This is a genomic window from Scytonema hofmannii PCC 7110 (genome assembly GCF_000346485.2).
In the GTDB taxonomy this organism is placed as follows: domain Bacteria; phylum Cyanobacteriota; class Cyanobacteriia; order Cyanobacteriales; family Nostocaceae; genus Scytonema; species Scytonema hofmannii.
The window spans coordinates 8,748,978-8,791,322 of the sequence record NZ_KQ976354.1; the positions used below are offsets into that span (position 1 = coordinate 8,748,978).

The following is a 42,345-nucleotide window of genomic DNA, read 5'->3' on the forward strand; positions in this document are numbered from 1 at the left end:
CCTTGTGCCTTTCGAGGCTTTCTTTTGGAGAGATGCCCTGACTCTGGAAAACTTATCTCTCACCCGATTAATTTGTTGACCATCCCATTGATCGCCATTGCTAGTTACCGCAATATCACGGCGTCCAAAATCAACACCAATAACGTTATCAGATTGAATTGGCGTAGGAGGTTCGTCTTTAATTTGAATGTGGATGTAGTAGTTACCATCATGATGCTTACACAATTGAGCAGAAGTAGGTTTTTTGCCTTTTAGCTTGCCCCGTTGGTAGTTTCCTACATCAATTTTGATGTAGGAAACTACCATTTAGCAAAGTTAAGCTAACCGTCAAATCTTTCTCTCTAAAAGCAAAGATTCGGGCATCGTAATCAGCCGATGTCGGCTTGAATGCTTTAACAGGTTTCCCTTTCTGTTTAGCCGTCTTGCGATTAGCTCCGACTCTGGCACAAGCACGAACTGCTAAATTTGCACTCAACCCAAACAGAGAGCGAATCTCGTTGTATACCGTATTTTGAATAGTGGTTTTGTTAGTTATTTGTGGCTTAACGGCACGATTGGCGTAGTTACACGCATCAGCGAAAGCCTTAAGAACCAATTCAATTTCTTCCACCTGTTTAGGTGTAGGGTTGAGTTTGCAAACTATTGTCAGTACTTGTTCCATGAGTTCGACCTTCTCACATATGACTAACATTATAGACTATAATCTGTCGTGTTGTGTTTGGTGGATATTGTTAAAAACTCAACTGTCTCCACTCCCGCGTTAATTTCCGATTAACATAGGTCGGGAGACGTTTCGTTTTTAACCCGCAATTCCTCTCACCACGCTCACGGAGTCCCGTTACAGTGGGAGCCTCCTTGCGGAAGTAGGTGATAGTAATGAATAAGCAGGTTAGCAAGCATCTACTCAGGTCTTTGTTAGCGGTGCAACAAGGATTGTATAGGGTAATAGGCAAAGAATCACTGACGGCTATTAGCGTGACAATATGTATTTTATTGTTACGCTCCCTTGGATTCATGCAATCCTCAGAGTGGACTGCATTGGACTATTTTTTTCAGATGCGTCCGCAGGAATCACTAGAAGAACGCATTACTATTGTAGCAATTGATGAAGCTTCTTTACGACATACAGGTTCGTGGCCCATTCCAGATGGCGATATTGCCCAACTCATACAAAAAATACAACACCACCAACCTCGGGCTATTGGCTTGGATATCTACCGAGATCTTGGTGTAGAACCGGGTCATCCAGAATTAGTTGATACGTTGAAATCAGTACCAAATATAGTTGGTATTGAACTCTTGTCAAATAACAACAAAAATACCAGTGTTGCACCCTCACCATCACTCCGTCAGCTTGACCAAGTGGGTTTTAACAATATTGTGTACGATGCCGATGGCAAAGTGCGGCGAAATATTTTATACTGGCACGTTAATAATGAGCCACGCGAAAGCTTTTCCTTAAAACTTGCTTTTCTTTATTTAAAGCACGAAGGTATTACTCCCAAAAAAGCAGAAAACAACCCTAATTCTTTACAATTGGGCGATGCCATGCTTAACCGTTTTCAATCTAACGATGGTGGCTACGTAGGAGCAGATGATGGTGGCTATCAAATTATATCAAACTTTCCCAAAGCCGGATGCAGCAATTCTAAAGAAGATGATTGTCATTTCCGTACAGTGTCAATGCGTGATGTCTTAACCAAGAGCGTGTCAGAAAGCTTGTTTAAAGACCGCATTGTACTGATTGGTTCAACAGCACCCAGTGTCCAAGATTTTGCTTTAATCCCCTACTCTAGCCGTTTGATAGGTACGGCAAAGCCTGTAGCAGGTGTTGAACTACAAGCTTATTTTATCAGCGAGTTAATTTCGGCAGCACGCGATCGCAGACCTTTACTCAAAGTTTGGTCTGACTGTGTAGAATATGCGTGGATTTTTGCTTGCGCTTATATTGGCGTCATCATTAAATGGCGAATGCGAGGTACAAGCGTTAGATTCTTAAGTATTTTATTTTCGGGACTCGCACTTACAAGCACTGCTTATTGGGCTTTGCTATTTGGTTGGTGGATACCAATAGTACCTGGGTTGTTCGCTTTAAGTGGTTCAGCGATCGCCATCACTTACCAGATGGCATATCGTCAAGAAGAGTTAAAACGTTCTAAAGAATTTTTGCATCAAGTCATCAACACAATACCAGATCCAATTTTCGTCAAAAATGAAAAACATCAGTGGATTGTTCTAAACGAGGCGTACTGCGAATTGATTGGTCATCCCAAAGATGCATTATTAGAAAAGTCTGACTATGACTTTTTCCCCAAACATGAAGCCAATGTTTTTCGAGCCTCGGATGAGTTAATCTTTCACAACCAGCAACCTCAAGAAAACGAAGAAGAATTTACAGATGCTAGTGGAAATACCCACCTAATTTCAACTAAACGTTCTCTTCACAAAGATGCAGCTGGCAATTTCTTTTTGGTGGGAGTGATTCGAGACATTACTAAACGCAAACTGATAGAAGAAGAACTGCGACGTTCTGCGACAGAATTATTACGTATCAACCAAGAGTTAAAAGTTAAAGAAGACCATTTGCGCTACATAGCATATCATGACCCTCTCACCGGTCTACCAAATCGCAAGTTTTTTCTCGAACAGCTTCAGGAGTCCTTGGAATGGGCGCAAGACAACAATTTATTAGTGGGGCTACTTTTTATCGATCTAGATGGTTTTAAGCAAATCAACGATACTTTAGGGCATGAAATAGGCGATCGTCTTTTAGTTACCATAGCCCAACGGTTAAATAACTCCCTACGCAGTAGCGATACTGTTGCTCGTTTGGGAGGGGATGAATTCACCGTCATTGTACGAGCAATTCCAAAAGTCCAAGCTGCAGCCAGAGTAGCCGACAAGATTTTAGCAACTCTTGCCGAGCCAATTGTTTTGGAAGGTAATATTACCAAAATTTCTGCCAGTATAGGCATCAGTATATATCCAATCGACAGCCACGACAGTGAAACACTGATTAGACAAGCAGACACTGCCATGTATCGTGCCAAGCTCCTCGGCAAAAACCGCTACGAATTTCTTTGAAAATAAGGCGTATGGAAGAAAAATTTTCATAACGAGTGTTGTAGGCAATTATCTCCGATCGCCCGTGTAGGTCTATTTTTAAGTTAAAACTCACCCTTTGGGAGGATGTAAATAACTGTATATCAGTACTAAAAATTAATTGAGAAACATAAAAAAGATAAATACTTCATTATTGATCTGCTATTTATAAGCATCTGTCCAAAAACCTTGTTTCTCTCTGCCAGAAAGCTTGATATAGCAATCGTATTTGATTTATGATTCTTATATTTCGTTGGCTCAACTCAAAGAAACCGGGTTTTTGGTATTAGTAGATCGGCGCTCTAAGTAAAAAGAATAAATTTTCATAAAACATAAACTTTGAGTCTAATTGGCAGTATCAATTAAGGCTCAATAGACCATTAAAAAAAGGGATCTACTGAGACTTATGGGAACTCGCTTAAAACTCGTAAGCATGATTATGCTTCTTATTGGAGCACATTTGGTAATTCCTAAAATTGTCGAAACGGTAGCAGCATTTAGCACATTTACGACAAAAGGTTCTGAAACAGCAGTCAGAGATACCTTTATTGAGGACCCCTTGGAACCTTATGTTTCAGAAAACGTAGCGTACAAAGCTATATCAAACAACAGTTACGAACCACCAAACTATGGAAGTCCGGACAGTCAGCACGGTAGCGGAACTAGATAGAAGATTTCCACCATTTAGTATGTTGTACAAGCGTGTGTACCTGCCAATTTGGATCTGAGTGAGGATAATCGCGACGGTAATGTCCTCCCCGACTTTCAGTTCTGAAGGCAGCACTTTTAAGAATTAGATAAGCAACATCAAGCAGATTGTCTGTTTCTGCCCACAATCGTATTTGCCGTTCAACATTCGGTAAATTTAAGGTAGCCGATTGTGTCGGCTGTAAAGATTTTAAGAATTGAGTGATTGGCAACGTAGCAATTTCCCGTTGCCAAGATTCAACAGTCGCGATCGCAGCTTCCATCCCAGACTGTTCCCGACATATACCAGCATTTTCCCACACCAAACGCGGTATTTTTTGCCGCAGTTCTTCTAAATATTCTTGCTGATAAGCCCACTCGCTTTCAGAAAGGATAAAGGATAAAGGATGAAGGAAAAAATGAGATTCTTTAAGTTCATCCTTTATCTTTCTCACTTCATCCTTCAAATGGGCCATTTCTGCTCCAAACACTATACACTCCAACAGGGAATTACTAGCAAGACGATTTGCTCCATGTACTCCAGTACTTGCAGTTTCTCCCACAGCATACAAACCGGGAATGTTTGTCCGGTTCATGAGATCTGTGACAATACCACCCATCCAATAATGAGCGGCGGGAGCAACTGGTATTGGTTCTGAGAAAACGTCAATGCCCCAATGTTTACAAACTTTGATGATATTAGGGAAACGATAGCGAATCTTTTCAGCAGGAATCGGGCGCATATCCAACCACACACTAGCTGTTGCCAAATCGGCTGAAGTGCGTTGCAAGTGAGTGAAAATTGCACGACTGACAACATCTCTGGGAGCAAGTTCACCAGATGGGTGATAGTCAAATGCAAAACGCCGTCCTTCGCGATCGATTAGATGTGCGCCTTCACCACGTACAGCTTCGCTAATGAGAAAGCGTCCGGGTTTTGTAAGGGCTGTCGGATGAAACTGGACAAACTCTAAATCTCGAAGAATAGCCCCAACCCGCCATCCCATCGCCACGCCATCTCCCGTGCTCACAGCCGGGTTTGTGGTTTGAGCAAAAACTTGACCACCACCACCTGTGGCTAAAACCACAGCAGGTGCTTTCACCCATGTGACTGCACCTTGATAAAAAAGACTAATTCCCTGACACCGATTTGTCTCAGGTTCCAGCCACAGATTCAAAGCCAAAGCTTGTTGAATAACCTGAATATTTTGGCGTTGCAGAACTTGGTTTGTCAGAGTTGTGATAACTTCCCTACCAGTTGTGTCTGCAGAATGAAGAACGCGATTGCGGGAATGGGCAGCTTCCAAAGTTAATGCGAGTTCGTTGCCATGACGATCGAAAGCAACACCTAATTTGATGAGAGATTCAATACAGCTAGGGGCTTTGTTAGCGAGAAATTCTACAGCTTCTACATCGCACAAACCCACACCTGCCCGTATGGTATCTTCAACGTGAAAAGAAGGAGAATCTTGGGGTGCGATCGCAGCAGCAATACCTCCTTGCGCCCAATCACTGGCAGACAGAGAAAGTGTTTCTTTAGTAATCAAACCTATTTTCAAATCGGCAGGTATACAAAGTGCTGTATACAATCCAGCAGCACCAGCACCGACTACTATGACATCAAATTCGCTTTTTAAGTTGGTCGTCACAAATAAAGTTAACTAATAAGGATCGTCACTGGTCACTGGTCACTGGTCACTGGTCACTGGTCACTGATCCGGGAGGAATTAGGGTACGGGGAGTTGAGATAGAGGGAAAAGAAAGGCTGATGAACATTAGTTTGCCACATACTAAAATTCTGACCCTACTTCCTAATCTCCATTCCCCATTGCCCCCGATCCCCAGAAAAGGCACCGAGTTCCCCAATCCCTATTTTTTATCTATAGATACCGTTGTTAAAGCGGTCATCTCCCTCTGTGTATGCAGCCTCAGCGTCAGTCACAGTGAAGTTATCCAAGTTAGCCTGCAGGATTTGTTTTTGGCGATCGCTCAATCCGTCAATGCTCAAAATATCCTCTACCTTTTGATAAGGAGCATTTTTGATAATTTTCCTTGCAAGGGTAGGATATAATCCCGGATACTTTTGGAAAGCTCGCACGTTGGTATTGTTCAGATCGATTTTTTTTCCATACACGTCTGCCAGCTTTGCGTCTGCGCGATTGCGTAAACCTTGAGTTCCCTCAACTGCCAAAACTGGCGCGGAATGAAAAGCAAGACTGTTAAAACTAGCGGCTTGGGCTACTTGTGGCATTCCCAACCATCCCCAACATCCTAGTAACAAGCTAAAAACAGTTAATAAACGCACCAATCCTTTCACGATTTTTTTACCTCTTTCCATCCAATTACATCAAAGCTTTAAGCTATTAGCAATCTATTGGTTATTTGTCAAGAGCTATTTACCTCAGATGAGAGAGCAAAGGACTAAGGACAAAAACCGATAGCCAATGGCTTAATCAACACAGCACTATCAGAAACTAATATACAGCTCATTAACATCCACAATACTTGCGGTTACTAGCTTTGACTGTAGTTTTCCCAAAAATTCCTTATTTTAGGCAAAGTTGTCACTGGTCACTGGTCACTGGTCACTGGTCACTGGTCACTGGTCACTGGTCACTGGTCACTGGTCACTGGTCATGCAAGAACAGCCGCAACCAAAAACAAGCAATCTACCAAGATAGTACTTAACACGGCTCCACTAAAAGCATACCAATGCCTCTGCCGTTGAGGTAAAGGTAAAATACCAACTGTCAGTAGCACTAAGGCAAGAGAGATCGCCCATACTTGTCCCCAAGGAGTTTTTACCTGGGCTAGAGCACTTTGCAAAATTGGCGACACATCCGCAGGTTCTACCTGCATAATTTGCCGCCAAAAAGGTATTAAGTCTACTAAATAAAAGTATATATCTGTTAAGACCGTACCGAATAGAGAGCCTAAGTAAAAAAAATTCCCTATTTTCCCCCAATTCCGGCTCAGACACCATAGGGCGAAAGGTAAACCAATAGACTCTACAGGCAAATGCCAAAGGGGTTCCCAACGCAGCCAACCCCAGTAGATTGAGCCTGCTAGCCAACTCCAACTAAACCCTAACAACAGATCGCCCCATATATATGTTGAGGGACGTGACATTAATTTAAGACTCAGCCAAACCCAACCGCCTGTTAAAGCTAAGCTCAGCCCAGGTAGCATTCGCACCAATGGGGCTTCGATAAAAACTGGCACAGACACTAAGAATACGGCTGCCACAAAGACTAAGGGTGCTGGTTGAGCAACAACTTTCCACAACAACGGAATATCAGCAGTTGTATTTTGCTGGACGGCTTGAACTGAAGCAGTAGAAACAGAGTAGGATGACAAAGTATTATTAATCAATGTTTTTAATAATTGTTACTTATCTTTATCTTACTTAAGATACCACAACATTTATCCCCCCGGGGGGCATTCAAATTATAACTTATTAAGAAGGATGAAGTGTAAAGTATAAAGGTTGAAGCAAACTTAACCAATTACTGGTCACTCGTCACTGGTCACTGGTCACTGAATTATGACAATCACTATTGCACTCCATACCGAGCACATCAATTCCTTAAATCTCTCCTCCGCCATATCAGTTATTGAGAAACTAGTGCAAGAGGGAGCGATCGCATCTCAACAACAGCAGTTGTGCTTTGATATTAACTATCCACTAGAACAAGGCGATCCAAGAGAACTGTCTGAAGTTCCAGAAATTCGTTTGTGGTTTATCCGATTGGATACTCGCTATCCTTGGTTACCTTTTTTACTAGACTGGAAAGCCGGAGAATTAGTGCGTTATACTGCCATGCTCGTACCGCATCAATTTAGTAGGAGAGAAGGTATTCAATATAATCCTGAAGCATTAGAAATTTTTCTCATGCACAAACTGTTTTTTCTAACTGATTGGCTGAAACAACAAGGTATTCCCAGTAAAGCTCGTTTACAGTCTATGGCTCAACTCCTAGGTTATGAGCTAGACGATACTTTATTTGAATTGGTTAGTGGTTAATCAGTGAGCAGTGACCAGTAACCAGTGACCACTGGTTACTAACCACTAACCACTAACCGCTAAATACTAACAACTAACAATTAAAGTCAGTGCTTTATGAAAAGCATATTCAACAGCTTTAGATTGACTGGGTAATGCTGATGGCCAAATACGATAATCGTTAGACTCTAGAATTAAGTTTGCCATATCATCGATTTTTATCCTTTTTAATACCTCGTATTGAGCCAATTCAAAATCTCGGAGAGTACCACCTCGTGCTAAGATTTTTTTTGCGGCTTCAATAAAACCATTTAAAACGGCTTTCATGTATTCCGTACCTGTATGTTCTGCAAAAACTGATGATAACTTGAAAGCCTTCTGCTCTTCTAAGAGAAGATCGGCGATCGCTTTGCCTTCGCGAGTCTTCCACTTTTTAGGTAATTGTACCTCCAAATAATCGTCTTGAAGGGACTGATATTTGAGATACTCGTCAATATCAATAGTTTCTTGAACCAGTTTTTGTCCTGTCAAGAGTTGTAACAGAGGGATTGCACTTGTACTAATAGAGGAATCTAGAATGACTTTTTCTTCACCTTCCAAACATTGATAGACAAGATAAGTCCAAAGTCCCGATTGAGAAAAATTAGCTTTAGCGGCTTGATAGAAAGTTGTTGTGCCATCCTCCTCACACTCGAAACATACATTTTTTACATCTTGGGTATTTTCTTCTAAATGTATGAGTCTTCTAAAAATACCAGTGATATGTGATGGTTGGCTCTCTACTTGGATGTAACGCTTACCACTGCTGATGTAGCTATGTAACCAAATCGCCATTTGTTTTTCCTTTGAATATTTTCGTCACATTCTGTTGCGATGCACCAGTCCGACAGCAAGAGGGAAGTTTAGGAACACACAAATGTAGCGCACTAAATTTATCTAATAAATAGATCGCACTTAAAATTGATGGCAAGAAGTGTTTGCCAAGAAGCCGAGAATCCTCAATGTTGCTGTACTGAATTCAGTATTCTTTGTTTTAACGTAAATTTTTAGTCAGAATTAATTCATTTCGTTACAAAACCTCAGATTTCCTATTATATCGATCGTGTTTGAGCAGTTATTAGACTGTTGATTGATGACTCAGAGTTGCCATCAGTTATTAAGCTGTAAAATAGGGTGCAGCAAAATTTACAGCTAATACTCATTTGGAGAAGCCGGGATAAATGTTTTCTAGATTACATATATTAATAGCTACTCTACATAAATTTATCGAAAATTTTTAGCTTAAGCCAGCTTTCAGCAAAAATTTTTTTCTCCAAAAGCTTAATATATACAGGTTTCGTACCATTTTGTTAGATAAGACAATAAAATCCGCCTTTAGTTAGAGCGGATTTGAGATAGCAAAAATACTAGGCGATTTAAGTCGCAGCGATATAAGACAAAGTCCTTTCCTGCGCGAATGGGTAGCTGAGTTTCAACCGCCCCAAATTTTCTCTAAGACAACCTTGGGTGAAATATCCTCCATTTTCCCAGTCGGAGATTTTATGGCAAGGAATTTTTCGCTCTGAGGCAGTAGCTTAGAAGGATCTGTTGAACCAAATAGAGCAACAGTATAAGTCTGAACAGCCACACTCAAATGCATTGGCACACTATCAGTACACAGCATTAAATTTGACCCGGCAATCATAGCTGCTAGCTTGCCGATGTCATCGGGTGAACTGACTTTAATGTCAGGCGCGGACTGTTTAAGACTGCGTACAAACTGTTCATCTTCCGGTTCTCGGATAACAACCACGGGCATATTGGGTTGTTTTTGCTGGAAATCTTGAATAATTTGCTGCCAGTTTTTAACAGGGTAGATTTTATCAAAACCTTTGACTTGGGATAATTCGCTTGCACCCCCGTGAATTAAAACGTAGCCAGTTTCCTTGACTCCGAGCCGTTGTTGTTCTGCATTAGCCCAATCAATATCTTGTTTTGGGACATTGACTGACAATTCCGGGCATGGAGATTTAATGTTTAAAACTTGTAACAAATCGTGGTACACACAAGCGGCATACTGCCCTGTGTTCAGAGCCACTGGATTGGTGAGAAAAGCAGAGCCTTTGCCACGATAACCAACACGGGTTGGAATTCCAGTCAACCAGAGCAAAAGACCAACTAACCAGCTTTGCCCAAGAGCAATAGCTACATCGTATTCGCGATCGCGAATCGTGCCAACCAAGTTACCCCAATCTGCCAGACTGTTACGATCTTTGAAATCAAAAGCCAGTACATCATTAACTGACTTACTGACTCGGTAAGCAGTCTTTGACCGAGGTTCCACGACGACATCTATTTTAGCTTTCGGTAAATTCCGCTTTAGATCGTCTAAAGTCGGAAAGAAAAGAAGTTGATCGCCAATTCCGCCAGGGACAAGGGCTACTATTCGCATAATATATTTTGACGCTCATTCGCTCCTTATTTTAGGGGAATATAGGGATGAAAGATTGGGAATTGGGCAATGGGCAATGGGCAATGGGCAATGGGCAATTGCGTATTGAATAGCTTGTAAAATGTCCCATGCCCCATGCCCCATGCCCATATTAAAATTGAGGAATCTTGTGCATTTACTAATTCCATCTGCGGGTTCGGGAAAAAGAATGGGGAGTAACCGTAATAAACTCCTTCTGATGGTACAGTCGCGTCCTATCATTGCTTGGACTCTCCTAGCGGCTGAGGCTGCAAATCAAATTGAATGGATGGGAATTATCTCCCAGCCCAATGATTGGCAAGACTTTAAAAGGATTATTGCCAGTTTAGATCTCACTAAGCCTGTGGAACTGATTCAAGGAGGTTCTACCCGTCAAGAATCGGTTCACAATGGGTTGCTGGCGTTACCAAGATCTGCAAAACAAGTTTTGATTCATGATGGAGCTAGATGTCTTGTGACACCAGACTTACTTAATAGGTGTGCTGAAGCTATTCGCCATTGCCCTGGTTTGATTGCTGCTATACCAGTTAAGGATACCATTAAGGTGGTCGCAACGAATGGTATAATCCAAAGCACTCCTAACCGAGAGCAACTGTGGGCAGCACAAACTCCCCAAGGTTTTGATGTTAGTTTATTAAAACAGTGTCATGCTGAAGGTGTGCGTCAGGGTTGGGAAGTCACTGACGATGCCGCATTGTTTGAGAGATGTGGCATTGAAGTACGGATCGTCCAAGGAGAAGAAACCAATTTGAAACTGACAACCCCACAGGATTTGGCAATTGCGGAATTCATTCTTAAAACTAGGCTGATTGAGAGATGAAGTAGGTTATAACAATAATTTGGACACGATACTTCGGGTTTAGTGAAAAAGTCTTGACTTGTGCTAGATATTATGGTAGTTTCCCAAACACTTGTTGTTTGTCATTTGTCATTTGTCCTTTGTCCTTTGTCATTTGTAGATGACTAATGAATGCAGCGACGAAAATAGAAGCAATTCTCTATTTAAAAGGTAAGCCCCTGTCTATCAGCGAACTTGCCGAGTATGCCGCCTGCGATCGCGCTACAGTAGAGGAAGGCATAATCGATCTTATTGACGAATATGCCAGACGAGATAGCGCTTTAGAAATCGTAGAAACTCCAGATGGTTATAGCTTGCAACTGCGATCTGATTTTCACGATTTAGTACAAACTCTCATTCCAGTAGAATTGGGAGTAGGGGCATTGCGGACTTTGGCGGCAATTGCCTTAAACAGCCCAATGCTTCAAAGTGACTTGATAAATTTGCGCGGTTCAGGCGCATATCAACAAGTTCAAGAACTGGTTGAACTCGGTTTTGTGAAAAAACGCCGAGACAGCGAGTCGCGATCGTTCTCCTTGCAAGTGACTTCAAAATTTCACCAGTATTTTCAAATTGAGCAACTTCCCCAACCATTCTTTAACGATCAAAAGCAAAGACAACTAGAGCTAGAACTGCAAGCAGAACCTGAAATTAATGGAGTTCTATCCTCAGAATGAATGGTAGTACTCCTGACAGAGGGCTGTCCTTTCTAGTATGGTTTAGAGTAGAATAAGCAACTCAGCTAAAAAATTTGCCAATGGTGTTTGATCCAAACTTTTTGAATGACTACCCTGAGGAACACCCCAGCCAACTTCTGAATGAGGGCTTAGAGGATAATCCCAATAAGTTGCTCAAGTATTTGCAGCATCAGCCGCCTGAAGTTTTAGCACGCGTCGCCCAGTCGGTCAGTCCTGAAATTAAACAAATTATTTCGCAGAACGTCCAAGGGCTCGTTGGGATGTTACCATCCGAAAATTTCAACGTGCAAATCACAACAGACAGGGATAATCTGGCTGGACTTTTGGCATCTGCCATGATGACTGGGTATTTCCTCCGTCAAATGGAACAGAGGATGCAGTTAGATCATTTATCAAATGGTCATTAGTCAGTGACCAGTGACCAGTGACCAGTGACCAGTAACAGTCCCGCTAACGGGGATAAGTACCCAATTGTATTTTCAGAATTTGATTCTTCCCGTTACGGTTAACTTCTATTTCTAGAGTGTCGCCGACAGCACTGGATTCTACCTGTCTCTGTAATTGAGCAGCAGTTTTGACTGATTTACCGCCGATCTTTTGAATCATATCCCCAGGACGGAGTCCCCCCCGTTGTGCCGGAGAGTTTTCTACAACGCCCTTAATCGCCACGCCAAAGTTTTGTTTAATGCTCAAGTTGTACTCTTGATTGAGCTGCTGTTGTTTAGTGGGAGTTAAATCCACCATTTCAATTCCCAAGAAGGGGTGTTGCACGCGTCCTTTGGTGAAAAGTTCATTCGCAATGCGGGCAGCCGTTTCGATAGGAATGGCAAAACCTAATCCTTGTGCATCGGCGCGAATAGCAGTATTTACACCGATGACTTCTCCTTGAGCATTTAGTAAAGGACCACCTGAATTACCTGGGTTAATCGCCGCATCAGTTTGGATGAAGCTCACTCGCTTATCAGGTACACCAACTTGAGCGCTGGTACGCTCTGTGGCGCTAATAATGCCGATGGTAACCGTATTATCTAACCCTAGAGGATTGCCAATTGCGATCGCCCATTGCCCTGGTATTAAATTTTGTGAATGACCTAATGTCACTGTTGGTAGCTCGTTGGCTGAAATTTTGACAACAGCCACATCTGTCACGCCATCAACTCCAATCACCTTACCTTCATAAGTTCGACCGTCCTTGAGAGTCACTTGTACGGTATCTGTGTCTGCTACTACATGAGCATTTGTGAGAATTCGTCCGTTTTTGCTCAAAATAAATCCAGACCCCGTACCCCGTTCTATTCGCTGGCTGGGGAATGGTTGTTCTTCCTCTCCAAAAAATCGCCGCAGGAGAGGATTTTTTAAGGCGTTTGAGATGGGATTGGCTACTTTGCGGGTTGCATTAATTCGCACCACTGCGGGTCCCGTTCTTTGAACAGCAGATGCAATAAAATTCACGTTATCACCATTCGGAACCCCAACTTGCCCTCCAACGGGATTTGAAACTGCGGTTTCTGAGGGCATAGAAACTGTTACATTTCTTAACTCACGAAATAAGCGATTTTGTGACGGGAGGTATAGACTACCTAGTAAGCCTGCACAGCCGCCAATACATAGTAGGGATAAATAAAGAGTCAGTTGCTTTAAGGATAATTTCATAAATGATTAGGGAATAGGGAATAGGGAATAGGGAATGGGGAATGGTTGTGGGCAAATGACAAATGACAAACAACAACCTTTCATCCACTTTTGCCGTCTAAAATCTAGAATTGAGTCCCTCCTTTATATACATGACTTTTCCTTATCGTCTACTGTTTCTCAGTACAATAATCGCTAATATTTTTGGGGTAGTGTATACGTATTCAAACTCCTCCGCCGCACAAACACCTGGGACAGGTTGCCAAACCCCAGCATTAGAACGCTTTAGACGTCACCCTGTGGCTGCAGGTGAAACTTTGGCAAGTATAGCTCAACGCTACAATCTCACCCCAACAACTATTATTGCCATGAATCCAGCCTTGCAAAACAGCAAGTTGACTGTTGGAAGTGAAATTCAAATTCCTCCCTATAACGGAATTGTAGTTGAAGTCCCTCGCGGACAAACTTGGCGACAAATCGCAGCAAGGTATAAGATTCGTCCGGATGCGCTTTTTGAAGTGAATGGTTGTCAGAAAAATCCTAGAGTTGTGTTTGTCCCGTCTAGGCGATCGCCCGGTTCTGTCATAACGGATACTCCAAATTCCCCTCTAACTCCGATTAAATTAGTCGGTTACCCACTACCAGAAACTACAAAAGTGTTAGTCTCTTATGGTTGGCAAACGAATCCTACCAACGGTGAAGTGTTTTTTCACAGTGGTATAGATTTGTTAGCAGAAAAAGGAACTCCCGTACAAGCCATTGGTGATGGGACTGTTGCTTTTGCCAAAGAACAAGGTACTTATGGTAATTTGGTTATTATTAATCACGGTGGTGGTTTGCAAAGCCGCTATGCCCATCTTGAGAGCATCAAGGTTTCTGCAGGTCAACCCGTGAAAAAAGGAGATTTAGTGGGGACTGTAGGTACAACCGGAACACCTACAATTAACCAATCCCACCTTCATTTTGAAGTGCGTTCCAGTTCTTCCTTGGGTTGGACTGCTCAAGATCCACGTGGGTATTTACAAAGGTAATACGATTTTGGATTGCCTCTCATTATTTATGCTCTATTTTCTATGAGACTTCCATATAAAAAAGTCTCCAACAATCTCTTGTGGTACGGGCGTCTCGCCCGCCCTCGCTTGCTGACGGGCGAGACGCCCGTACCACAAGATGGAATAATTTATTTCTTGGAAATTCGGTTCTTCCGTTTCACCAGCTGAAGTACAACCAGGTAGCTCTGGACACCAAGCAGCCCAATCGCTTGTTTCTGGATCTTGTTCAAGAATGACTCGCCATTTGATCTCAAAAACCTCTGAGTGGTGGAACAAAATCCCCGACTTCACAGAAGTTGTCGGGAATCTTATCAAATTAAAAAATAGCATCAGTTGATTTAATCAGATACATACCAGCAGCAGCAAATCGTTCAAATGCTGCGTCGGCGGCTTCTGTATAATCTACTACATTAGGAACAACAACAGGGGAAGTACAATCTTCTAGCAAATAAACTTTTTTCGCTAAATTAGGATCTATCTGCTGGATTTCTGTTAATAAATCCGCAATTGTCCAAGCAACACAATGACTTTTAGCTTGTCCGGCAATAATCACAGCATCAAATTTTAACAATTGCTGAACTAAACGAGTATTTTTTTGAGCAATGGGACGTTTATCAAAACTGTCTAAAACTTCTGGGCTTAAGACCGAATAATTTTCTGTTAAAGGATTATTACCTTTTAGTTCAAACTGAGTTTGACTGTTACGAGCAATACAGTGGAAAAAGATTGCTTCTTCTACAGCAGAAACTAAAGCATGACCGATACCACCTAACATGGAGTGATAAGACCAAACTGTCAGTGGATATTTACCACCTTGGCTTAACTGTTGAACGTAGTGGTAGGCGTGTTTTTCAAGAAATTCATATTCGTATCCAAGGCTGTAAGCAACTCCAGGGTTGACTTTCCAAACTCCTTTTTCTATATCCACTGGAGTGATATTAGTAGCAGTGGGAATGGGATGTTCTCCTGCTTGATTAACCCAGAAAATAGGATGGAAAATTTGCATTGCTGTGTGAGTATCCATTGTAGGTGCAATTGTGGTGATCGCACTTAAGTTGCGATAAATAAACTCACACAAACGGATATTATCATCAATAGCTCCTTTACCAGATTTGCCACCTACAAATAATTCAAACTCAGGAAGGCAAAATGTATTTTGTACATCTATTAAGAGTAGGCAAATTCGAGTTGTGTCTTCATAAATTGGTTGGATATTATGTTTTTTTGCCCAATCTCTTGCTTCTTCCGCACGTTGTTGGTAGGGGACTCGCCAGACTTCACCAACTTTTTGGGGGTTAAAGTGAGGGGGAATTGGTAGTTGGGTTGATATTGAGGTGTTCATGATTCAATCGGAAATTTTACCCAGCAAGGTTTTAAAAAGCTAGCAATCTCTCGTTGTAATACTATGCAACTTTGATGGGTTCATAATGTAAAACCATCAAATGTTCAGCTTTTAGAGTTAGCATTGCGTAGGTACGTCCTGAGTTATCACTAAATTCCACCTCAAAAACATTCGGTGCTAACAATTCCACTACAGTACCTACTTGACCTCGATATACACCTTCTTCAGGTACATCCTTTATTAAAGCTACAACATCAAGCATTTTCATCTCATTATTCATAGTTCCGTTACCTTTCTAAAGAACATAGCAAGTTGTAAGTCTAGGAAAGTCTTCTTCATGACGTATAATCCAAGCACTGCGAACTACTGCTTGTTTATCTGCTTTAGTAATTGTAAAGTCTATTATGTAAGACTGACCATATTCATTTTGTTTAGTAGGCGTAGCGTCATAGGTTTGGACAGCAACAAGCAAAATATTTTTTAATTCTTCAGAATCTTCAGCAGTCAGATTTAGAGCAGACTCAAAAACATGTGCTTTATGCTTTCCCTGTGAATGTTTAGGACTTAAACAATAATCCTGTAGTTTTTTGAGATCTACAACCGCTCGTTGAGAGTTAAGAATTTTCACGAATTTCGATTGTCATAACTGATTAATATTGTTGATTATGTTGAGGCAAAAATGCAAGCAGTTGCAGTTCGCCATCAATTTCTAGCTTTTTTCTCCAACTTTATGACCAAATTTGCCCCTCCTGTGGCAATCTGAGAAGCAGAGTCTTTTGAAATTTGATATTCCCGCTACAAAAATCCCTTCTATTAAGTTATGCAAACTCTGCCAATACTTACAGATTCCAACACACTCAACAGTCAACCAACCTTTGACACCACGATCAAACGGCGCAAAACCCGTCCTGTAAAAGTTGGCAATGTCACCATTGGAGGTGGCTACCCAGTTGTCGTGCAGTCAATGATTAACGAAGATACCTTAGATATAGATGGTTCTGTGGCAGCAATTCGTCGCCTGCATGAAATTGGCTGTGAAATCGTGCGCGTTACCGTCCCTAGTATGGCTCATGCTAAAGCGCTAGCTGATATTAAACAAAAGTTAATCAAAACATACCAAGATGTACCGATAATCGCTGACGTACATCACAATGGGATGAAGATTGCCTTGGAAGTTGCCCAACATATAGAGAAGGTACGGATTAATCCAGGGTTGTATGTTTTTGAAAAGCCAAACCCCAAGAGAACTGAGTACACTCCCACAGAATTTGACGAAATTGGCGAAAAAATTCGTGAAACTCTAGCACCACTGGTGATTTCTCTACGAGATCAAGGCAAAGCCATGCGAATTGGGGTAAATCATGGTTCTTTGGCTGAAAGGATGCTGTTTACCTATGGCGATACTCCAGAAGGTATGGTGCAATCAGCCATAGAATTTATTCGCATTTGTGAATCTTTAGACTTTCATCACATAGTCATTTCCATGAAAGCATCACGCGTGCCTGTGATGGTAGCAGCTTATCGCCTCATGGCAAAGCGGATGGATGAACTAGATATGGATTATCCCCTCCATTTAGGTGTAACGGAAGCAGGGGATGGAGAATACGGGCGCATCAAATCTACAGCTGGTATTGCGACACTTTTAACTGATGGTATTGGCGATACGATTCGCGTATCCTTAACGGAAGCACCAGAAAAAGAAATTCCTGTCTGCTATAGTATTTTACAAGCTTTGGGATTGCGGAAGACAATGGTGGAGTACGTCGCTTGTCCTTCTTGCGGGCGTACATTGTTTAACTTGGAAGAAGTTCTCCATCAAGTGCGGGAAGCAACCAAACATCTAACCGGGTTAGACATAGCCGTTATGGGCTGTATTGTCAATGGCCCTGGAGAAATGGCTGATGCTGACTATGGTTATGTGGGTAAAACACCTGGTTATATTTCTCTCTATAGAGGGAGAGAAGAAATCAAAAAAGTTCCTGAAGATAAAGGAGTAGAAGAATTGATTGACTTAATTAAGGCTGATGGACGCTGGGTAGATCCTTAAAGTTTTCAACAAGTTTTGTACCGGCGACAGCCTCGGTCGCCGGATTGCAAAGGATTTTTCTGAAATAAGCAATTATGTTCACTCTGTACAGAGGAACCCTGTGTTAGATTGAGCATACTGAAATATACAAAATTTTCCGTCTGGCGCAGCTGTCATTATGGTGATTACAAGAAGTGGGCTTGTTTTGGGAGCTACGGCGGTGACATTAGCTACAATTGCAGTCACTAGCCTCGGCATTCACTCGCAGGGACAGGCTTTATTTAAAGAAAGTCCAAAGGAATTAGTAGATGAAGTTTGGCAAATCATTCAACGCCAATATGTAGACGGTACTTTCAATCAGGTAGATTGGCAGGCTGTTCGTAAGGAGTACTTAAACAAGTCATATACCAATAAGCAAGAAGCTTACAAGTCCATCCGGGAAATGCTGAAAAGGCTGGATGACCCGTATACCCGGTTTATGGACCCAGAGGAATTCAAAAATATGCAGGTGGATACTTCTGGAGAACTGACAGGTATTGGTATCCAAATTGGTATGGATGAAAAAACCAAAAAACTGACTGTCATTGCTCCAATCGAAGATACGCCAGCAGCTAAAGCGGGGATCTTGGCAAAAGATATCATTACCAAAATAAACGGAAAAAGCACAGAAGGTATGGATACTAACGAAGCAGTATCCTTGATCCGAGGTGAACCAGGAACAGCAGTTAGCTTGACAGTTCTCCGCAACAATCAGTCAAAAGATTTTAAAATTACACGGGCAAAAATTGAAATTCATCCCGTAGAAGCGACTACAAAACAAACTCGGGTAGGTAATGTTGGTTACATCCGGCTGAAGCAGTTCAGCGCCAACGCCTCTAAGGAAATGCAACTGGCAATTAGGACTTTAGAAAACAAACAAGTTGCTGGGTATATTCTAGATTTACGAAATAATCCTGGTGGATTGCTTTTCTCAAGTGTAGAAATTGCTCGAATGTGGTTGAATAACGGTACAATCGTCTCCACTAAGGATCGCTATGCAGAAGTAGAACGAGAAACCGCTAATGGACGTGCTTTAACTACCAAACCATTGGTGATTTTGGTAGACAAAGGTTCAGCCAGTGCTAGTGAAATTCTTTCAGGCGCTTTACAAGATAACAAGCGTGCTGTACTAGTTGGTAGTCAAACCTTTGGTAAAGGCTTGGTACAATCTGTTCGTCCTCTGGATGATGGTTCGGGAATCGCTGTCACAATCGCTAAGTATTTTACCCCCAGTGGTAAGGATATTAATAAATCGGGTATTCACCCAGATGTGGTTGTAGATTTAAATGATAAACAACGACAGGATTTGTGGCTTGGCGAACGTGAAAAAGTAGGAACTCTACAAGACCCTCAGTTTGCTAAAGCAGTGGAAGTGTTAGGTAAAGAAATTGCTCAAAAAGGTAATCCTAGAGCAGGAACATAAATTGTCAACTACCTCTAGCTTGAAAAAGGGAGTAGGGAGTGGGGAGTAGGGAGTGGGGGAAGAGGGGTTTTCATGTTTGGTTGTGGGATTTTCCCGTGATTAGCTTTCATGAAATAAAAAATATCCCCAAAATTTCTTGTGGTGCGGGCGTCCTCGCCCGCAATTAATAATCTTAAACAGGTTGACATTTCCCCGATCTAATCAGACCTACACGACGAGCGATCGCTTCTCCTTGAGATTCAAACGGTCCCCATTTTTCAAGAATTTCTAAATTGTTTTCTTCATTGGCTTGGCTACTGGGGATTATTTCACAATTGCCAACATTACGCTTGACTATATACCAAGTTTGTGGATCTTGACTCATTGCCCCTATTCCTTTTTGCTAGCTAAAGGTAGCTTAATGGTAAAAGTAGCACCCTGTCCAAGACCGGGACTAGTAACTTCTATTGTTCCATTGTGAGCTTCTATTAAGTGACGGGCGATCGCCAACCCTAACCCCAAGCCATCTCTGGTGCGATCGCCGTTAGCTTGTTGATAACGCTCGAATACGCAAGGGAGAAAATCCGCACTAATGCCGCAACCCGTATCGCTGACCGTAATTTGAGCAAAACTATCAACCTGCTCCAACCGCACTTCAATTCTGCCTCCCTCTGGCGTAAATTTAATAGAATTAGAGAGTAAATTGCCCAAAACTTGCTGTAAGCGCTTGGGATCGCCTGAAATAGTCTCCATGGAATTGTCAAGTATAGATTCTATGCATAAACTTTTATCGTAGGCGAGGGGATAAGCAGTTTCAAGCGCTGCTTGAATGACATCCACCAAATTGACTTCACTTACTTGAAGTTTCAACTGCCCTTGGATAATACGTGTGATATCCTGCAAATCTTCAAGCAACTTTTCTTGAAACCTAGCACTTTGCTCAATAGATTCCAAACCACGAGCAAATCCTGCTTCATCCAACTTAAGACGCTGTAGTAAATGAGTCCAACCTAGGACAGCATTTAAGGGAGTTCGTAAGTCATGCGTTACCATTGCTACAAACTCATCTTTGGCACGGTTAGCTGACTCAGCCTGTTCAAGAAGTGTAGCTTGCTGGATAGCAATTCCAACCTGAGTTGCCAATTGCTTGAGTAAATCTATTTCTATTTGATGCCATTGTCGGGGGGCTGCACAGTGATGGGCAATGAGCAACCCCCATAATTGCTCCTTTTGAAGCACGGGAACAACTAAGTTAGCTCTAACTTGAAACCGAGACAGTAACTCAACATGACACGGGTCAATTCCTGCGTTGTAGATATCCGTTTTTGCAACCACAAGTCCCAATCGATAGGGATCGACCCAACTGTCCCGAAAACAAGGATCGAAAATGTTAGTTAATAGAATCGGAGACCAGTCGGGGCTGACAGATTCCATAACCACAGTGCCACTTCCGTCAGGTTCTAGGCGAAAAAGGAGCACGCGATCGGTTTGAAGGAACTGCCGCACTTCATCTACAGTTGTCTTGAAAATTTCTTCAAGCTTGAGAGATTGGCGAATGTGTTGGGCAATCTTGGTGACGAGTTGTTCCCTTAACAACTGCTGTTTCAGCGTAACTTCTGCCCGTTTGTGCCTGGTAATATCGAGTGCTGTACCTAAAATCTGCTGCACCGAACCATCAGAGTTTCTTTTAAATACAGTTTCTTGACTGCAAAACCAACGCCATTCACCATTGGCGTGTCGCATCCGATACTCAAATTCTACAATCTTACCATCCTCAACTAAGTCAAAACGTTGGAAGTGTTCGGGGAGTCGAACCAAATCCTCAGGATGCATCAACTCCTCAAGCACACCCGAACCCATATCTTGAATTTGTTGGGGTGTGTAACCAATAACTTCAGTCGTCCGTCGATTAATGTAGACATTGTGCAGTTCTAGAATGTCATGAACGTATAAAATACCAGGAGTTGTATTAGTAATCTCTTGAAGCAACTTCTGACTTTCCTGCATCCGGGAATATTCCATAGCATGATTCAAGGCAAACAGTAAATCGCTCGCAGTCATTTGCTCCTTTACCAAATAATCCCGCACACCCTTTTTCATGGCCTGCATAACAACGGATTCATATCCCCGTTCAGCAAGCACAATCGCAGGCGGAAAATTTCCTTGTGTCTGTTGTTGCAGTTGCGCCAGAAATCCCAGCCCATCCATGTCAGGCAACACATAGTTGAGCAGGATGCTATCGGGTTTGAATTGCTGACATAACATCAATCCTCCTTTTCCTGATTCTTCTTCCAAAATCGTGTAGCGGTACTCATGGTCTTGGAGCAAATAGCGGCGATAAACCTCCCTATCTTCCGCACAGTCGTCAATAATTAGAACGGTTCGTTGTTCCATAGTGGCACTCTTTGCTACTTTCTCACCTAATTCCGCAAATGGAACGCTGTTATAATTATTAACATAGAGTACTATTTAAGAATCAGGCATTAGGATTAGTTTCCTTGCCAATCCATTCCCGAAACTTTCTTAATGTCAAACTTCTACCGATAATTTTGCTTTCTTCAACAAACTGAGGAATGACTTCAAAAATTGGCAAATTAGGAAAAATTGGGCTGATTTTAGACTCTACGTATTTCCCATCCCGCAAGATATTTATTTGTAGCTTGCCATCTTCATATCGCCATAGTTCAGGGACGCCCAGTGCTTCGTATGCGTTCAACTAAGTTTTAGAATCATGTGGTTTTTGGAGTCAAAACTAATTTTTCCTTCTCGTTGTAACTTGCTTATCATTCGTGTAATTGTAACTCTGGTAGTGCAACAGGCGCTAGCAAGGTCTTCATGAGTCAGACGAAAACTTAGGCGAGTTCCCTGAGCAACTGGAGTACCTAATTCCTGTTGAAGAAAATGTAATAAATAGTACAAGCGTTCTTGCACGCGTCGGTGTCCAGAAATAGCTAAAAGAGATTCTGTCTGCTGTAACCGCTGATTGATTTTGGATGAAAGGATATGGTTCAGAGTCGGGTTCGCTTCTATTTCTGTCAAGTTAATATTATTTAACTTGACATCTGACATAGCTGTTGCAGTGTAGATGTGCAGTTTGGTCATCCGAGAGCCAAAAACCATTCCTGACGTTAGCAATCCTACCAGTACTTCTCCAGCTGTTTCACAAAGCGTAGTTAGCTTCACCAAACCCTGACAAACATACCAAATTTCTTGGTTTGTAAGGGGGATAGTTTCTCCCTTAGAATATTGATGCTGAAGGCGATTTTGACTAAGGTCGCACTTATTGTTGATGAGCGTTAATTGGGCAGGATTGCGCTCTTTAATGTCGTGTACCAACCAGCGTAACGCTATTGGTTTACCCTGCTGATTGTAGACAACTCCCACCCTACAAGCGCCATCAAACAACTCGCCATTGCGCTTTTTAAAGCGCAGGGCTAACTCTGTTACCTTATCGGAATTGGATAGCTGTGTGAGTAAGCTGCGAAAGCTCTGACGCTCTTGTAGTGCCACATAATTATTTATTGGTTTGCCCACTAGATACTGTGGCAAGGCGTTGAGCAACTTAACAGTAGCACTGTTGGCTTCTTGAATTATGCCGATAGTATCAGTCAGTAAGTAAGCATCGGGCATAAACTCAAATAAATCCCGGTAGCGTTGACGTTCTAGTTCTACCAGATTGCGTGTATATATGAGTTCCTCATTCTGCTGGTACAGTTCTTCTGTAGCTAACTGTAATATTTGTGATGCGTTACCAAGTTCCACAAAAGTTTGCGGTAGCACATCTGGTATTAAAGGTTCGGCGTTTACACTTTGATACAAATCCGTTAAACGCCGATACATTTTCTGTGTCCGGTGAACAAATTTGTCTATTTTTACCTTATTTATGTCCATCTTAAGGTTAAATCCTGTTACCTGGTTGTATTGATATTGGTTGTATGGTTGCTAATTATTAGGGGCAATGGATTTGGGATAATACCTATGTTGTTTCGAGGGGCAGATTCTATCGTTTATTGATTTGACTTCAACTGTTCGTCCAGTAATTTTGCCACAACTGCAACTAGCTCCTCAGAGTCAAATGGCTTAATAATCAACATCTGAAACCCGGCATTGAAAGCTAGGCTACGATTTTCTGGAAACACACAACCTGTAATAGCAACGGCGGGAAGAAACCCACCAACCTCTGCTTCTTTGATTCTAATAGAGCGAATTAGCGAATAGCCATCCTTGTTTGGCATACTGATATCGCTGATTAGAATGTCTGGTTTCCACTCTTCTATCACTTCAATAGCTTCATCGACTGAACTTGCCGTGTTCACCTGAGCCTGGTACTGTTTAAAAATAATCTCCAGAAAATTCAGGTTATTTGCATCATCATCTACCACAAGTACACGCAAGCCATCAAAGACAGGAGAGGGAGAATTACTTTGTGGTATTTGGTAATTTTTAGGATGCGAGTTACAAAAACTATTTTGCATATTAATTTTTACCTCATAGTTGGTGATTGCAATTACTGGGATGGCATTTTAGCGCTTGAAAAACTTTGCCTATTGCTACTCACTCACCAAGCCCTATAGATAGCAAGGAGTAATTCAAGTAGAACATCCTCGGTAGGTTTATCGCTTGCCAACAACTTTTTAGCTAATTCTATCGCCTCATTAATAGTTAGCTGCTTTAAATTGAGTGCAGTGCATAATTCTTGATTTGAATAACTCAACTCTTGCTTTATCTCTTGCAGTTCGTAATTTTTGTTACGCATTTCTAGCTTCCAGCCCTCTATTTGTTCCAGTAAAAACTCTACTGTCTCCTCAAGATCCTCAATTTTATCGGCGTCAATACCTCTCCATACTTGAAGAGCGCTCTCGGCATTACGTATTTGGTCAGGCATATTGAATCTCTAATTTCTAGTTCTTTGACTATGCTTAAAACTTTCAATCTTGTTAACAGTAAAAGCTCTAGGCTTACTCAGAAAATAGCCCTGTATCAGGGGATGGAGGTTTGAGAAGAAAGAATTTTTTAACATTTTTTTCGTGCCACTTGCGGGACGGGATTTTAAACTCATGACTCATCATCCAGTCGTACAGATTACAGATGTGCTGAATTCTGAAAGGAGGCAGAGCGAAGCCGATTTCGCTCGTAAGTTCAGAGTTCTTCTACAAATATAAAAAAATTAAGTGAAGATTTTGTGAATGAGTCAGTAGATAATATTAAGAAGGCGCTTAAAAAAGCGGCGCTCTTTCTGAAGTCAACTGCAATCAAACTGCGAGTCATGTAACAGACTTGACTCTTCAGTCTGGTTAATTATCTTCCTTTAGATAGGTGTTTCAACGAACGTGACGTGCATATCACAACGCTCGATAGTTATTTATGAAAATTCTGCTAGTCGAGGATGATGAAGGGACTGCTGAAGTGTTGAAAAATATTCTTATATATCGCCATTATGTAGTCGATTTGGCGATGGATGGTCAGACTGGAATGTCCCTAGTTGAAGCGTTTACTTATGACTTGATTTTATTAGATCCCACATTCCGCACTTCAAAATGTAGTACAGAGAGTCACATAATTCTTCTCAGATGCAGGTAAATAAAAATACACGAATTTTTTCAGTAGTTCGGCATTGAGTTGGCATGAAGAAATAAAGCAAAAGCAAAGTAGAAAATTGATTTCCAGCTTTTGATAAAACTAAATATACATTGATTAATTTCAAATGGGACAATCAGAAAAACTCAAAAATCTTTGATAGGTAAAAAATGTTCCCAATCTCAGATGCGAAAATTAAGAATATCGACCACTTAGGAATAGTAGCTGGGCTGATTGACGAAATAGGAATAGTTGAAATAATAAATTCTAAATTAGGAATAGACACCCGAGAGAAGATTTCAGCGGGAATATTGGTGAAAGCAATTTTAATCAATGGATTAGGATTTGTATCAAGACCTTTATATTTATTTAGCCAGTTTTTTGAAGATAAAGGAATCGAAATATTATTGGGTTCAGAGGTAAAAAAAGATTATATGAATGACGATAAACTGGGAAGAGTCATGGATAAATTATATAAATATGGATTGAATAATCTGTTTATAGAAATTGGATTATCAGTGATTAAAAAATTTCAGATAAATACAAAATATTCACATCTGGATGCGACATCATTTCATCTACATGGAGAATATAAAAGTGGAGAAAATCAGGAAAAAGAAGAAGTAAGCAGAGAAAGACCAATAATTGTAACCAAAGGATATTCTCGTGACCATAGACCAGATTTGAAACAATGTATTTTAGATTTAATTACGAGTAGTGATGGAGATATACCATTATTAATGAGAGCGGGAGATGGTAATGAAGCGGATAAAGCCGTATTTGGAAAAATTTTAGTAGAGTTTAAAAAGCAAATAGATTTTGAAAGTATTATGGTCTGCGATAGCGCATTATATAGTCAAGAAAATCTCCAATTAATTGAACATCTAAAATGGATAAGTAGAGTACCGATGACAATTAAAAAAGCACAGGGATTAGTGAAGTTTGTAGAAATAGAAGAGATAAGTCCAGAAGAAAGAGATAAAAGAGCAGCCCTAAACTTAGAAGGATATAAATGGAAAGAAGAAATAGTAAATTATGGTGGAATTAAACAAATATGGCTAATAGTAGAAAGTCAAAACAGAAAAATTAGTGATTTAGAAAAGCTAGAGAAAAAGCTAAAAAAAGAAAAAGAAAAAGTTGAAAAGCAGTTGAAAGCATTCAAAAAAGAAGATTTTGAAACACCGGAGCAAGCCAGATACAGACTAAAAGCCATTAATAAGAAATTGAAACTATTTGAAATTAAAGATGTTCAAATTTTTGAAAGTCAATCAAAAGAGAATCAGACTATTTATAAAATATCAGGAGTCATTCATGAAAAAATAGAAGAGATAGAAATCCAAAGAAAAGAAGCAGGAAGGTTTATTTTAGCAACTAATTTAGTAGACGAGAATAAGTTAGAGCCAGAAGAAATTCTGAGAAATTATAAAAATCAACAATCATGTGAACGAGGATTTAGATTTCTGAAAGACCCATTATTTTTTGTTGATAGTTTTTTTGTAGAAAATCCTGAAAGAATAGAGACGATGTTATTTTTAATGTCTCTGTGTTTATTAGTTTATAATCTCGGTCAAAGGCAACTAAGAAACAGCTTAAAAAGAGTCAAGATGGGAATCAAAAATCAATTAGGAAAATTAACTTTTAGTCCTACATTAAGGTGGGTATTTCAATGTTTTCAAGGAATTCATATTTTAATTTTAAACGGTGTTAGTCAAATAGTTAATTTAACAGAAGAGCGTCATTTTATTTTGAATAATCTGCCATCATCTTGTCAAAAATATTATTTGCTTTCTTAATTTAAGCAGTATATGGAGAGTGAATAAAAATTTCTCAGTTTCCGAGGAAATCATAATTATTCCTCCAATTTTTAGTGCTTAAATAACCTGTTTTATCAGTTAAATATTTGATAATTGATAATTTTTCTTTATGCCACGGATTGGTTCAATATTCTTTTCTTAATTATCCTAATTGTTTGACTTTTACGTTGATTGTAGTTTTTTTGTACTTCAATTTGAAGTGCGGAATGTGGGTTAGATGTTATGTTGCCAAAGCTGGATGGTCTAAAGTTTTGCAGACAGCTACGCGATCGCGGGGATAGCATCCCAGTTATGCTGTTGACAGCTTTGGACAGTAGCACTAGCAAAGTCATTGGATTAGATGCAGGAGCTGATGATTATGTTGTCAAACCTTTTGATACCAATGAGTTATTGGCTCGGATACGTGCTCTGATACGTCGAGGAACTCCAGTTCTCTCCTCAGTCATACAGGCGGGAAATATCAGGCTTGACTCCAGTAGCTGTAGGGTGACTTGCGATGGACAACTTTTGCATTTGACTGCTAAGGAATATGCTATACTAGAACTGCTTTTGCGTAATAGCCACCGGATATTTAGCCAAAAATACCTGCTCGATTATCTCTGGGCAGCTGAAGAGATCCGTTTCGAGAATACTGTTAGAGCACATATCAAGGGTTTACGGCAGAAACTTAAGAAAGCTGAGGCGGATGGATTGATTGAAACAGTTTACGGACTAGGGTATCGGTTCAAATTAGGAGAAGATGAAGTTAAGAATCAGGCAACGGCAACGGTTCACTCCCAAACTGTAGCAGACGATCCTCAGCCAGAAATCTCGTCGGCATTGGCTGCCATTTGGCAGCGATTTAAACCCAAGTACAGCGCTCATGTCACGATCTTAGAACAAGCTATTACGAACCTGGTTGCGGGTACGCTAACTGAAGAACAGGGGCAACAAGCACAGCAAGAAGCGCACCTGCTGATTGGATCGCTTGCGAGCTTTGGTTTTGCTAAAGCCTCGCGTTTGTGCCGCGAGATTGAACAAATTTTTCGGGCTGGAATCAAAGACAGTCTAGCTCAAGTTGAACGACTTTCTCAACTTGTTGTAGCGTTGCGGCAAGAACTGGAACAAGCAGCTGCTATGGAACCACCTGCTCAGAAAAAGCGTTTATTCTGATGCGGAAACTGTTAATCAGGTGTTTGCTCCGGATTTCCCATCTGATTCACCCGAGCAAGTTCCGCAATCATTGATGCCAATTGATCGGGTTCAACTGGTTTAGCAATATGCCTTTGAAAACCTACAGCAAGAGACTTTCTTTGCTCTTCTTCCCTCACATATGCTGATAGGGCGATCGCCGGAATCTGTCCCCCTAACTCGGGATTAAGCGCTCTCACTTGACGGATGAGCGCATAGCCGTCTTCATTCGGCATGCCAATGTCTGACAACAGAACATCGTACTCAAGAGGATTCGCCCTCAGCCGCGCGATCGCCTCTTTTGCCGAGGTAACCGCCATCACTTGCGCTCCGTACTCTTCCAGAATTGTCTTCAGTAACTCTAATAGACCCGCTTCGTCATCAACCACAAGTATCTGCAAACCTAAGAGCGTTTGCATGGTATCCAATGGCACTTCTTGCCCTGCCCTCGATACCTGCAATAAATCAGTTGACACAGAAGTGTTTGTGTGCATTCTTTGTAATGGTAGCCTCACTGTCATTGTTGTCCCTAACCCTTCACCCGGACTTTCTGCTTGGATCGTGCCACCATGTAGCTCTACCAAATGAAACACAATTGAGAGACCGAGTCCGAGTCCACCATGGGCGCGAGTGGTGCTGCTATCTGCTTGACGGAAACGTTCGAAGACATGGGGTAGAAAGTCGGCGCTGATGCCCTGTCCCGTGTCAATGACTTGAATCTGAGCTGCGGAGCCAATACGCTCGAGTTTGACTGTAACTTGTCCCCCTGCTGGGGTGAACTTGATGGCGTTAGAGAGTAGATTCCAGAGCACCTGCTGCAAGCGCTCCGGATCGCCTGACACCCTATGGGTGTCAGGCGATCCGAGAACAGATTCTATTTGAATATTTTTAGCGTCAGCTGATGGACGGGCAATATGAATGGCTGCCGCAATCACAGGTACGAGATCGATCGGGGTGACATTAAGTTGGAGCTTGCCTGTAGTAATGCGTGAGATGTTCAGGAGATCTTCAACCAGCTTAGCTTGTGACTTAGCGCTCTGCTCGATTATCTCCAGCGCCTGAGCGGTTTGTTCGGCGTCAAAGGAGCGGTTGCGGAGCAGCCCAACCCAGCCTAGTATGGAGTTGAGAGGATTCCGTAGTTCGTGAGAGACGATTGATAAGAACTCATCCTTAGTACGGTTGGCTGTCTCGGCTGCAGCGCGAGCCGACTGCTCATGAATCAGTAGCTGGTTACGCTGTTCCTCAAACAGCTGACTCTCAGTGATGTCATTTATGGTGAGGAGTATCATTTCATTATTGTTTGCTCGCAGGACTTTACAGGCATTAAGCAGCATTGTCTTGCGTCCGATTTGCTCAAATGTATGCTCAACCTCAAAATTATCAATCTGGTTGTTTTGAGGAAGAACTTCTTCTAGCAGCGATCGCAACTTGGGAATGTCCCACTGACCATTCCCAAGTTCAAAGATACTACGATACTCTGTTTCGGCTTTGGAAACCAGGAAAATCTCATAGAAATACTGATTCGCTGTGACCACTCTTAAGTTCGCATCAAGCACTAAGAGAGGTTCCTGTATTGTCTCGACGATCGCTTCGGCGTAATCACGGGATTCTTTAAGCTGTTCGCTGCTGCTTTTTAGGGCGTCAATATCGACCAACACCATCACCGCGCCATCAATCTGATTTTCCAGGTTTTTGTAAGGGCGTATCCGTAGGTCATACCAATGACCCTCAGTGTCTTGAACCTCTTGTTCTTTAATGACTAGGGTGTCAATCACCTCTAAGATCGTTTGCTCTAAGTTAGGAACGTTAATATTGGGCTTAATATGATTGAGCGGTCGCCCCACATCAGTTGGGATCAAATTTAAGATTTTCTGAGCCATCGGTGTGAAACGTCGGATGGTGAGATCCTTTGCTAATATAATAATAGGAATATTGACACTGATGAGTAAATTGCGTATATCGCTGTTGACCTTATTTAATTCTTGAATCCGACTCTGTAATTCGTCGTTAGTTGTGCTTAGTTCTTCATTAGTGGATTGAGTCTCTTCTTTGGCGGTTTCTAGTTCTTCATTTGTGCTTTGTATCTCTTCGTTGCTCGACAGGATCTCCTCATTAGCGGTCATGAGTTCTTGGTTAGTTGCCTCCTGCTCCCGAATAATCGATTGCAGATACTCTTTAGTAGCAGTAAGCTCCTGTTTATTGGCAGCAAGTTCTTGTTTTAGCTGGATAAGTTCCTGCTTTGTGGCTGTCTGCTTCCCCCTACTAGGCTTCACCCTACGGTCGTCATCAGCTGACTGAGGAATAGCTGAAGCTTGAACGTCCTCAAACAAAACTAAAAAGTAGCGTTCTTGTGAAGGAGGAACCTGGAAAGGAATAACCTCAAAATTCAATTCCCTTAGTTGCTCTTTAGTTGTCAGTTGGATTCCTTCCTTTCTCACCGGGATATCTAAGCGTTTCGCCTGGTTGATCGCTGTGCGGAGATCTAATCGCAAGCTTGCTTGAGCCATTTTGAGCAAACTGAAACTTGGCTTTCCGGGTGCTGGTGCAAGGTAGGGACTGGTTTTTCCCCGAAATTGTAGGATTTCCAGAGCGCTGTTGATAATTACGCCCGGTGGGACATATTTATTCCAGACAATCCGGTCAGCTTCTTTCTCTAAATCAAGACCTTCGCCAACATCCGAGTCCCTAGCCTCATCATTCACTTTCTGTGCTAAATAATTACTGGTAAAGAAGTCAAAATTTAGCCGAGAGGCTGTCAACTTTCGAGAATAAATTTTCTGCTTTTTGTCTATTAAGGTAAACAAATCTGAGTAGTCACCTGTACTCTCCGAGGTTCCGAGCAGGAGAAAGCCTGTTGGTTTGAGGCTGTAATGGAACAACGGTATCACCTTCTTTTGCAAAGCAGACCCCAAATAAATCAGTAGGTTCCGACAACTAATGAGATCCAGATGGGAAAAAGGTGGATCGCCGATCAGGTTTTGCTTAGCAAAGACACACATCTGGCGAATCAACTTGCTGACTTGGTATCCACCTTCCACTTTGTCAAAGAAGCGTCGTAAACGCTCTGGTGAAATCTTATCTACTAGGCTCGGTATGTATGTAGCTGAACGGGCTCTCTCAATGGCAAAATCGCTGATGTCTGTGCCAAAAATCTGAATTGTGGGCGAACTTTGCAGATCGTCCAAAAATTCCAGCAAGCAGATGGCAATGGAGTAAACTTCCTCACCTGTTGAACACCCCGCCACCCAGATGCGGATTGGCTCATCGGGCGATCTATTCTGCATAATGCTGGGAAATACCTGATTTTTTAAGGCTTCAAACGCATTACTGTCTCGGAAAAAACTGGTAACATGGATCAAGAAATCCTGAAATAAAGCTTCCACTTCCGCAGGGTTGTTCTGAAGATAAGTAACGTAATTCTCCAGTTTTTCCAACCTGTACAGAACCATCCGCCGCAGAATTCGCCGCTTGAGGGTGGTGTGCTTGTAATGGGTAAAGTCAATTCCCTTGGCAGCCCGCAGCAATTTGAAGATGTTTTGCAGAGCATTCTCGCTTTGGGAGAGTTCCTCAACCGTTTCTACTAAGTCCGGCCGGGTGACATAGGGATGGCGGCTGATATTAGCGAGTTTCTCGCCGATCGCCCTAGGGGGCAGGATGAAGTCCACATCACCCGTGGCAACTGCGGTGTTTGGCATACCAGTGAATTTTGCCGTTGCTTCACACTGAGCAAAAGTAATGCCGCCAGCCGCCTTGATTGCCTTTAGTCCCTGTGCACCGTCTCCATCCATCCCCGACAGAACGATTCCAATCGCTTTGTTCCCCCGATGCATCGCCGATGAACGAAAGAAAACATCGACTGGCATATACATTCCACGGGTCTTCTCGCGGGGCGAGAGTCTAAGCCTGCCTTGGGCAAGAGTCATCTTAGTGTTTGGCGGAATGACGTAGACGTGGTTAGGTTCCACGGACATACCATCCTGCACCTCAATCACTGGCATCTCGGTTGTCCTGGCAAGAATCTCGCTCAACCAGCTCTTGCTTTCGGGGTCTAAATGCTGAATCAGCACAAATCCCATCCCGGTATCTGTCGGTAGATGCCCTAGCAACTCCGTAAATGCCGCCAATCCACCAGCAGAAGCTCCAATACCGACGATAGGAAATAATTCTTGATTTTTTTCCAACTGCTCTTCAACTGTTTCTTCCTTAGCAGTGGATTGAGGTTCGTCAGACCGAGGGTCATTCATTTTATAGCCAAGGACTTACGCCCAAATAGTTAAAGGAGCAGTTTGTCTGTCCATAATTATAACGTAATCGTTCCAGTAGCATGAACTACTCCACCGCATAGGTTATAAAATCAGAAATAAACACTCTTATTTTGTTTGCTTTCCAATCCATTCCCGAAACTTTCTTAATGTTAAACCTCTTCCGATAATTTTGCTTTCTTCAACAAACTGGGGAATGACTTCAAAAATTGGCAAATCCAGAAAAATTGGGCTGATTTTTGACTCAAAGTATTTGCCATCCTGCAAGACATTAATTTGTAGCTTTCCATCTTCATAGCGCCATAGTTCAGGAACGCCCAGTGCTTCGTAGGCGTCCAATTGAGTTTTAGATGTGACATCCACTTCAATCGCCAAGTCTGGGGGTGGATCGACAGTTAGGTCTATTCGCTCTTTACCAATCATCCGAGCATAATTTTGAATGTAGAAGGAGTCATCAGGTTCTACACCCTGAACCATGTCCTCGCGTTTGAAAGTAGTTGAACCAAAAGGTTCACAGTCCATGGACAATTCCTCAAGCAAAATTTTGACCAAATCTCCAATAAGAACTTTGGTTTTTTCATGTTTCGGTAATGGCATCCTAATCTCCAAAGTTCCCCGGCTATAAGCCAAACGAGAAGCTCGATGTTCGCCAAGTTCTTCTTGAATTGCCTCAAATTCTTGCCAGCTAACATCATGAAAGAGCACTCTGTGTCCCGGTGGAACACTTAATTGCCGTAATTGAAGTGTTACCATTAATACCCTCTAAAATCTTAAATTAAAGCTAAGATAAGCTAGTATTAGCTTATCTTAGCAGTCCAGAAGGATTCTGCTATATACTAAAATCGGTTATAAGAATAGTTATTTATGACGGCAACAACAGTCTTTCAAAAGCAGTATGTTGAGTGGAGAGAAAATGGTTACTGGATTAAAGAAAGTCGTGTTTCCCTAGATTCAGTTGTTTATGCTTTTTTAAATGGCACTTCACCGGAAGCTTATTTAAAAGAAGGAGAAGCAGAGTTTGAAAAATTGCGTCAAGCAGCGCGCGAACAGAATACCGTATTGTATGAAAAGTTAGCTTTACATATGTAAAGACACTTCAAACAGCGCGTTTCTACAAAAGCTGTTGCTAGGCACTTTTATCTTATCCAAACAGTGTTGACTTTTTGCCTACCAATCTTGAAAAAAAATAAGGATGACGCAGAAATTTTCTACTCTATCTGCGTTCATCCGCGTTAAGGAACTTCCAAATAAAAAAGTCTTCAAATATCTCTTGTGGTACGGGCGTCTCGCCCGTCGGAAAAGTCTTCAAATATCTCTTGTGGTACGGGCGTCTCGCCCGTCACTAGTATAAAACGGGCGGGGACGCCCGTCCCACAAGATTGGGTAACTTATTTCTTGGAAATCCCTAAGGGTGCGGTTAAAAACTATGGCTCTTCAGTACTTGTTATGCTAAAATAACAAGTACTGAAGAGGGAACAGGGAACAGGGAACGGGGAACAGTGAAGAAAGAAACGAAGTTTTCTGTTTGCCTTGCCTGATAACATTTTTGTAAATCTAACAGTTATGGTAAGGAAAAAAGGTATTAAAGCTTTAACGGAAATTCTGGATATAGAAGGGGTAAAAGTCATATCCCATCGGCTTCATGCTGGAATTGGACTTATACTACAAACCGAATCAATTTCTGATTATAGTATTTGCCTACGTTGTGGAACCGTAAGTCATAGATTACATCAAAATCATCGATACATAGTAAAAGACTTACCATTTGGAGAAAAACCAGTTTTTTTAGAAATAAACTTTTATACAATTCAAATGTGAGGTGTGTAAAAAACCTTTTAGTGAAGAATTAGATTTCGTAAGCCGAAAAAGGACATATACAAAAAGATTAGCTCAAAAAATAATACAAGACGTTTTAGAAAACGATATTCACAGTGTTGCATCCAAAGGAATTGTGACGACAGAAGAAATAGAAAGAATGTTAAAAGATGCATCTACAGGATTATCTTCATCAAAACATGACGGATTAAAAAGACTGGGAATTGACGAAATAGCTTTGGTGAAAGGTCATGGAAATTACTGTGCAGTCTTAACAGATTTGGATACATCTAAACCAATTACAATTTTACATGGGCGCACACAAGAAGTCATAAGAGAAATCTTAATTGAATGGGGGAATGATGTTTTAGATAAAATAGAAGAAGTGAGTATAGATTTATGGCAAGGTTATAAAAGTTTAGTGAAAGAATTAATGCCTCATGCACAAGTAGTGGCTGACAGATTTCATGTAATGGTACAGATAAACAAGGAACTAGATACACAAAGAAAGAGAGAAAAAAGTCAAATAGAATCAGTTATAAAAAAAGCGGAATCTCCTCAAGATAAAGCAGACAGTGAAAAAATTTTACAAGGACTTACAAAAAGTAAATATATTTTACTTAAGAATGAAGAAGATCTAAATCAAGTCCAACAAGAGAAATTAATTGAAGTCAAACAAGTTTCTCCTAGTCTAAAAATCATGCATGAATTAAAAGAGGAAATTCGACAAATTTTTGAAACAATAAGTAATTGGGAAGCCGGATTATTTAAACTAGGAACATGGTTATTTAAAGCGAAAAAACATTTTCCTAAGAGCTATAACACAATACTTCGTTGGCTAGATGAGATCGTTGCTTACTTTGATAATAGGACAACAAGCGGAGTTGTAGAAGGTATTAATAACAAACTCAAGCTCATCAAACGCGCTGCTTATGGTTTTAGAAATTTTGACAACTTTCGAATTCGGTGCCTATTAACTTGGCATTTCAATTGCTAACTAAACATTGATGAATTTTGATAATCTTGAGGGTTTTCATGGCAGAGATTAATGATTTTAAAGACTTAAAAATCTGGCAAAAAGGTATGGATATAGCCGAAAAGTGCTATTTTTTGACTAAACCTTTTCCCAAAGACGAGTTATATGGCATGGTACAACAAATTAGGAAATCCGCTGTCTCTATTCCAGCCAATATAGCCGAGGGATATGGAAGAAGATCGACACTTGAATACATTAGATTTCTGAATATTGCTCAAGGCTCGGTTAATGAATTAGAAACACACGTTATTCTATCGCATCGGGTAGGTCTATCTAAACAAGAAGATATAGAACCAATTATTTCTTTGCTACGAGAAGAGAGTCGAATGATTATTGCCCTCATTAAGAAGCTAGAATAACGCTCTCTTCCCTTTTTTCCTTTTTCCTTTTTCCTTTCTTCACTGTTCCCTGTTCCCTGTTCCCTGTTCCCTCTTCAGTACTTGTTATTTTAGCATAACAAGTACTGAAGAACCAAAACTATTTACCATTCCCCCCATGACCATTACTATGTGCAAGAATGCGCTCCGCTAACTTATCAGGAACCTCCTGAAGATGGTCAAACTCCCAATGAAAAGAACCAACACCAAGAGTCAGCGATCGCAATTCCACAATAAAGTTCTGCATCTCAGCTTGTGGTAAATATGCTACAACACTATCCCAACCGTGCCAATTGCCGATCCCCTCATAGCCCAAAATCTGACCCCTCCTACCAGTCACAAGTTGCAAGACTTTAGCAGTAAATTCATTAGGAGTCTTAACCTCCACACGAACAATAGGTTCTAGCAGAGTAGGTTCACACTTAGGTATTCCTGTTTGCATAGCAAGACGAGCCGCTTGCTTAAACGCCTGTTCGGAACTATCAACAGTATGGTAAGAGCCATTAGTCAAAGTTACCGCTACATCCACCACTGGGAAACCCAAAGGACCGTGTGTCAAAAACTCACGCACCCCAACTTCCACACCAGGGATATATTGTTTGGGAACAACACCACCAACAATAGTTTCCTTAAAGTTAAAACCTTCACCCCGTGCCAATGGTTGGATATCCAGATAGACATCACCAAACTGTCCGTGACCCCCACTTTGGTGTTTGTAGCGACCATGTACCGATGTAGCAGGTTTGCGGATTGTTTCTTTATAAGGCACTTGCGGTAAGTGCGTAGTCATCGGTAAGTTATACTTACGGCGCAAACGGTCTAGAGCCACTTGCAAATGAATCTCGCCTTGACCCCAAAGGATAACTTCATGGGTATCCCCGTGTTGTTCCCAAGCAAGAGAACAATCTTCTTCCAGCAGTTTCGTAATGGCACTGCTAAGCTTCACTTCATCATTGCGCTTTTCAGGAGTAATAGCGAGGGCATAAACTGGTTCCATCTGTTCGGCTTTAGGTAATGCCATTACAGACTGCGGATCGCACGAAATTGTATCTCCTGTCTTAATACCTTCTAAACGGCTGATAGCAATAATGTCACCAGCACACACTTCATTCACCTGCACCTGCTGCTGTCCCATGAGGCGATAGAGACCACCAGCACGAACACCATTCAGTACAATTCCCTCAGTTAACTTACCTTGCCAAACCCGTACTAAAGATATTTTGCCACCTTGGGGAGTGTAGTAAGTTTTGAGAACCTGCGCCACAGGAGACTGACTCGATTGACTTTTTAAACGACGTTCTGCTGTAACTTCCGGTTCGGGGGCTTCCTTGACCAAGGCTTGTAAAAGCGGGCGTACACCATAATCTTGTTCTGCAACACCAAAAAAAACGGGTACGACTAAATCTGCACCTAATTCCAGTTTCAAATCTTTGAGTATTTCTTCTTGATCCGGTTCGATGTCTTCTAAAAGTTCTTCTAGTAAATGGTCATCAAAATTTGCTAGGGCTTCGAGCATTTCTGCTCGTGCAATCTGTTCTTCCTCTTTAAGTTCTTCCGGAAAAGGGATGGGGTCAGCCGGAGCACCAGGATGATATCTATACGCTTCTTCGCTCACTAAGTCAATAAAGCCAATAAGTTCTTCCCCTTGCATGATGGGATATTGATGTGCAACTAGGGGACGACTAGAAACGGCTTTGAGGGCGTGTAGCGTATCTAAAACGTTTATATTCGCCCGATCCATTTTGTTAACAAAGACGAGATGGGGAATTTCCCAGTCGTCAAGAAATTTAAATAGAGGTGCAAGAGTTAAGACGCGGTCTGTGATGGGTTCGCAAACCACAATTGCCGCATCTACTCCCATGAGAGCATTGTAAGTTTCTTGAGCAAATTCTATGCTTCCAGGACAGTCTACAAATGTGAAACGAATATCGCTATACTCAGTGCAAGCAGTGCTAACTTCCACACTCATTTGGCGATCGCGTGATTCAGCAGCACTATCTCCCACAGTGTTGCCATCTTTAGCGCTGCCTTTGCGCGAAATTGCCCCTGTTACAAACAACAAACTTTCCAGCAACGTCGTTTTTCCACTTAAATATGGACCAACAATTGCCACATTCCGCGAACCCGATTTGACTTTTTCGTTCATAAATCCTCCCTGGCTGCTAGTCTTTTCTAGCCGCGTTATTCTAAGTAATTAAGGGTTCAAAAGTCGTTCTTCAAAAGATTATGCGGTCTTTAATTTGAGATTATCCCTTCTTTAAGAGGCACAGATGAAAATCGTATTTTCTTGTAATCTTTAACCGAATAAAAATTAAGTGTTACAAATAATAATGTATTAAATTAAACTTATATGAATCATATGGTTTGAAACCAAAAGTTTGTAAAGATAATGTAACAAAAGTGTTGAGAAAAAGAAACATTATGTGGGTATTATTCTATAAATATCGTCTTCCTGTCTTAATGAGTCTAATATTAGTCACTGAAAGCCTTGTCTCCCTCTCCCCCGCTCTCCCCCTCCCCCTAGTCGCACAATACGTTGATAGCGGTGCTCCAGAGTATTTAGACCAAGGATTACAGGCGATAAAAGTGGGGAGAGTTACAGATGCGATCGCGCTATTCCGCAAAGCCACCGAACTCGATCCTAATTTAGCCCCAGCACATTACAACTTGGGGCTAGCACTGCGACAAGTCGGACAATTACAACCTGCTGCAGATGCATTTTATAAAGCCACACAAGCAGATCCCAAATTTGCCCTAGCCTACGCTAACTTGGGTGGATCGCTGTTAGAAGGATACAATTTGCAACAAGCAGGTGATTACTTGCGGCGAGCTTTAGAAATCGAGCCCAAACTGGGGATAGCGCACTACAACTTAGGATTAGTGTATGAGCAACAGAGAAATTGGGAAAGAGCTATATCATCCTTTAGAAAAGCAATGGAATATAGCCCCAACGCACCTGAGCCAGCTTACCATTTAGGGTTGTGTTACTTACAACAAGGTAAAAAAGATAAGGCAAAAGAAGTGTTTCGCAAAGCAGTCAAAATTAACTCCAAATATTCCGAAGCGCATTACAATCTTGGAACGATTTTATTTAGTCAAAGTAAGTTTAAAGATGCATTAGAATCTTTTAGAAAAGCTGCTGAAGGAAACTCTAATTATGCAAATGCTTATTATGGAGCGGGGTTAGCTTTTATACAATTAAAACAGTACTCAGAGGCAGTAAAAGTCTTGCAATACGCCAGAGATTTATACAAGTCTCAAGGGAATTCACAGTGGGCAAACCAAGCATCACAATTGTTGCGACAAACACAAAATTTAAATAGTCCGCAAAATTTTAATTATCAACCGCGTTAAGTGGTAAGAATAAAGTGTAAAGTATAAAGGATAAAGTAAAGTTCCCATAGTAAAGATTTGGGGACTTAAACAATTATGTATCGCTACAAATGCTGTCTCATACAATTTTGGATTTTAGATTTTAGATTTTGGATTAAGAAAGTCTTGTTTGGACTTAGTTTCACCCAACAATCTGTCTCATTCTTGTTTCCAATTTGTATCATTTATGAACAAAATTAGGGGCTTATATCCGTAAAGATGAAGTATGAAGGAGAAATTTTTCATCCTTTATCCTTCATCCTTTATCCTTTCTCAAGTGGAAATGCAATGCTGATGAAAAAGCGCCTCAAGAGCCAATTCTTATTCTCCAATCGCTGGATTGACCGACAGTGGATAGTGAGCAATATGGAAGCTTTCCAAGATTTAATTGTGATTGTCCTGTGTTTGGGTTTATTTGCCGTTATGCTCGTTCAGTTATGGGGAATAGCAATCGCCCTTACGCAATCAGTTGATTATAAACATGTAACAGCCAAAATACTGTTTATCTTAATTTTGGTTGAGTTGTTCCGATTGCTCATGGTTTATTTACAAGAGCATAGTATCTCTGTCGGAGTTGCAGTAGAAGTTACAATCGTGTCTTTACTGCGAGAAGTTGTGGTTCATGGTGCATTGGAAATTTCTTGGATTCAAGCTGCAGCCATTTGTTGTTTATTGTTAATTTTAGGTGGGCTGTTGATAGTGTGTGCTAAAACACCCCACATGGATTGCATAAGTGCTAACACCAAGGTGTGTCCTATTAAACATCGCGAGGATAGGCAACAGGAAAGCGAATTTCATTCACGACGGTATTCAGTGACCAGTGACCAGTGACCAGTGACCAGTAACCCTTACTCCCTACTCCCTATTTCCAAGCTAGGTATTCTTTTGGACAGATGAAGACCTTCCTTCAGGCAAGTAGAAGGGAATAAGAGAATAAGAAACCTGAAGGAGGGTAAATCTCATGGTTCAAACCGCAGGAAACAATACTCAAACTCAAAATCCCGTAAGCAACCTGGAATACGACTTTCTCACCGTTTTGCAAAACAAAGCTGAAGCCATTAAGGCTTATGATGCTTACATTAACGATGCTAAGCAAGCTGGTTCTCAGCCTTGTGTAGAACTTTTCCAAAAGTTGCGTCAGGCTGATATCGAACAAGCACAAGAAATCCGCCATCACCTTCAGCAAATTATGCAGCACGGTAAGATGTAAGCTTTGCAATCTCGTTCCCAGGCTCCGCCTGGGAATGCATTTTTAGAGGCTCCGCCTCATTGATATACCTAACAAAGATAGTAAGTACTACAACAATTTTCTTGAGTTTATAGAAATAAATTTTAATGAACGAACCGCAGAGTCGCAGAGGGCGCAGAGACAGAGGTGTTTTTAGCATTGCCATATCCTCAGATTGGTGATAGTATTCTTGTTCTATACCGATTTTTACTGTGTTATCAATTTGCACGTTATGGTTCAAACAATTCAAGCTAGAAACGTCACACTGTATGATTTAGAAAGAAAATTTGGAGCATTGACTAGATAGCCAATTTCTTGATTGTACCTAACATAGTTGCTTAAATCTAATATATAAGATATATTAGGGATGGTTAAGTAAAGGTTGCTTATGGATGAGTACATCACCCCAGGGGAAGCAGCCCGAATACTCGGAGTTCATCCCCAATCCCTCAGAAGATGGGAAAAAGAAGAAAAGATTACCGCGTACCGCACACCAGGAAATCAACGAAGATTTAAGCAATCAGAAATTGAAGAATTCGCCGGAAAGCGCAAACCTCTCATTACAGTCTGTTATGCAAGAGTTAGTACATCGTCACAACGAGACGACCTTGAACGACAACTTGCGTTCTTGGGCGAACGATTCCCGGAGGCTGAACTTGTTTCAGAAGTTGGAAGCGGACTCAATTTTAAGAGGAAAAAGCTGCGATCCGTTCTGGAGCGAGTTCTGCGGGGAAATATTCAAAAACTTGTCGTTGCCCACCCAGACAGACTGTGTAGATTTGGGTTTGAATTGGTTAAGTGGTTATGCGAAACAAATAGATGTGAACTCTTGGTTCTCGATAACCGCCAACTCAGTCCTGAACAGGAGCTGGTTTCAGATATGCTGTCCATCATCCACTGTTTCAGTTCACGGCTTTACGGACTTAGAAAATACAGAAAAGAAATTGGACAAGACTTACGGCAAGAATCCCTACAAGAAGAGTCAAAACACACCGCCGAACAGTCTTGTCAAGATTCCGATATTTCCCTGTAAAAAATTGCACGCTATTTGGAAACAATGGTTAGCTGCGTATAGATGGGTGTATAACCAATGCATTCAATTATTTAATGCTGGGACTGTATTGCCTAAAGGTACTAGCCTGGATCAATATATACAATTCCTGCAAAAGCGTCCAGAATATGAATGGACACAGTGTTTAGGTAAAACTAGGCAAGAATCTGTGTGTGAAGCTGAAAGTGCAAAACGGCAAGCTTTAAAGGCGTGGAAAGCTAAACCAAAGACTGAACGCGGTAAATTTGAAATGCGATTTCGTTCTTGTCGGGATAAGTCCCAAGTCATTCAATTTAAGAATGATGCTTACAAGAATGGTACATGGTTTCCTAGTAAAGCAAAAGGATTGCTGTTTTGTTCTGCAATTGGGTACGAAGTGCCACAAAGTTGTGTCTATGGAACAGAGTTAGTTTATCAGAGAGGTCAATGGTTTGCGTGCTTTCCAGAGGTGCGAGAAGTAGTAGCGACCAGAAGCGATAAAGTGATTGCTCTTGACCCTGGTAATCGCTGTTTTTTGACTGGGTATGACGGGGAAAACATCTTAGAGATTGGCAAGGGAGATATCGGGCGCATCACTAGATTGTGCCTGCACCTTGACAGTTTAATCAGTCAAAAAGGCTCTTGCAAAGGTAAACAAAACAAACGTAAAAGATATAAGCTATCTCTAGCTATAGAACGTTTGAGAGAAAGAATTCGTAACCTAGTGAATGATTTACACCACAAAGCGTCCAGCCTGCTAACCAGTACGTATAAACTCATATTTCTCCCCACCTATGAAACCAGTCAAATGGTTTTGAAAACTGCCCGAAAGATTAATAGGAAGTCAGTCAGAAATATGCTATCTTGGGCGACCAGGCGATTTGCCAAGCACTTAGAGCAGGCTGCTAAAAGAAACGGTGTGATCGTGGTTAGGATTAACGAATCATATACCTCAAAAACCTGCCCACACTGTGGAGAAATTCACCGTAAACTAGGTGGCAACAAAGTATTTTCATGCCCTAAATGTAAGTTTACGGCTCCCAGGGATTGGGTAGGCGCAGTTAACATTATGTTGGCTGCTTTGCAGGCTACCGCCTTCCAGGTTAAGGGAACACAACTGTCTATTGAGTCCTTAACCCAGGATGTTGTAGTTTCATAATCTCGTGAGAGATGTGAGGCTTAAAGGTAGCACTTCAGCTAGTTGAGGATGAGCAATTTTTCCGGGAATGGCAAGATAATTTGCCAGAAATTACAGAAATAGAAAAGCAGCGACTTGACGGAGTTAAAGCAAGTTATGCCAACATGCTCCGATATCCTCCTATGCTGGAGAATACTGTCAAAATGGTGGCGTTATCTCCTCTGTTAGAATTAGC

General features: G+C 41.4%; 40 protein-coding genes and 1 pseudogene (1 of these 41 cut by a window edge). 20 read left to right on the forward strand and 21 right to left on the reverse strand.

Translation table 11 applies throughout. The features are described from left to right. Positions 1 to 306: the 5' end (the start) of an RNA-guided endonuclease InsQ/TnpB family protein gene (locus tag WA1_RS37025; protein ID WP_272819313.1), read on the reverse strand. Its footprint begins 537 nt before the window's first position; the window shows 306 of its 843 coding nt (coding positions 1–306); the start codon lies at positions 304 to 306; the stop codon falls past the left edge of the window. Next, positions 281 to 661, reverse strand: coding sequence for a transposase (locus WA1_RS60660; protein ID WP_272819314.1), 381 nt, complete (start codon positions 659 to 661; stop codon positions 281 to 283). Before WA1_RS60660 ends, WA1_RS37025 begins: the two co-directional genes overlap by 26 nt. Positions 662 to 876: 215 nt before the next feature. On the opposite strand from WA1_RS60660, the gene WA1_RS37030 reads away from it, so the two are divergent. Next, complete coding sequence (locus WA1_RS37030; RefSeq protein ID WP_017746804.1) at positions 877 to 3,084, forward strand: CHASE2 domain-containing protein; 2,208 nt, start codon at positions 877 to 879, stop codon at positions 3,082 to 3,084. A gap of 424 nt (positions 3,085 to 3,508) precedes the next feature. Next, the gene (locus WA1_RS37035; RefSeq protein ID WP_017746805.1) at positions 3,509 to 3,772 is read left to right on the forward strand and encodes a hypothetical protein; all 264 of its coding nucleotides are present in this window, start codon (positions 3,509 to 3,511) and stop codon (positions 3,770 to 3,772) included. Here the strand turns inward: WA1_RS37035 and nadB are convergent. From nadB to WA1_RS37050, 3 genes are all read right to left on the reverse strand, one after another. After that, positions 3,765 to 5,438, reverse strand: a complete 1,674-nt coding sequence (gene nadB, locus WA1_RS37040) for an L-aspartate oxidase (RefSeq protein ID WP_017746806.1) — start codon at positions 5,436 to 5,438, stop codon at positions 3,765 to 3,767. The genes WA1_RS37035 and nadB overlap by 8 nt on opposite strands. A 227-nt stretch (positions 5,439 to 5,665) precedes the next feature. Beyond that, complete coding sequence (gene psbU, locus WA1_RS37045) at positions 5,666 to 6,106, reverse strand: photosystem II complex extrinsic protein PsbU (RefSeq protein ID WP_026135041.1); 441 nt, start codon at positions 6,104 to 6,106, stop codon at positions 5,666 to 5,668. 317 nt (positions 6,107 to 6,423) lie between these two features. Beyond that, positions 6,424 to 7,083: a DUF3120 domain-containing protein gene (locus WA1_RS37050; protein ID WP_419183630.1), complete on the reverse strand. Its 660-nt coding sequence runs from the start codon at positions 7,081 to 7,083 to the stop codon at positions 6,424 to 6,426. Positions 7,084 to 7,333: 250 nt separating this feature from the next. On the opposite strand from WA1_RS37050, the gene WA1_RS37055 reads away from it, so the two are divergent. Beyond that, positions 7,334 to 7,813, forward strand: a complete 480-nt coding sequence (locus WA1_RS37055) for a CRR6 family NdhI maturation factor (protein ID WP_017746809.1) — start codon at positions 7,334 to 7,336, stop codon at positions 7,811 to 7,813. Positions 7,814 to 7,879: 66 nt separating this feature from the next. Here the strand turns inward: WA1_RS37055 and WA1_RS37060 are convergent, their stop codons facing one another. Further along, positions 7,880 to 8,626 (reverse strand): hypothetical protein, encoded by a 747-nt coding sequence (locus tag WA1_RS37060; RefSeq protein WP_017746810.1) that lies wholly within the window; start codon positions 8,624 to 8,626, stop codon positions 7,880 to 7,882. A gap of 637 nt (positions 8,627 to 9,263) precedes the next feature. Further along, complete coding sequence (locus WA1_RS37065) at positions 9,264 to 10,223, reverse strand: glycosyltransferase family 9 protein (RefSeq protein WP_017746811.1); 960 nt, start codon at positions 10,221 to 10,223, stop codon at positions 9,264 to 9,266. 169 nt (positions 10,224 to 10,392) lie between these two features. On the opposite strand from WA1_RS37065, the gene ispD reads away from it, so the two are divergent. From ispD to WA1_RS37080, 3 genes are all read left to right on the forward strand, one after another. Further along, positions 10,393 to 11,082, forward strand: a complete 690-nt coding sequence (ispD, locus tag WA1_RS37070; protein ID WP_081403016.1) for a 2-C-methyl-D-erythritol 4-phosphate cytidylyltransferase — start codon at positions 10,393 to 10,395, stop codon at positions 11,080 to 11,082. Positions 11,083 to 11,228: 146 nt separating this feature from the next. Beyond that, positions 11,229 to 11,777, forward strand: a complete 549-nt coding sequence (gene scpB, locus WA1_RS37075) for an SMC-Scp complex subunit ScpB (protein WP_017746813.1) — start codon at positions 11,229 to 11,231, stop codon at positions 11,775 to 11,777. A gap of 80 nt (positions 11,778 to 11,857) precedes the next feature. Further along, positions 11,858 to 12,205, forward strand: coding sequence for a DUF760 domain-containing protein (locus tag WA1_RS37080; RefSeq protein ID WP_017746814.1), 348 nt, complete (start codon positions 11,858 to 11,860; stop codon positions 12,203 to 12,205). A 43-nt stretch (positions 12,206 to 12,248) separates the two neighbouring features. Here WA1_RS37080 and WA1_RS37085 read toward each other — a convergent pair whose 3' ends face one another. After that, positions 12,249 to 13,451, reverse strand: coding sequence for an HhoA/HhoB/HtrA family serine endopeptidase (locus WA1_RS37085; protein ID WP_026135042.1), 1,203 nt, complete (start codon positions 13,449 to 13,451; stop codon positions 12,249 to 12,251). Positions 13,452 to 13,582: 131 nt separating this feature from the next. Here WA1_RS37085 and WA1_RS37090 point away from each other — a divergent pair, with 131 nt between their 5' ends. Continuing rightward, positions 13,583 to 14,461 carry a LysM peptidoglycan-binding domain-containing M23 family metallopeptidase gene (locus WA1_RS37090; protein WP_017746816.1) on the forward strand — a complete coding sequence of 293 codons (879 nt, stop codon included), beginning with the start codon at positions 13,583 to 13,585 and terminating at the stop codon, positions 14,459 to 14,461. Between the two features lie 33 nt (positions 14,462 to 14,494). Here the strand turns inward: WA1_RS37090 and WA1_RS37095 are convergent, their stop codons facing one another. The 4 genes from WA1_RS37095 to WA1_RS37110 form a co-directional block, all read right to left on the reverse strand. Next, complete coding sequence (locus WA1_RS37095) at positions 14,495 to 14,812, reverse strand: type II toxin-antitoxin system HicB family antitoxin (RefSeq protein WP_017746817.1); 318 nt, start codon at positions 14,810 to 14,812, stop codon at positions 14,495 to 14,497. After that, positions 14,799 to 15,824, reverse strand: coding sequence for a cysteine hydrolase family protein (locus WA1_RS37100; protein ID WP_017746818.1), 1,026 nt, complete (start codon positions 15,822 to 15,824; stop codon positions 14,799 to 14,801). Before WA1_RS37100 ends, WA1_RS37095 begins: the two co-directional genes overlap by 14 nt. Before the next feature lie 61 nt (positions 15,825 to 15,885). Continuing rightward, positions 15,886 to 16,104, reverse strand: a complete 219-nt coding sequence (locus tag WA1_RS37105) for a DUF4926 domain-containing protein (RefSeq protein WP_017746819.1) — start codon at positions 16,102 to 16,104, stop codon at positions 15,886 to 15,888. Positions 16,105 to 16,119: 15 nt separating this feature from the next. Continuing rightward, the gene (locus WA1_RS37110) at positions 16,120 to 16,452 is read right to left on the reverse strand and encodes a DUF6883 domain-containing protein (protein WP_017746820.1); all 333 of its coding nucleotides are present in this window, start codon (positions 16,450 to 16,452) and stop codon (positions 16,120 to 16,122) included. Between the two features lie 192 nt (positions 16,453 to 16,644). Between WA1_RS37110 and ispG the strand changes: the two genes are divergently transcribed. Further along, positions 16,645 to 17,871, forward strand: coding sequence for a (E)-4-hydroxy-3-methylbut-2-enyl-diphosphate synthase (ispG, locus tag WA1_RS37115; RefSeq protein WP_017746821.1), 1,227 nt, complete (start codon positions 16,645 to 16,647; stop codon positions 17,869 to 17,871). Between the two features lie 157 nt (positions 17,872 to 18,028). After that, a complete protein-coding gene (gene ctpC / locus WA1_RS37120) occupies positions 18,029 to 19,312 on the forward strand; it encodes a carboxyl-terminal processing protease CtpC (protein ID WP_017746822.1) in 1,284 nt (427 codons plus the stop codon). Positions 19,313 to 19,484: 172 nt separating this feature from the next. Here the strand turns inward: ctpC and WA1_RS37125 are convergent, their stop codons facing one another. The 6 genes from WA1_RS37125 to WA1_RS37150 form a co-directional block, all read right to left on the reverse strand. Continuing rightward, the gene (locus tag WA1_RS37125; RefSeq protein ID WP_017746823.1) at positions 19,485 to 19,676 is read right to left on the reverse strand and encodes a DDE transposase family protein; all 192 of its coding nucleotides are present in this window, start codon (positions 19,674 to 19,676) and stop codon (positions 19,485 to 19,487) included. 5 nt (positions 19,677 to 19,681) lie between these two features. After that, positions 19,682 to 21,685: an ATP-binding protein gene (locus WA1_RS37130; RefSeq protein WP_017746824.1), complete on the reverse strand. Its 2,004-nt coding sequence runs from the start codon at positions 21,683 to 21,685 to the stop codon at positions 19,682 to 19,684. Positions 21,686 to 21,767: 82 nt separating this feature from the next. Further along, entirely contained in the window at positions 21,768 to 22,007 is a 240-nt protein-coding gene (locus tag WA1_RS37135) for a hypothetical protein (protein WP_017746825.1), read from the reverse strand. Beyond that, positions 22,004 to 23,131, reverse strand: coding sequence for a helix-turn-helix domain-containing protein (locus tag WA1_RS37140; RefSeq protein ID WP_017746826.1), 1,128 nt, complete (start codon positions 23,129 to 23,131; stop codon positions 22,004 to 22,006). Before WA1_RS37140 ends, WA1_RS37135 begins: the two co-directional genes overlap by 4 nt. Positions 23,132 to 23,298: 167 nt before the next feature. Continuing rightward, positions 23,299 to 23,766 (reverse strand): response regulator, encoded by a 468-nt coding sequence (locus WA1_RS37145; protein WP_017746827.1) that lies wholly within the window; start codon positions 23,764 to 23,766, stop codon positions 23,299 to 23,301. Between the two features lie 83 nt (positions 23,767 to 23,849). After that, positions 23,850 to 24,176 (reverse strand): hypothetical protein, encoded by a 327-nt coding sequence (locus WA1_RS37150; protein WP_017746828.1) that lies wholly within the window; start codon positions 24,174 to 24,176, stop codon positions 23,850 to 23,852. A 479-nt stretch (positions 24,177 to 24,655) separates the two neighbouring features. Between WA1_RS37150 and WA1_RS37155 the strand changes: the two genes are divergently transcribed. From WA1_RS37155 to WA1_RS37165, 3 genes are all read left to right on the forward strand, one after another. Then, complete coding sequence (locus WA1_RS37155; protein WP_066613144.1) at positions 24,656 to 24,871, forward strand: response regulator; 216 nt, start codon at positions 24,656 to 24,658, stop codon at positions 24,869 to 24,871. A gap of 167 nt (positions 24,872 to 25,038) precedes the next feature. Continuing rightward, a complete protein-coding gene (locus tag WA1_RS37160) occupies positions 25,039 to 26,661 on the forward strand; it encodes an IS1634 family transposase (RefSeq protein WP_017750193.1) in 1,623 nt (540 codons plus the stop codon). A gap of 243 nt (positions 26,662 to 26,904) precedes the next feature. Next, complete coding sequence (locus tag WA1_RS37165) at positions 26,905 to 27,834, forward strand: winged helix-turn-helix domain-containing protein (RefSeq protein ID WP_066613146.1); 930 nt, start codon at positions 26,905 to 26,907, stop codon at positions 27,832 to 27,834. Positions 27,835 to 27,845: 11 nt separating this feature from the next. On the opposite strand, the gene WA1_RS37170 is transcribed toward WA1_RS37165, so the two are convergent. Then, positions 27,846 to 32,096 (reverse strand): chemotaxis protein CheB, encoded by a 4,251-nt coding sequence (locus WA1_RS37170; protein ID WP_017750169.1) that lies wholly within the window; start codon positions 32,094 to 32,096, stop codon positions 27,846 to 27,848. A gap of 126 nt (positions 32,097 to 32,222) precedes the next feature. Beyond that, a complete protein-coding gene (locus WA1_RS37175) occupies positions 32,223 to 32,867 on the reverse strand; it encodes a Uma2 family endonuclease (RefSeq protein ID WP_017750170.1) in 645 nt (214 codons plus the stop codon). Between the two features lie 111 nt (positions 32,868 to 32,978). Here WA1_RS37175 and WA1_RS37180 point away from each other — a divergent pair, with 111 nt between their 5' ends. The 3 genes and pseudogenes from WA1_RS37180 (at position 32,979) to WA1_RS37190 (ending at position 35,324) form a co-directional block, all read left to right on the forward strand. Next, entirely contained in the window at positions 32,979 to 33,203 is a 225-nt protein-coding gene (locus WA1_RS37180; RefSeq protein WP_017750171.1) for a hypothetical protein, read from the forward strand. A gap of 474 nt (positions 33,204 to 33,677) precedes the next feature. Continuing rightward, positions 33,678 to 34,926, forward strand: a pseudogene (locus WA1_RS37185) (ISL3 family transposase). A gap of 38 nt (positions 34,927 to 34,964) precedes the next feature. Further along, a complete protein-coding gene (locus WA1_RS37190; RefSeq protein ID WP_017750197.1) occupies positions 34,965 to 35,324 on the forward strand; it encodes a four helix bundle protein in 360 nt (119 codons plus the stop codon). 118 nt (positions 35,325 to 35,442) lie between these two features. Here the strand turns inward: WA1_RS37190 and WA1_RS37195 are convergent, their stop codons facing one another. Continuing rightward, positions 35,443 to 37,488, reverse strand: a complete 2,046-nt coding sequence (locus tag WA1_RS37195; RefSeq protein ID WP_017750150.1) for an elongation factor G — start codon at positions 37,486 to 37,488, stop codon at positions 35,443 to 35,445. A 275-nt stretch (positions 37,489 to 37,763) separates the two neighbouring features. Between WA1_RS37195 and WA1_RS37200 the strand changes: the two genes are divergently transcribed. The 5 genes from WA1_RS37200 to WA1_RS37225 all read left to right on the forward strand — a co-directional run bounded on the left by WA1_RS37200 (position 37,764) and on the right by WA1_RS37225 (position 42,131). After that, on the forward strand, positions 37,764 to 38,696 hold the full coding sequence (locus tag WA1_RS37200; protein ID WP_017750151.1) for a tetratricopeptide repeat protein: 933 nt from the start codon (positions 37,764 to 37,766) through the stop codon (positions 38,694 to 38,696). A gap of 312 nt (positions 38,697 to 39,008) precedes the next feature. Further along, entirely contained in the window at positions 39,009 to 39,545 is a 537-nt protein-coding gene (locus WA1_RS37205) for a phosphate-starvation-inducible PsiE family protein (RefSeq protein ID WP_033336832.1), read from the forward strand. A 130-nt stretch (positions 39,546 to 39,675) separates the two neighbouring features. Next, entirely contained in the window at positions 39,676 to 39,924 is a 249-nt protein-coding gene (locus tag WA1_RS37210) for a hypothetical protein (RefSeq protein WP_017750153.1), read from the forward strand. 406 nt (positions 39,925 to 40,330) lie between these two features. Beyond that, positions 40,331 to 40,975, forward strand: coding sequence for an IS607 family transposase (locus WA1_RS37220; protein WP_017750196.1), 645 nt, complete (start codon positions 40,331 to 40,333; stop codon positions 40,973 to 40,975). Positions 40,976 to 40,979: 4 nt separating this feature from the next. Beyond that, complete coding sequence (locus WA1_RS37225) at positions 40,980 to 42,131, forward strand: RNA-guided endonuclease InsQ/TnpB family protein (protein ID WP_272819113.1); 1,152 nt, start codon at positions 40,980 to 40,982, stop codon at positions 42,129 to 42,131. Positions 42,132 to 42,345: the final 214 nt, after the last annotated feature.

Excerpts from the sequence above, each read along its gene's own strand:
- WA1_RS37170 (WP_017750169.1), bottom strand. The coding sequence starts at position 32,096 with ATGAATGACCCTCGGTCTGACGAACCTCAATCCACTGCTAAGGAAGAA.
- WA1_RS37030 (WP_017746804.1), top strand. The coding sequence starts at position 877 with ATGAATAAGCAGGTTAGCAAGCATCTACTCAGGTCTTTGTTAGCGGTG.
- WA1_RS37100 (WP_017746818.1), bottom strand. The coding sequence starts at position 15,824 with ATGAACACCTCAATATCAACCCAACTACCAATTCCCCCTCACTTTAAC.
- WA1_RS37195 (WP_017750150.1), bottom strand. The coding sequence starts at position 37,488 with ATGAACGAAAAAGTCAAATCGGGTTCGCGGAATGTGGCAATTGTTGGT.
- WA1_RS37200 (WP_017750151.1), top strand. The coding sequence starts at position 37,764 with ATGTGGGTATTATTCTATAAATATCGTCTTCCTGTCTTAATGAGTCTA.
- WA1_RS37140 (WP_017746826.1), bottom strand. The coding sequence starts at position 23,131 with ATGTATCGGCGTTTAACGGATTTGTATCAAAGTGTAAACGCCGAACCT.
- WA1_RS37175 (WP_017750170.1), bottom strand. The coding sequence starts at position 32,867 with ATGGTAACACTTCAATTACGGCAATTAAGTGTTCCACCGGGACACAGA.
- WA1_RS37105 (WP_017746819.1), bottom strand. The coding sequence starts at position 16,104 with ATGAATAATGAGATGAAAATGCTTGATGTTGTAGCTTTAATAAAGGAT.
- ctpC (WP_017746822.1), top strand. The coding sequence starts at position 18,029 with ATGGTGATTACAAGAAGTGGGCTTGTTTTGGGAGCTACGGCGGTGACA.
- WA1_RS37220 (WP_017750196.1), top strand. The coding sequence starts at position 40,331 with ATGGATGAGTACATCACCCCAGGGGAAGCAGCCCGAATACTCGGAGTT.
- WA1_RS37160 (WP_017750193.1), top strand. The coding sequence starts at position 25,039 with ATGTTCCCAATCTCAGATGCGAAAATTAAGAATATCGACCACTTAGGA.
- WA1_RS37090 (WP_017746816.1), top strand. The coding sequence starts at position 13,583 with ATGACTTTTCCTTATCGTCTACTGTTTCTCAGTACAATAATCGCTAAT.
- WA1_RS37060 (WP_017746810.1), bottom strand. The coding sequence starts at position 8,626 with ATGGCGATTTGGTTACATAGCTACATCAGCAGTGGTAAGCGTTACATC.
- WA1_RS37145 (WP_017746827.1), bottom strand. The coding sequence starts at position 23,766 with ATGCAAAATAGTTTTTGTAACTCGCATCCTAAAAATTACCAAATACCA.
- WA1_RS60660 (WP_272819314.1), bottom strand. The coding sequence starts at position 661 with ATGGAACAAGTACTGACAATAGTTTGCAAACTCAACCCTACACCTAAA.
- WA1_RS37095 (WP_017746817.1), bottom strand. The coding sequence starts at position 14,812 with ATGCTATTTTTTAATTTGATAAGATTCCCGACAACTTCTGTGAAGTCG.
- WA1_RS37085 (WP_026135042.1), bottom strand. The coding sequence starts at position 13,451 with ATGAAATTATCCTTAAAGCAACTGACTCTTTATTTATCCCTACTATGT.
- WA1_RS37205 (WP_033336832.1), top strand. The coding sequence starts at position 39,009 with ATGAAAAAGCGCCTCAAGAGCCAATTCTTATTCTCCAATCGCTGGATT.
- WA1_RS37080 (WP_017746814.1), top strand. The coding sequence starts at position 11,858 with ATGGTGTTTGATCCAAACTTTTTGAATGACTACCCTGAGGAACACCCC.
- scpB (WP_017746813.1), top strand. The coding sequence starts at position 11,229 with ATGAATGCAGCGACGAAAATAGAAGCAATTCTCTATTTAAAAGGTAAG.
- WA1_RS37150 (WP_017746828.1), bottom strand. The coding sequence starts at position 24,176 with ATGCCTGACCAAATACGTAATGCCGAGAGCGCTCTTCAAGTATGGAGA.
- WA1_RS37190 (WP_017750197.1), top strand. The coding sequence starts at position 34,965 with ATGGCAGAGATTAATGATTTTAAAGACTTAAAAATCTGGCAAAAAGGT.
- WA1_RS37210 (WP_017750153.1), top strand. The coding sequence starts at position 39,676 with ATGGTTCAAACCGCAGGAAACAATACTCAAACTCAAAATCCCGTAAGC.
- WA1_RS37055 (WP_017746809.1), top strand. The coding sequence starts at position 7,334 with ATGACAATCACTATTGCACTCCATACCGAGCACATCAATTCCTTAAAT.
- WA1_RS37155 (WP_066613144.1), top strand. The coding sequence starts at position 24,656 with ATGAAAATTCTGCTAGTCGAGGATGATGAAGGGACTGCTGAAGTGTTG.
- WA1_RS37130 (WP_017746824.1), bottom strand. The coding sequence starts at position 21,685 with ATGGAACAACGAACCGTTCTAATTATTGACGACTGTGCGGAAGATAGG.
- WA1_RS37125 (WP_017746823.1), bottom strand. The coding sequence starts at position 19,676 with ATGAGTCAAGATCCACAAACTTGGTATATAGTCAAGCGTAATGTTGGC.
- WA1_RS37165 (WP_066613146.1), top strand. The coding sequence starts at position 26,905 with ATGTTGCCAAAGCTGGATGGTCTAAAGTTTTGCAGACAGCTACGCGAT.
- WA1_RS37065 (WP_017746811.1), bottom strand. The coding sequence starts at position 10,223 with ATGCGAATAGTAGCCCTTGTCCCTGGCGGAATTGGCGATCAACTTCTT.
- WA1_RS37180 (WP_017750171.1), top strand. The coding sequence starts at position 32,979 with ATGACGGCAACAACAGTCTTTCAAAAGCAGTATGTTGAGTGGAGAGAA.
- ispG (WP_017746821.1), top strand. The coding sequence starts at position 16,645 with ATGCAAACTCTGCCAATACTTACAGATTCCAACACACTCAACAGTCAA.
- WA1_RS37035 (WP_017746805.1), top strand. The coding sequence starts at position 3,509 with ATGGGAACTCGCTTAAAACTCGTAAGCATGATTATGCTTCTTATTGGA.